Source organism: Acinetobacter sp. GG23 (assembly GCF_057766365.1).
Genome location: NZ_JBYMDJ010000006.1, coordinates 1 through 56,643, shown reverse-complemented (window position 1 = coordinate 56,643; position 56,643 = coordinate 1). Strand labels below are relative to the sequence as shown.

Sequence of the window (56,643 nt, the reverse complement as noted above, 5' to 3'; positions counted from 1 at the left end):
CCAATGGGCTGTACTCTATATTTATTCTTCGTTCAGGTAAATTCCACCGTCAGAATGCACATTGATTGCTACTTTTTCAAGTGATTGTCCCTGGCAAGGTCCAGAAATACACTCACCCGTTTCAACCAGAAACAGTGCTCCATGTGTAGAACATTCAATCAATTCCTGATCGCGGTCTAAGAACTGGTTTTCTAAAAACTCCAGTTCGACCTGTAAGTGCGGGCAGAGATTCTGATAAGCATAAAATGACCCATCACGCTGTGTAATGAAAATGGTATCACCATTTGGCGTTTCATAAGATCTCGCTTCACGTTCAGGAATTTCTTCCGTCATCGCAATTTTAATCATTATGCACATTCCTTTTGGAAGTTGTTTAATAATTCTTTGTAATTTTCTACACTTAGGCGTGGCCCAAATTGTGAAACGACTTCACTTGAAATCAGGATTGCCAATTCAGCAGCAACTTTAAGGCTTAAACCTGCATTTAATGCATAAAGGAAAGCACCTGCAAAGGCATCCCCGGCACCATTGGCATCAACCGCTGTAACCGCACGACCTGGAACTTTAAGAGTTTGCTCTGAATCAGAAATTAAAGCACCTTCTGCAGATAATGTAATGACAGTGTATTTGCTCTTTTGCTGTAGTTTAGCCAATGCAGCTTCAATAGAATCAGTTTCTGTATACATTAAGGCTTCATGATAATTGCAAAGCAATAAATCTACGCCATCATCAATCAATTCATCCAAACCTTGACGTGCATATTGCACCATGGCTGGGTCAGAAAGTGTAAGGGCAATTTTTACACCATGTGCTTTTGCAATTTCACGTGCGTGTTTAACCGCTTGGCGTGCAGTATCACTGGTGGACAAATACCCTTCAATATATAGCCATTTTGCAGTTTTTAAGGGTTCAAAATTGATTTGTTCTGCGCTCAGTTCTGCAGTAATACCTAAAAAAGTGTGCATGGTACGTTCCGAGTCCGGGCTGACAAGAACCATGCAAGTACCTGTTACACCTTCACTCACTGACTTTTCAGTGGTTTGAATACCTGCTTCATTTAAACCTTTTAAGTAAGTTCGACCGAGTTCATCATTGCCGACACGGCATCCATAAAATGCTTTACTTCCTAAAGCACTAAACGCAACGGTGGTATTTGCAGCAGATCCGCCTGATGCTTGCCCTTTATATACTTGCGTTTCTTTTAAATTATTATATAAATTTGCTTGTGTTTCACCATCAGTCAACTGCATAGTGCCTTTTTGCAAATTTTGTTGAATAAGGAAATCGTCAGAGACTTTAAATTCTTGGTCGATTAATGCATTACCAATTGCAAAAAGATCAACAGTTGCCATGTCTTTCATTCACATTTCAAATTAAAGCACTAAGTTTACACCAATGCTCATGATTGCTGTAGATTGATGAATAAAATTCAATATATGGCTGATTTATTCGTACAAAATACACAATAGGCAAGAATTAGGAAGATTAGATGAATATCACGATTGCTAAAGCTGAACAGTTACCTGCACAAATCAAGGAATTAGCCAAGCAAGCTCATAAAGAAGGATTTAAATTGGTTGATCAACTGATTGAAGAATATGAAAGTGGAAAAAACAGGTTTGATCAGCCAGGGGAATTTCTTCTTTTTGTTTATGATGATGAGAAACTGATCGCCTGTGGCGGTTTAAACCAGCAATGGAATGAAAATGAAATTGATGCGCGTATTGGTCGAGTGCGTCGTTTTTATGTGTTACCAAAATATCGTAAACATGGTGTAGGCAAACAGCTTTTACAGCATTTAGAAAAAAATGCCCGTGCAAATTTTTCTGCACTTTGTCTAAGTATAGACACAAAATCTGCAGCAAATTTTTATCAGAAACAAAATTATGTTTTTGTTGAAAATCATCCGAATTATAGCTATTTCAAATATCTGCTCTAGTTTTATCACATGGTTATGATGCTGAGGAGTGTAAGTTTGCTTATCAGCATTATGATTACAATCACTTTTAAATTTCAAGGATGAGTTTTTAATTGCTTCGGTAAATGCTATAAAATAAAAAAACGCTCTATATCTTAATGTTGAATTAAGTACATCGCTTGAAAATATCAGCAAAGACCTTTAATGAGTCAGACTGCTGAATCAACAACAAAATATTAAAGCTTACATTTCTAAATTTTTTCAAATCACGGCACTTTTTGGGATCACTAAAGTTCTTATTATAACTTTTGGTGAAACTAGGGAGATGTACTTTCTGTAGTGCTCCTTTTAGGATGTTTACGTCGGGAGCTTCATTTTTCCATCATCATTTTTAGCAATGCTTTTTTTCAAATCAGGGCTAAATTTTATCGATCGCTTCGGATAGTCGGACTTAATTCGCTTCTGCCATGATATTTACGGCGATTTTATTAAGTATTTATCTGAACAATAAAGTCAATTCAGAACCTGTTTAAAAGGAATAAAAATTTTTTTGGATTTGATTTAGAAAATAGCAATCGGTTGCTATTTTTTGCTTGAAAATAGTGTTGATTCTGCTTAAAAAGGAACAAGGTTGAAACTAGACTGAAATGCTAGGAAATTCGTAACTGTACGAATCCATATAGTTCAAGATTCAGGTATAATCACAATATCTGATAAATATGTATACATTAGGAGATCACATGACTGTAGATGTCACTGAAACCATTACTCAAACTGTTCATCCTGCGTTTCAGTTGATACGTCAACACCATGTTGAGGCCTTAGACGTTTTTGTGTCTGAATATAAACATAAAGTGACCGGTGCAACACATTATCATCTTGCAAGCGAACTTGATGAGAATGTCTTTTTGGTGGCGTTCCGTACTCAACCCATGGATTCAAAGGGTGAGGCGCACATTTTAGAACATACCGCATTATGTGGTTCTGAAAAATTTCCTGTTCGTGACCCATTCTTCCTGATGATTCGTCGTTCACTCAACACCTTTATGAATGCTTTTACCTCAGCAGACTGGACGGCCTATCCATTTGCAACACAAAACAAAAAAGACTTTCAAAACTTGTTGGAAGTCTATTTAGATGCTGCTTTTGCTGCAAACTTAAACGAACTTGATTTTGCACAAGAAGGTATTCGTATTGAACTGGAAAATGGCGAACCTGTCTATAAAGGCGTGGTGTTTAATGAGATGAAAGGGGCGATGAGTTCTCCTTCCGATCAGCTGTATCATCAACTGGCGCATCATTTATTTCCGAAAACCACCTATCATTACAATTCAGGTGGTGATCCTAGAGATATTCCAGATTTAACTTACCCAGAGTTGGTTGATTTCTATAAGTCACATTATCATCCAAGTAATGCGGTGTTTATGACTTTTGGTAATGAATCTGCCTATCATTTACAAGAACAATTCGAAACCTTAGCTTTGTCTAAATTTGAGAAAGGTCAAACGCTGCATTCAACGCCTGAAACACGTTTGACTGCACCGGTTGAAGTGACAGAAACTTATGCACTAGATGCTGAAGACTTAAAAGATAAAACCTATCACATCATTTCATGGCTATTGCCTGAAGCAAGCGATATTAAGTTGCGTTTGGGTATGCGTCTGGTTGAAGGGATTTTGCTGGAAGATTCTGCTTCGCCATTACGTCATTATCTGGAAACCTGTGATTATGCACAATCTACCGGTCCAATTATGGGTGTGGATGATTCTAACTTTGAAATGACCTTCTTCTGTGGTGTACAAGGGTCAAACCCGGAACATGCACAAGAATTTAAAGACGGTGTATTTAAAATTTTGGAAGAAGTTGCCTCTAAACCTGTCGATGCTGAAATGGTCGATGCGATTTTGCATCAGATTGAATTGCATCAGCGTGAGATCAATGGTGACGGTATGCCCTATGGGCTAAGCCTGATTTTAAACGGTTTAGGCAGTGTGATTCATCACAATGACCCGCTTCATGTTTGGGATGTGGATACTGCAATTGAGCAAGTCAAAGAAGAGCTCAAAGATCCAATGTGGTTGTCGAATCTGATTAAAGAGCATTTACTGGATAATACCCATCGTGTGCAAATGACTTTAGTACCGGATGCAACTAAATCTGCGAAAGAAGCAGAAGCAGAGAAAGCACGTTTAGCTGAAATTGGTGCCAAACTGACTGATGAGCAAAAAGCTGAAATCATCAAGCAAACCGAAGCGTTAAAAGTTCGCCAGGATACTCCAGATGATATGAACTTGTTGCCAAAAGTTGGACTGGAAGATGTGCCTGCTGATCTGCATATTGTGCAAGGTCAATTGCGTGAAATTATCAGTAATAATCACGATACACCTTTGAATCTGTACCATGCAGGTACCAATGGTATCTATTATCAACAGGTGCTGGTGAAAATTTCGGATGCGGTGGTGCAGTCACCATATTTCAACTTGCTGGCTGTTTTGTTGGGCGAAGTTGGTGCCGGCGAATACGATTATCTTGAGCTTCAGCAACTACAAACCGCAGTCAGCGGTGGTGTGGGAATGGGTGCATCTTTACGTTCGAAATTCGATGATAAAAATAAAATCAGCGCATGGTTAACACTAACGACTAAGTCGTTGGTGAATAATTTTGAAGCGATTCGTATATTAAAATTGGCATTTGAACAACTGCGTTTTGATGAAAAAGACCGCATTATTGAATTGTTGCAGCAACGTAAAACACGTTGGCAATCACGTGTTTCAGGTTCTGGTCATAGTTATGCCATGCAAATTGCCTCACGTAATTGTAGCGCCTTGGCCCAACGTGACTATCAAAATACCGGTTTGGGTGCGCTAAACTGGTTAACTGAGCTGGTGACTAAAATTGAAAATGACGAAGCTGCTTATGATGCTTTAATTGCTGAATTGAAGGCCATTCATCGTGTACTTTTACAAGCACCGAAACAGTTCTTGCTGGTATGTGAAGAACATCAATCAGATCGTTTGATAGAAGAAATTCAGGACGTTTGGGACAAGTTGGCGGTTGATCCAACGCCGCTAGAATTAACGACAGTTTTCACAGAAAATAGCAATAAAGACGAAGCCTGGTTAATTCAGGCCAATGTTCAATTCTGTGCTTCAGCTTATCCTGCTGTAGAGGTATCTCATCCGGATGCGGCACCTTTAATGGTGTTGGCTGCATATTTGCGTAATGGCTTCTTGCATAGTGCGATCCGTGAAAAAGGTGGCGCTTACGGCGGTGGTGCTAGCTATGATGGTAATGCCTGTTCGTTCCGTTTCTATAGCTATCGTGATCCACGTTTAGCAGAAACGTTTAAAGACTTTGAAGCAAGTATTGACTGGTTGTTGAATACCGGGCATTTACCGCATCAACTTGAAGAAGCAATTTTAGGATTAGTTGCGAGCATGGACAAACCGGGTTCTCCTGCGGGTGAAGCCATTAGTGCTTGTTATGCTTTATTGCATGCACGTACGCCGGCAGTTCGTAAGCAGTTACGTGCACGTTTACTTGCAGTGACTTTGGATGATTTAAAACGCGTTGCAGAACAATATCTGGTTCAGCAAAAACCCGTAAGAGCAGTGGTCGCACCAGTGGCTAAGCGTGACACGTTGCTTGAACTTGGTTTTGAGATCAAACAAGTAAACTAAAAGAATAATCTGAGGTAACACCCTATGGCGTTCAAAAAACTTGAACGCACTACTTTGCAACTGAGCATGCTTATGCTCAGTTCATTGTATGTGACGAATGTAAATGCGGTAAATCCAGGATCTTTAATTACACCGGCCAGTCCTGAAGCCTGTGTAGCTTTGGAATCCAATGCAGATCGGTTGGCTTGTTACGATACCCTGTTTAAGATACCTGAGGCAGAAAAAACCCCACTGCTTTCTGAGCGTCAAGCGGCAATTGAACTGGCACCCAAACCGACTGAACCTGAAACGATTAAAGAAAAAATCAGTCAGGGCGTAAGTAGCGTATTTTCTGTTGAAGGTCCAAAAATTGACCCCAATCGATCTTTACTGGATAAGCGTTGGGAATTATCTCCAGACAGTAAACTTGGAACCTGGAACATTCGTGCGCATCAACCAGTATATCTGATGCCGGGATTTTGGACTTCTGACAAAAATGAACGTCCTTCCAGTCCCAATGAAAATAATACGGTACAGGTAGGTGATGACCAAAATTTAAAATCGATGGAAGCGAAATTCCAGTTGTCGTTAAAAACCAAAGCGGTCGAAAACCTGTTTGGTGATAATGGTGACATCTGGTTTGGTTATACTCAGTCATCTCGTTGGCAAGTCTATAATGCCGATACCTCACGTCCTTTCCGTGAAACCAACTATGAACCTGAAGCCAGTCTGATTTTTCGTACTAATTATGAAATATTGGGTTTAAATGCACGCTTACTCGGTCTGACTTTTAACCATCAATCGAATGGCCGTGCAGATCCTTTATCTCGTAGTTGGAACCGTGTGATGCTGAATCTTGGTTTTGAGCGCGACAACTTTGCACTCATGGTGCGTCCTTGGTATCGCATTGAAGAAAATGCCAATGATGATAACAATCCTGATATTAAAAACTATATGGGTCGTGGTGATTTAACCGCATTCTATCGCTGGAATGATCATGATTTTTCACTGATGCTGCGTCACTCGCTGAAAGGTGGCGATGATGCACATGGAGCGGCGCAGTTTGATTGGGCGTTCCCGATCAGTGGTAAGTTGCGTGGTCATTTCCAGTTGTTTGACGGCTATGGTGAAAGCCTGATTGATTATAACCATCGCGCGACTTATGTCGGTTTAGGTGTGTCTTTAATGAATTGGTATTAAAATTTATCAATGCATCATAAAAAAACCACTCAATTGAGTGGTTTTTTTATCGAAAATTAATAGCAGTTAACCAATTTGAATGTCTGCTGGAGGATGTTTTAAACGACTCTTCTTTGGGGTAGCAATTAGGTAAGCCAACGTCAGTGGTCCCAAACGACCCGCGAACATGAGTAAGATTAAGGCAAACAAGCTTGCCGGTTGCAGTTCACTGGTGATACCGCGCGATAAGCCGACTGTACAGGCAGCTGAAACCGCTTCGAACAGTAAATCCAGAAAATCTTTGGTCGGCTCCAAAATAAGAAGCGTAAATAATCCTAAAAATATCAAAATTGCCGTGATAGACAAGACTGCAAAAGCCTTAAATGAAGTTACTTTTGAAACAGAATGATTAAATACCCTTAATTCTTCCGAACGGCGTAAGAAGGTGATCACACTTAAAACTACAATAATAAAGGTGCCGACTTTAATGCCACCTGCAGTACTTAAAGAACCTCCCCCAATAAACATCAATATGATGGTTACCAGAGTAGAAGCATCGGTCATACTGGACATATCTAGGCTATTAAAACCCGAGGAGCGCGGAACAGTAGCATGGAACCAGGCATTTAAGGCCTGATCGCCGAGGCTCATACTGGACAATGTCAGCGGATTGTTGGCTTCCAATGCCCACAGCACTATAAAGGCAGCCAAGTTTAATCCTGCAATGGTAGAGAGGATTAATTTGCTATTGGTACTTAATTTTTTCCAGCGATGGGCACGTTTAATATCCATGAGTACTACAAAGCCAATTCCACCAATAATATAAAGCATGCTAATGGTAAAGGTAATCAGGTAATGGTCTGCAAAACTCATCAAACTATTCGGAAAAAGCGAAAAACCGCCATTATTAAACGCAGAAACACTATAAAAAGCCGCATAAAAAAAGGCACGTGGAAAATCATATTCCTGCATCCAGGCAATGGTAAGAATAACCGTACCGACGGCTTCAAAAAATAAGGAATATAAAAATACGCCTTTAATCGTGAAGGAGACTTTGGCCAAACTGGTTTGCCCAATCGTTTCCTGTGCCATGACTTGCTGTTTTAACCGGATATTGGAAGACAGGCTGAGTGCGGCAAGGATGGCAAATGTCATAAAGCCCAAGCCGCCAACCTGTAGTAAAAGCATGATCACGATTTGGCCAAAAGTTGTATAGGCCTCTCCGACATTGACTACAGAAAGTCCGGTAATAGTCACGGCAGAGGTGGAAGTAAACAGGGCATTGAGCCAGCTTAATTCCCCATGATGTGAAATGGGAAGTTTAAGTAATAGGGTGCCTGCAAATATAAAACTTAAGAACCCTAAGGCAAGTAAGCTGGGAGGACTCAGATTGACGGTATGATGGTTTATATTTTGCGGCTGATTCATATTTTATTTAAACCGGGCAGACAGTTTTCGTAGAGGTTCAAGTTCACCTTCAACCACTAAGATATCACCTTCTTGCAGAATTAAATCAGGATCAATGCTATATAAAATTTCCTTGCCGCGTTTATGCAGAAGCGTTTTAATCTCTGAGGCATGATCCATAAGATGATGAAAGCGTTCCCCCTTTTGATTTGCCTTAATTTCAATTTTAACAATAAAGTGATTGTCTTCTAAACCCATATAACGACTGACCATCGGATAGCTTAAAGACTGGGCAATACGGGTACCCATATCTTCTTCTGGATGAATGATTTTATTCACGCCCAGATGGGTCAGAATCATGTGGTGGGCTTTGGATTTTGCCTTGGCCCAAATCTTGTTCATGCCCAGGTTTTTCAGATGCAAGACACATAAAATACTGGCCTCAATATCCTCACCAATAGCCACCACAACGGCTTCACAGCTTTGAATATTCAGTTCTCTAAGAACATGTTCATCGGTTGCATCGGCAATAACAGCATGGGTAAGCTGATCAGAAATATTTTCAACATATTTTTTATTGCTGTCGATCCCAATCACATCGTGATTTAAGCTCACCAGTTGGGTTGCAACGGTGGCTCCAAAACTGCCTAAGCCGATGACTGCAAATAGTGCCATGCAGAGTATTCCTTATCCGAATTTATGTGCTTTTGATGGGTAAAATTTATGTAAATGTGACTTCATTTTATAATCTTATGATCTCTTCATCTATCAATCTTACAAAATTATATATAACAAAGGCTTATTTATAAGAGTATTTCATCCTTCGACTAAAACATTGAGATGTAGAATTTTGCAAATCATTGCATTCGCGTTGCTGTTTAAATATTTTTTGAAGTATAGGTGGCGTAAAGGGTGTCACAAAACCTTAAAAAAGCCTGTATATAATTTAGCTGTGTGATTTTCTATTTTTATAGGGAATTAAAAATGAATGATAAAAAGATTTTCAAGCTTTTACAGGAATGGTTTCCGGTGCTGGAACTGAGGGAAATCCCCAAGAAGAAATACAGGCCTATCTTTCAGCAATTTCTGGCGTGGATGTCCGCTGAAAAACTGAGTAAGCATTCTCAAGCTTATTTAATGTCTGTTGATTCTGAAAACCCTCATGAAAATGGGTTAGAACAATGTGCTATTTTGCAGCTCATGAATAGTGATATTCGCTTAGCACAGCAGCAAATTAGTAACAGAACCATACCTTTATGTGAGCATTATGCGAAGCATAAACAGGTTATTGGTAAGTACTACAATGTCAATACACAGGTTTTTGATATTGTTCTTGAAGAGATCTATGAGCTTTTAAAGTCAAAAAAATTAGAATTAATAATCATTTATGCAGAAAAGACTTATTGGATGGCGGTACCGAATGAGGATATAAAAATCGACAAATTCTGTAGGGCATTTTTAAAACAATTCAAAAATGAAGGGATTTGTATAGAACACTATATAAAACTGGATTGTTTAAGATCGACTTAAAAAATCTTGGATTTAAAAAAAAGAGCCCTTGAAGGGCTCTTTTAATCTGTTTTTAAAGGCTTATTTCAGGAAACGTTGATAACCCAGGTTATTGGTAATTTCTGCATATGGATAAGTGATACTTTCCAATGTTTCAATTAAACCGTCCGGATTTTGTTTCGCGTCGCTTGCCTCTAAGCCAACCAGTACTCGACCTTCCGCAGCGCCGTGGTTACGGTAGTGGAACAGGGTAATATTGTGAGTTGGACCCAGGCGTTCCAAGAAAGTCAGTAATGCCCCTGGACGTTCTGGAAACTCGACACGAAATAAGCGTTCATTCTCGATGTCTGCATGCCCACCAACCAGATAACGAATATGCAGTTTTGCCACTTCATCATCAGACAAGTCATCAACATCATATTGTATTGCTAAGATGTCATAAATATCGTGACGTTCCTTTTCACCACCTTTTAAGCTAATGCCGACAAATACTTGAGCAGCGCTAGAAGTACTAGCACGGTAGTTGAATTCTGTGATATTACGGCCTTGAAGGGCGCGGCAGAAATTCAGGAATGAGCCTTTTTCTTCTGGAATGGTGACTGCAAAAATGGCTTCTTTGCGTTCACCCAGTTCAGTACGTTCAGCAATATAACGCAGGCGGTCAAAGTTCATGTTGGCACCACAAACAATTGACACCATATTTTTATTTTCTAAGCCATGTCCAGCCACATATTTCTTGATTCCTGCAAGTGCCATGGCACCAGAAGGTTCAACAATACTACGGCATTCATCATAAGTGTCTTTAATGGCTGCACAGATTTCATCGGTGTTGACCAAAACCACATCACGTTCAACAATTGGACCCGAGTTATCCGATTTTTGCAGGCGAATTACATCAAAGGGTTTTTCACCAATCTGTGCAACCGCAGTACCATCTGCAAATAAACCTACAGATGGCAGAATCACACGCTGGTTGGCTTCAAAGGCTGCTTTTAGGCAAGCAGATTCATCATATTCCACAGGAATGACTTTGACATGTGGCGCAACATCGCCCAGATAAGCAGCAACACCAGCGATTAAACCGCCACCGCCTACAGCAACGAATACATATTCAACATCACGCCATTGACGCAAAATTTCGTTAGCAATGGTGCCTTGACCTGCCATGACCAGTTCATCGTCATAAGGGGGAATAAAAGTCATGCCTTCATCTTGCGCACACTGAATAGCATATTTATTGGCAACATCAAAAGAATCGCCATGTAATACCACTTCACCACCAAGACGTTTTACTGCTTGGACTTTAATGTCGGGCGTGGTTTTTGGCATCACAATAATGGCGCGAATTCCCAGTTTTTTACCAGATAGAGCCACACCTTGTGCATGGTTACCTGCTGAAGCCGTAATAACGCCACGTTCCAACTGAGATTTCGGTAATTGACTAATACGGTTATAGGCACCGCGTAGTTTAAAGGAAAAGACAGGTTGTAAATCTTCGCGTTTAAAGCGAATGTTATTGTTTAGCTTTTCACTAATTCGTGGCGCTGCTTCGAGTGGAGTTTCGATTGCAACGTCATACACCGTTGCTTGTAATATTTGTCGAACCAAACGAGACAGCATGTTAATTTTCCATCTAACAGTTTAAAATAGGCTTTTATTGTAACAAACCCCTGTACATTTGGGCTGTTTAATCAGCAACAAATGTCAAAAAATAGTTGAGCCAAGTTATGAGTCTGTATGCGACCCAAGATGAAAAGAAACAAGCTGCTGCAAAAGCAGCTTTAAAGCACTTGCCAAAAGGCGGGATTTTGGGTGTAGGTACAGGAAGTACTGTGAACTTCCTCATTGAATTATTACCAGAATTGCAACTCGAAGCTGCGGTTGCAAGCTCCGAAGCAACAGCACAGCGCCTTAAAAAATTAGGCATTGAAGTGGTTGATATGAACTCTGTAGGCGGTTTGGATGCCTATGTAGATGGCGCAGATGAAATTGATCGTCATATGCACATGATTAAAGGTGGCGGTGCTGCATTAACACGTGAAAAAATTGTTGCTTCAATTGCAAAAAAATTCGTCTGTATCGTCGATGATTCCAAATGGGTGGAGCAATTGGGTCATGATTTCCCACTGCCTGTAGAAGTGATTCCAATGGCACGTTCAGCGGTAGCACGTAAAATTGTAAGCTTGGGTGGTGATCCGGTTTATCGTGAGGGCGTAGTGACTGATAACGGTAACGTGATTTTAGATGTGCATAACTTCAATATCTTGAATGCACTTGAACTTGAAAAAACCCTCAATAATATTCCGGGTGTAGTGTGTAACGGTATCTTCGCGATTAACAAAGCGGATATTGCGGTTGTTGCAACTGATAATGGTATTGAAGAACGTACTGCAATTTAATTAATCTTTCCTGAGCCTTCTTTATAAAGGAGGGCTGTTCTCCTTGCGCTAAATGTTAAAGCAATACTTTAACATTTGCTCAGGGTTGGGAAGATTTAGACAACTCTAAATAAAAGAAAAATGACGCTAAACGAATTACCAGAAATCAAAATTGTCCGTCATGCACGAGCGAAATGTTTACGCTTACGTGTTGACTCGACTCAAATTCGTTTAACTGCACCGGTACTTTGCAGCAAACGAAAAATTCAAAATTTTATTGATCAAGCCGAAGAATGGTTGCTCAAAACCTGGCAACAACAAACACAGAATATACAGCAAGAGACTTTACCCACAGAATTAAAGCTTTTTAATGTAGATCAGCCTTTACAGATTGTTTATCAAACCCAAAAGCAGTCATTTATTTTTGATGAAGTAAAAAATCAACTTTTAATTAGTGATCGTCAGCCCCAACAATATTTAAAAGCTTTTGTGATCACTTATGCAAAGCAGCATCTTCCTCTTTATTTGGAGGAAGTGAGTCAAGAAAGTAGTTTAAGTTTTGGGAAATGTACGATTCGTCAACCGAAAACGCGTTGGGGCAGTTGCTCGGCGAAACATGACATTATGTTGAATAGTGGTTTGGTATTATTTCCTGAACATGTGACCCGTTACGTTTGCGTACATGAGCTGGCACATACACGGCATTTTGATCATAGCCCGCATTTTTGGGCTGAAGTTCATAAGCATGATGAGAATTTTCAACAGCATCGGAAAATTTTAAAAACTACGCCAATGCCGTATTGGTGGTTGTAATTTTATAATCATTATTTAAGCTGAAAATTCTTATTAAGTTATTCAAAAAATATAGAATAAATTAAATTCTTAATCAAAATAAGCTACGGGAATTGATATGCGAGTATTTATTTTATTGGTAGCATTATTGCTACCAATATTCAGTCAAGCTCAGACATTTTATTACGACAGGCCTGCTGTTTTACATGGAAAATTATTAAAAATAAAAAGCTTACATCCAAATCAAGAAGTGTTTGGTGGGAATCAGATTGCTCTAGCATTAGACCAAATTATTAAAGTCGATGGTAGAGATGGCTTGGTAAAAACAAAGTTGATCCAATTAGTTGATATGAATGCCAGCCGTTATTCCATGTTGGTTAAGAAAGAGGGAACACCCGTGACTATCGCGTGTGAGGAGTTATTTAGGGGGCATACAGCACATCACACTACAAAAGTTTTATGTGTCGTGAAAGCGGTTCAGTTTAAGTAAATATGTATTGGGATAAAGCAGTTGCTGCTTAGGTGCTTTAAGAAGAGTGAATCGTCTTTAATTAGGAGATTTTTATTTTTAGGTTGTGTTATTTATTAGTGCTAAGAGTCAATATGTAGATACTAATAATCTTTCAGACAGTGAATTTAACAAGCAAACTCATTCAAAACAGTTCAGAAAAGCAAAACTTCCTGTCATACTACGCAGTTACGAAATGAACACTTTAAATTTGAGGTAGGGATCGTGATTACTGTTGGTATTGTCGGTGGTACAGGTTATACAGGCGTTGAATTGTTGCGTCTTTTACTACGACACCCAAATGTGCAGGTTAATATACTGACGTCACGTACCGAAAAAGGTCGCCGTGTAGATGATATGTTCCCAAGCTTACGCGGTCATACCGATCTTCAATACTCAGATCTGAACATTGATGAACTCAAAAAATGCGATGTTGTGTTCTTTGCAACCCCTCATGGTGTGGCAATGAAACATGCGGCAGAACTGGTTGCAGCAAATACTAAAGTCATCGATTTAGCGGCAGATTTCCGCTTACAGGACTTGGAACAATTCGAAAAGTGGTATGGTCTTGAACATGCCTGCCCAGATATTTTAAAAGATTCCGTTTACGGTTTATCAGAACTGAATCGTGACAAAATCAAACAGGCCAACGTGATTGGTAACCCAGGTTGCTATCCAACCACGGTACAACTGGGTCTTGCGCCATTATTTAAGCAAGCTGAAACTTTAGTAAAACCTGAAAGCATTATTATTGATGCAAAATCAGGGGTTTCTGGTGCAGGTCGTAAAGCAAGCCTCGGCATGATTTATTCTGAAAATGCTGACAATTTTAAGGCTTATGGCGTAGCAGGTCACCGTCATCATCCTGAAATTGTGGAAGCACTGGAAAATATCTCGGGTCTTAAAGATGTGTTTAATCACATTTTATTTGTACCGCATTTGGTTCCGATGATTCGTGGCATGCTCAGCACCATTTATGTCGATTTAACTGATGCAGGTGATGCAGCAGACCTTCAAAGCTTGTATGAACAATTCTATACCAATGAAGAGTTTGTTGATGTGATGCCAGCAAACAGCTCACCTGAAACACGTTCTGTGCGTGGTGCAAACCAGCTTCGTATTGCATTATACAAGCCACAGCCGAAAAAGCTGGTTGTTTTATCTGTACAAGACAATTTGGTGAAAGGCGCCGCGGGTCAAGCTGTGCAAAATATGAACCTGATGTTTGATTTTGCTGAAAATGCAGGTCTGACAGGTATTGGTCTATTACCATAAAAAACGTTTTTCAGCTTCACACACATTTGGATTTGGATTTAAATGTGTGTTTTGAATGAATCAAAATAAGAGATGACGATGCCGAACACTGAATCAAATACTCTGTCACAACAGACACCACTCAGTAAAAAGCCTTTGGTTAAAGGAAATTTGCCTTTGGCTATTGGCGCTGCAATTCTGATTGCAGGTAGTGGCCTGCTGGGCTATTCAGTGGGGCATCGGCAAGGTCTGACTGCTGTAGGTTTTGAAGCTGATGCTGAACAGCTGGTTGAAGTTGTGCAAAAGCAAAAGAGTAGTCTGGAAACACTAAATAAAAATTTGAATCTGGCTGTGCAAGAGCGTGATGTTGCCGTAAGTAATTCAAATGATTTATTTGCTGCTCTGAATCAAGCTCGTGAAGATAAAGCTCAGGCTGAGGGTTTGAGTTCTATTTACCGTGAAGTGTTGGGGCAACGGGGTGGCCTAAGCTTGATGATTCAGAATATTGGGGTCAAACCTTTACCGGATAATGCTTATGAATATGAGCTGGATTTAGTACAAGTCAGCCCGAATAAACGTAATATTTCTGGAACGGTGGAACTGCGCTTAATTCAGGGCACAGAAGTTCTGGTTATTCCCATGGAAGACAAGAACTTTAATTTTCAAGATTACGAGCGTTTAACAGGCCGCTGGACCATGCCTAAAGGCTTTACGCCGCAATTCATTGAAGTCCGTTTAACAGGTGGTACAAGTACTCCAGTGATTAAACGTTTTAGTTGGGGCCGTGGTAAACCGATTGAGAGTCAATCTGCATTTATTTCTGAAATTCCTCAAGCAGAAGCAAATGCACAATAAATGTGAATTTTAAATCCTATGCGAATCAATAAGCGTCAAAATTGTTTAAATGCCATCAAAAGTTCTTTTCATCAATCAGGATATGTCGATTGGCATATTAGTCCACGCTTAAGCAATGACTCGCAAGACGAATCTGAAGGTGAGATTGCGGTACAGACTGCGCTACCCGAATTAAAACGTCCACCCATGTATGCTGTCGTTTTAATGAATGACGATTACACCCCAATGGACTTTGTAATTGAAATTTTACAACAATACTTTGCTTTGAATCTTGACCAAGCCACTCAAGTAATGCTAACTGTACATTATGAAGGGAAAGGTGTTGCAGGCGTTTATCCACGAGACATTGCGGAAACGAAAGCGAACCAGGTCAATAATTACGCTCGGTCACAAGGTCATCCATTGCTTTGTCAGATTGAGCCAAAAGATTAAGGGGATTACATGCTCAGTCGTCAATTAGAAGTATCTTTACGTTTGGCTGTAAGCATGGCTCGTCAAAAGAGACATGAGTTTCTCACGGTTGAACATTTATTGTTGGCTCTACTGGATAATGACTCTGCTGTAAATGCGCTTAAAGCGTGTGGGGCGGACATTATCGTTCTGCGTAAAGAACTAGAAGAATACGTTGAACAACATACCCCTAAATTAGGCGAACATAGCGATCAGGCGCCACATCCGACTGAAAGTTTTGATCGTATTCTGCAACGGGCGATTTTCCATGTGCAATCCAGCGGTGGTGATCGAACTGTTGAAGGTGCAGATATTCTTGTTGCGATGTACTCCGAACGTGATTCTTTTGCGGTCTACTTGCTTAAACGCCATCAAATTAACCGTTTAACTTTAACTCAGTATTTATCTCACGGTACGCGTAAAGAAGAAGTGCAAGCCGAAGAAGAAGTTGAAGAGTTGGATGGTGAAACCTCGAGTTCTTCAAATGCAGGACCACTCGATTTATATACCACCAATTTAAATACCGAAGCTCAAAAAGGCAAAACAGATCCTTTAATTGGCCGTGAAAAAGAAATTGAACGTGCTGCACAAATTCTTTGCCGCCGTCGTAAAAACAATCCTTTGCTTGTGGGTGACCCGGGTGTAGGTAAAACTTCGATTGCTGAAGGTTTGGCTTGGTTAATTGTGAATGGTAAAGCCCCTAAACCACTTGCTAATGCAGAAGTATATAGCCTGGATATTGGCGCACTGGTAGCAGGAACCAAATACCGAGGTGACTTTGAAAAACGCTTGAAACAATTGTTGAATGCGCTGAAAAAGAAACCAGAAGCCATTCTATTCATTGATGAAATTCACATGATTATTGGTGCAGGTTCCAGTATGGGCAGCACCATGGATGCATCCAACTTAATCAAACCTGCTTTGTCGAATGGTTCATTACGTTGCATCGGTTCAACGACTTTTCAAGAATATCGCCAGGTTTTTGAAAAAGATCATGCTTTATCTCGTCGTTTTCAAAAAATTGATGTTAATGAACCCTCTGTTTCTGAAACAATTGATATTTTACGTGGCTTAAAATCGAAATTTGAAGATTTTCACCATGTTCAATATGACGATAAATCTTTGGTTGCCGCAGTGGAGTTGTCAGCGAAATTCATTAATGACCGCTTCCTGCCGGATAAAGCCATTGATGTGATTGATGAAGCGGGTGCACAGCGCCGTTTGAAAGCAGAACAAGACGATACCTTGATTACGGTTGAAAATATCGAAGATATCATCTCTAAAATTGCACGTATTCCACCGAAAACCGTATCTAAAGATGACAAGACTGTATTAAGTAATCTTGAACGTGATCTTAAACGTGTGGTATTCGGTCAAGATGATGCAATTGAAGCACTTGGTTCTGCAATTAAATTGTCACGTGCAGGGTTGAAATCACCTGATAAACCAGTGGGTAGCTTTGTTTTTGCTGGTCCAACAGGTGTGGGTAAAACTGAAGTCACCAAACAGTTGGCTAAGTTGTTAGGTGTGGAACTGGTTCGTTTCGATATGTCGGAATATATGGAGCGTCATGCGGTTTCACGTTTAATTGGCGCACCTCCAGGCTATGTCGGTTTCGATCAGGGCGGTTTGTTAACTGATGCGATTCATAAAAGTCCACATTGCGTATTGTTGCTGGATGAAATTGAAAAAGCACATCCTGATGTGTTTAATTTGTTATTACAAATTATGGACCATGGCGCATTGACCGACAACAATGGTCGTAAGTCGGACTTCCGTAATGTAATTCTTGTTCTAACCACCAATATTGGTGCAGAAAGTATTTCTCGTACTAGTATCGGGTTTATGGAACAAGATAATAGTAATGACAATAAAGATGCCATGAAAAAAGCATTCTCGCCTGAATTCCGTAACCGTTTGGATGGTGTGATTCAATTCAATGCATTGCCAACTACGGTTATTGAAAACGTGGTAGATAAATTCCTGACTGAACTTCAAGCTCAACTTGATGATAAGAAAGTGGTTCTTGAAGTAGATCAAAGTGCGCGTGAATGGATGGCTGAACATGGCTATGACCGTTTAATGGGTGCGCGTCCAATGCAACGATTAATCCAAGAACATTTGAAGAAACCGCTTGCTGAAATGATTCTGTTTGGTGAGCTTGCTGAACACGGCGGTAATGTCGCTGTTTCTGTGAAGAAAGAAGATGGTAAAGCGGTTGGCTTAAAACTGGAAGTATTTGAAGATCAAACCGCTGAACCTGCATAATTACCTGAATTGTTAGAATAACCCGTGTTCGCACGGGTTATTTTTTTATTGTAACTTTATTTCCGTCTTTATCTAAAACAAAGAAAAGATATCAGGTAAGTTAAAAAATTTATGGATATTCAAATTGCCAAGGTGATGACTACTTTTTGCCTTTTTTTTGTCACCGCAATCGCAGAAATTTTAGGTTGTTATTTTCCATATTTAATTTTAAATCACGGGAAATCACATTGGTTATGGCTTCCAACAGTCTTAAGCTTGGCTGTATTTGTGTGGTTACTGACATTGCATCCGGCAGCTTCGGGTCGAATTTACGCAGCCTATGGCGGAATTTATATTTTTACTGCTTTGTTGTGGCTGCGCTATGTTGATCAGGTGATTTTAACGCGTTGGGATATTTTGGGTGGATTGGCCGTGATATTGGGTGCGATGATTATCATTTTGCAACCGCAAGGTTTTATACGTTAGAGGGCTAACGTATCAATAATTAGACAAATTAAAACTGACACTCGGTGTTTTTAATTTTCATTTTATAATTCTTATCATCTGAACTGAGTTTAATGTCGACATGGTAAGGATTAATGCGTTGAAATTCGTGCTCAAAGAATAAATGACAATTTTGAATTAAATTCTGTTTAATCAGGTGTTTTACTTGTTTATCCCCAATATCTTCAGCAAACTGAGTAAAGTCTGGGGTCGTGATAATACCTTGAATATCAATATGATCTGCATATAAACGTAATTGCTCAATCACCGTATTTTGATCGACTTGATAGGGCATAGTGCGAGAATCTTCGTCACTCATCACATCTAAAATTTCATTCAGTGCTTTAGTGTTTTTAATTTTATAAGTTTGATCGAGAATTTTCTTTTTAAGCAAATACTGGTCAAGTTCTGTCGCTTTGGCTTGTGCCGTATTGATTAAAATTAAACTACTTAGGCATAAAACGATTATTTTTAAAGACATGGTTATAATCACTTATAAAATTTATGGATTTATTATAGTCATTTGAGTATAAAAAAAGCACCCGAAGGTGCTTAGTTTTTTAAGATTTTTCTAATTAATTAGTCTTTCTTTAAATTTTCATTCAATAAAAATTCAACTAAAGCTTTTTGAGCATGTAAACGGTTTTCTGCTTCCTCCCAAACCACTGCATTTTTATGGTCCAGCATATTTTCAGAAATTTCTTCACCACGGTGAGCAGGCAAGCAGTGCATGAACAAGCAATCTGGATGCGCTAAATCCATGAGTTTTTCATTGACCTGAAAATCGGCAAATGCTTTTTCACGAATTTTTTGCTCTTCTTCTTGGCCCATACTGGCCCAAACGTCGGTCACGATCAAGTCGGCATTCACAGCAGCATCTTCAGCTGAATCAACAAGTTCTACACAATGTGCAAATTCAGACAAGAATCTTTCGTGTGGTTCATAGCCTTTAGGTGCGGCAATTTTTAATTTAAAGCCCCACATATGTGCTGCTTCAATATAAGAGTTACACATATTGTTGCCATCACCAATCCATGCAACTGTTTTGCCTTCAATAGAACCACGCTGTTCTAAATAAGTTTGCATGTCGGCAAGTAACTGGCAAGGGTGATGATCGTCAGTCAAGGCATTGATGATAGGGACTTTTGAATAAGAGGCAAAGCGTTCTACGATGTCATGACCAAAAGTACGGATCATAATAATATCAAGCATGCTTGAAATCACACGTGCAGAATCTTCAATCGGCTCGCCACGACCCAGTTGGGTATCGCGAGAAGAGAGGAAAATTGCACTGCCACCGAATTGACTCATACCTGCTTCGAACGAAACACGTGTGCGGGTACTCGATTTTTCAAAAATCATGCCCATAACTTTACCGACGAAAGGTTGGAACACCTCATTGCTATGTTGCTTGCGTTTAAGTTCAATCGCGCGCTGCAAAATTTGGTTAAGTTCTAAAGTCGATAAATCGCGTAAGGTCAGAAAGTGACGTAGAGCCATGGTTACTCCACAATAATTGCTGAATAGAAAACAAAACAACAATTAGTTGTTGGTTGGTTAAGTAAAAAGGGAATCGATTAATATACTATAAGCAGGTAAAATTGCAAAAAAACTAGACTTTTTGATGGCCTTCCAAGAATCGATCAACACAATAATTGATGTATTTGATCGTTTCCTGATCATTTTCCTGAATTGGAATACCCATTAAAATGCGCCATTCTAAATTTCGTAAAATACCAAAATAGAATTGGGCAGAATAAATAGGGTAATCACATTTTAATAGACCATTGTTATGCGCCTTTTCTAAAGCACAAGCAATAGCATTTTGAATATGTTTTGGACCTTGTTCATGAATATATACAGCAAGCTCTGAATTATGTTGGGTGCGTTCTAGGACTAAACGCATAAATGCTGCATTTTCTGGTTGTAATAAATGATTATGAAAATTAAACAGCGTATTAATCAGATAAGATCTTAAATTATCTTTATCTTGTTCAAAGGGTAGACAAATATCTTTAAAAAATTGTTCACGGCGATAATCACAAATAGCCGTAAATAGGCCTTCTTTATTACCAAAAAATTTATAAATGGATGCTTTGGAACCACCCGCATGCTGGACAATATCATCCAGAGACACTGCATCATAGCCATGTTTAAGAAATAGCTCATTTGCGCTGAGTAAAAGCGCCAGACATCGTTCATGACCACGTTTTGTTTGTGGAGTATCACGAGCGAGGGGTTCTAGTTGAGCGAGTTCTTGCATATGGTCTATAACGTCAATAATCAAAGAAATGAAATCATTTGCAATGATAGCAAAAATATGTACACATTTTCTTAAAATAACAGTTTTGTCTTATTTGCTCACAATTATGAAGAATCGAAATAACACTATAGCTTTGGTGAATATTTGACTAAAGTTTTAGAGTATAAGTTCTAAATAGTCATAGATATGAAGGTGTTTATGGCTATACTCGAAATTCAATAAGTAAACTGAAAACTGTGGAAAGGAATATGACACAACAAATATCTGCAGGCTTAAGATTTAGACAAGCACTGGAAGTGGAAAAGCCATTACAAATTATTGGCACAGTCAACGCCTACGCAGCCATGATGGCGAAAGAGGTGGGTTATAAGGCCATTTATGTATCTGGTGCAGGTGTTGCCAATTATTCTTATGGTTTACCTGATTTGGGTATGACCAGTTTAGACAATGTTCTTGAAGATGTGCGTCGTATTACTGAACGGGTAGATACGCCATTGTTAGTGGATATTGATACCGGCTGGGGTGGGGCATTTAATATCGCCCGTACTGTTAAACAAATGATTGCTGCAGGAGCTGCCGCAGTTCATATTGAAGATCAGGTTGCGCAAAAACGTTGTGGTCACCGTCCAAATAAGGAAATCGTGACCCAACAGGAAATGGTCGATCGTATTAAAGCTGCTGTAGATGCAAAAACTGATCCGAACTTTGTGGTGATGGCGCGTACCGATGCCCTGCAGAAAGAAGGTTTGCAGGCGGTCATTGACCGTGCTTGTGCCTGTGTTGAAGCAGGGGCAGATGCTATTTTTGCTGAAGCAATGACTGATATCACCATGTATCGCACTGTGTGTGATGCTGTCGGTGTACCTGTTCTAGCCAACATTACCGAATTTGGTGATACACCTTATTACACCGTAGATGAATTGGGTGAACAAGGGATCAGCATGGTGCTTTATCCACTTTCTGCTACGCGTGCAATGCAAAAAGCAGCCTTGGAAGTGATGCGTTCTATTCGTGAAAATGGTACGCAAGTCAACGTATTAGATAGCATGCAACAACGTAAAGAACTTTACCAATTCCTTGATTATCATACCTTTGAAAACACCTTGGATAAATTGTTTAAATAAATAATTCAAAATGGAGAATTAAAAATGGCTGAAGGAAAAGTACTGACAGGCGCGGGATTGCGCGGACAAGTGGCAGGTAAAACAGCGTTATCTACTGTAGGTAAGAGCGGCGCAGGCTTAACCTATCGTGGTTATGATGTGCAAGACCTGGCCGAAAACTGTCAATTTGAAGAAGTGGCTTATCTGATTTTCTTTGGTGAATTACCAACCGCAGAACAGCTTGCAGCTTATAAGGCCAAATTGAAATCTTTACGTGCACTTCCACCAGCATTGAAAGAAGTATTGGAACGTATCCCTGCGGATTCGCATCCGATGGATGTGATGCGTACCGGTGTTTCTATGCTCGGTAATCTGGAAACAGAAAAATCTTTTGATGAACAGCAAGATGTTGCAGACCGTATTTTAGCGACTTTGCCTGCAATCATTTGCTACTGGTATCGTTTTAGCCACGATGGCGTGCGTATTGAAGAAAATACCGATGATGATTCAATCGGTGCGCAATTCCTGCATTTACTTCGCGGTGAAAAACCAAATGAATTGCATGAGCAAGTGATGAATGTATCACTGATTCTATATGCAGAGCATGAATTTAATGCTTCAACCTTTACTGCACGTGTCTGTGCTTCAACTTTGTCAGATATGCATTCATGTATTACGGGTGCAATTGGTTCATTACGTGGTCCATTGCACGGCGGTGCCAATGAAGCTGCGATGGAAATGATTGAAAACTGGACATCGCCTGATGAAGCAGAACGTGAAATGCTTGGCAAGCTTGAGCGTAAAGAAAAGATCATGGGCTTTGGTCATGCAATCTACAAAGATAATGACCCACGTAATGGTATCATCAAAATCTGGGCTGAGCGTTTAGCGAAAGATGTAGGTGATACAGTACTTTATCCAGTATCAGTACGCTGTGAAGAAGTAATGTGGCGTGAGAAAAAATTATTCTGTAATGCTGACTTCTTCCATGCGTCTGCATATCATTTTATGGATATTGCTACCAAACTGTTTACCCCAATCTTTGTGATGAGCCGGGTTACAGGTTGGGCCGCGCATGTGATGGAACAGCGTGCCGACAACCGTATTATTCGTCCAAGTGCGGATTATACCGGCCCAGAACTGCGTAAAGTGGTGCCTATTTCAGCTCGTACAGCTGCATAAATTTATTAAGTCCTAATAAAGCCTCTTCGGAGGCCTTATTTTTTTGTTCTTTATTTTTTAACTCTGAGTAAAACAGGATCTTCAATGGTATAGCCTGTTTCAAAAGGAATCCCTAAGTATTTAACCGCTACAACCATTGTATTATGTTGCGGAATTTTGAATGATTGAGAGACATTTAAGTTGGGTTTATAAGCTACGGCTTTCTGCTGCAGACTGCTTAATTGTGGAGTGGTGACTTTATAACGATACTGATATTCAGTGATTAAATCATCAAATCCGGAGTTTGCAGATTTTTGTACCCGTGTTTTCTTCACTATTTGAATTTTAGTCAAGGTCTTATTTACAGAAATTAAGGGAGTCAATCTTTTCTTAATTTTTAAAATGTCTTGATCAAACCGGGTACTGTCTTGATCATAATCAATCTTCTTGGTTTTAGGATTGATATAAAGTGAATTCACCTGGATGAGTTTTTCAGGCTGCTTGTTGTTTTTGAATTGATAATAGTAGAGTTGTGGCAAACGACCACGACCATCTTGATAGTGTTTCAGTAGATAGACTTTTTGGTCTTTGGCGTCATAACCCAGAAATTCCACATTGTGAGGTCCTCCCACAGTGGCAAAACTGGTGCAGGGAAGCAGTGTTAAACCGAATATAAAGGTTTTGAATTTTAACATAACTAAACTCCATCAATGAGTTTGATAATTTCAGTTGCAATATGCCGGGTTAAGGCGGAGAGCCTGTGTAAAGGCGTTCCATCAATAAAATAATGAAAGTTGTGTGTTTCATTTAAATATAAAATTGAGGTGAAAAATGTACCTTCAGGTTTTGTTTTTGTTACGCTACCCCCAGGTTTGAGTAGACCGGTACAGGCAACCACAATATCTGCTTGAGTAAATAACTTTTTCCCTTGGATCGCCATGGTCTCTGTGACTTCAGCCGATTCTGCCGTGTACTGTTCAATAAATGCAGTGTTAATCTTGAGAAGATCGACCTTAATAGAAGGATCATAACTGACCAAACCGCCCAGTAAGATCTCTGCACCACTGTTTTTACAAATAGAAAATTGACTGGAAAGGTAGCCAGAGCTGGCACTTTCAATAAAAGCAATCTTTAACTGATGTTGTTCGAGTAGGTCGCAACATTTTTTTAACATTATTGAAAACCCTAAAAGTTATCTTTATTTTGACTTAAACCTTACTCAGTGCTCGGGTGGATGGCAGTGAAGTAGGGAATATTAATTTTTAAATGTGCTAGTTAATTTTTTTATTTTAAAGGATACGGGGATTTTTATTGTTAGCAGAATTAAATTTTTTAGATAAAGTTAAATGGGTACGCTGAGTGATTAAATATAGATCAATTGTTTAATAAAAAACCCAGTGGAATGACTGGGTTTTTGCATTTTAAGCTAAAATTTAACTTAATTTTCGAGCGCAGGTGTTGCAGCAGCAATTGCGGCCGCGACAGCATCATCTTCAGACTGACTAGCTGAATTTGATTTTGATGGTGTTGCTTGAGCCGGTTTTTCTTCCGCTTTAGGCGCTTCAGCCTTTGGTGCCGCAGCTTTAGGCGTTTCTGCCTTTGGTGCTTCGGTAGCAGCCGGTTGAGTTACTTCACGACGAATGACTGTGGTTGTATTCTCAGTTTCTTGACGTTCGATTTCAACCTGTGCAGGAGTTTCAGTTTGTGTGTTTTCAGCTGAATCTAATGGCTGTAACTGAACAGGTTCATTTACTTGCTCAGTTGGTTGAGTGGTCTCAACTTTTTCTTGTTCATCTTCCTTCGGTGCTTCCTTTTTTACACACGCCGTTAATAATAGAGCTGCTGCAATAGCGCCACAAATCAAAAATTTTTTATTCATAATTGCACAAAACAAAGCGTTAATAGGATGTAACCATTATAACAGCAAATACCAAGATGAAAATCCTATAAAGTCCCTCTAATTTTTTATCGGAAATGCTGATAGAATAACCAATTGTTTATTGTTCTTTGAATTGATGCGGAATGACTTTGCTTTATAGGTACAGAGTAAAGTAAAATTGCGCAACATTGCAGGCCGATTTAGGCTCGATTGTACGAGAAACCCAATGACCCATTTTATTTTCGTGACTGGTGGTGTAGTTTCATCACTAGGTAAAGGTATTTCAGCTGCTTCAGTTGCTGCACTTTTAGAAGCCCGTGGTTTAAAAGTAACCATGGTCAAAATGGATCCATATATTAATGTCGATCCGGGGACAATGAGTCCTTTCCAACATGGTGAAGTTTTTGTCACAGAGGACGGTGCTGAAACTGACCTAGATTTGGGTTATTACGAACGTTTCTTGCGTCGTGCGAAAATGACCAAACTGAATAACTTCACTTCAGGACGTGTTTATCAAGACGTACTCAATAAAGAACGTCGTGGTGACTACCTTGGGGGTACTGTCCAGGTTATTCCACATATTACGGATAATATTAAAGAACGTGTTCTTCGCGCAGGTGAAGGCTATGACGTAGCAATCGTTGAAATTGGCGGTACAGTAGGTGACATTGAATCTCTCCCATTCATGGAATCTGTTCGTCAGTTAATGGTTGAGCTTGGTCATAACCGTACTATGCTGATGCATTTGACATTGTTGCCATATATTAAATCTGCTGCTGAACTTAAAACCAAACCAACGCAGCACTCTGTAAAAGAGCTTTTGTCGATTGGTATTCAGCCAGACATTTTGATCTGCCGTACAGAATATGATGTTGATGCAGATACGACACGTAAAATTGCCTTGTTTACTAACGTTCAGGCGCGTGCGGTGGTTGTTTGTAAAGATGCGCGTTCAATTTATCAAATTCCACGTACTTTCTATGAACAAAATGTTGACGATTTAATTTGTGAACGTTTTGGTTATAACGACCTTCCAGAAGCTGATCTTTCAGATTGGGATAATGTCGTTGAAGCATTATTTAATCCTGAATACACAGTTCGTGTAGCGATGGTTGGTAAATACGTTGAACTTCCAGATGCTTATAAATCTGTAAATGAAGCACTTTTACATGCTGGGGTTAAAAACCGCGTTAAAGTTCAAATTGATTATGTCAATGCTGAAGAACTCGAAAGCCAGGACGTGAACGAAGTATTGAAAGATGCTGACGCGATTCTTGTGCCGGGTGGTTTCGGGGAACGCGGTACTGAAGGTAAAATGAAGGCGATTCAATTTGCACGTGAAAACGGTGTTCCATTCTTGGGTATTTGCCTAGGTATGCAACTTGCAGTAATTGAATATGCACGTAATGTTGCCGGTATTAATGATGCAACATCTACTGAGTTTAATCGTTCAACTAAATCTCCATTGATTGGTTTAATTACTGAATGGTTAGATGAGCGTGGTGAAGTTCAACAACGTAGCGTTGAATCTGATCTTGGTGGAACGATGCGTTTGGGTGCCCAAAAATCAGAATTGGTTGAAGGTACTAAAACTCGTGAAGTATATGGTAGCGCGGACATTATTGAACGTCACCGTCACCGTTACGAAATGAACAACCGTTATATTCCTGTGCTTGAAGAAAAGGGCATGAAAATTTCAGGTTATTCACCAGTACAACATTTGGTCGAAACTGTTGAAATTCCTAAACATCCTTGGTTTATTGCTGTACAATTCCATCCGGAATTTACAAGTTCTCCACGTGATGGACATCCATTATTTGCTAGCTTTATTGACGCTGCTAAAAAACAGTATCAAAAAAACAAATAATGTTGCTCTAGGAATACACTAGGAAAGTTTAAATAATGTCGCAATTAAAACCACAAGAAATTGTACGTTTAGGCGATATACAAATGGCAAACCACTTGCCATTTGTATTATTCGGCGGAATGAATGTACTTGAATCTAAAGACTTAGCTTTTGAAATTGCTGAAACTTATGTCGATATCTGTACACGTTTAGATATCCCATATGTATTTAAGGCAAGTTTCGATAAAGCCAATCGCTCTAGCTTGAACTCTTTTCGTGGCCCAGGTCTGGAAAAAGGTCTTGAGTGGTTAGCGGACATTAAAAAACATTTCAATGTACCTATTATTACCGATGTACATGAGCCTTACCAAGCTGCGCCTGTTGCTGAAGTTGCGGATATTATCCAACTTCCAGCTTTCCTGAGCCGTCAGACTGATCTTGTTGAAGCAATGGCAAAAACCGATGCCATCATCAACATCAAAAAAGCACAATTCCTTGCTCCACATGAAATGCGCCATATTTTGCATAAGTGTTTGGAAGCCGGGAACGACAAGCTGATTATTTGTGAACGCGGTTCAGCATTTGGTTACAACAATCTGGTTGTAGATATGCTTGGCTTCGACATCATGAAAGAAATGAATGTTCCTGTGTTTTTTGATGTCACGCATGCGCTTCAAACTCCAGGCGGTCGTGCAGATTCAGCAGGCGGTCGTCGTGCGCAAATCACTACGCTTGCGCGTGCAGGTATGGCAACTGGTTTGGCAGGCTTATTCCTGGAAGCACATCCAGATCCAGAAAATGCAAAATGTGACGGTCCATGCGCACTTCGCATGTCGCAGCTTGAGCCGTTCTTGGCGCAATTAAAAGAATTGGATACCTTGGTTAAAGGTTTCAAAAAGTTAGACACACACTAAGATTATATCCCTTGAGCTGCCTTGAAAAGCAGCTCTTTTAATTAACTGAGGAATTGTTCATGAGCCAAATCGTTGACATTCGTGCACGTGAAATTTTGGACTCTCGTGGTAACCCAACCATCGAAGCAGACGTAATCTTAGCATCTGGCGTAGTTGGCCGTGCATGTGCACCATCTGGTGCTTCAACTGGTTCTCGTGAAGCTTTAGAACTTCGTGACGGTGATAAATCACGTTACTTGGGTAAAGGTGTTCGCACTGCTGTTAATAATGTAAATACATTAATTCGTGATGCTTTAGTTGGTAAATCAGTATTCGAACAAAAAGACATCGACAATACGATGATCGCCTTGGACGGTACTGAAAATAAAGAAAAACTAGGCGCAAACGCAACTTTAGCGGTGTCTTTGGCTGCTGCGCGTGCGGCTGCTGATGAAAAGAAAACTCCTCTTTTTCAATATATCGCAGATTTACGCGGTCAAACGATTTTAACAATGCCTGTACCAATGATGAACATCATCAATGGTGGTTCACATGCAGACAACAACGTTGATATTCAAGAGTTTATGATTGAGCCTGTTGGCTTCACTTCATTTGCTGAAGCGCTTCGTGCGGGTGCTGAAATCTTCCATTCTCTAAAATCAGTGTTAAACAAAAAAGGTTTAAATACTGCTGTTGGTGATGAAGGTGGTTTTGCACCGAACTTACGTTCAAACGAAGAAGCAATCACTGTAATTCTTGAAGCAATTGGTCAAACTGGTTACAAAGCTGGTTCTGACATCATGCTTGCACTTGATTGTGCATCTTCAGAATTCTACAAAGATGGTCAATACATTCTTGCAGGCGAAGGCAACAAAGCGTTCACCAGCAACCAGTTCTCTGACTATTTGGCTGGTCTTGTAAAGCAATACCCAATTATCTCAATTGAAGATGGTTTGGACGAGTCGGATTGGGAAGGTTGGTCTTACCTGACTTCTATTCTTGGTGATAAAATCCAGTTGGTTGGTGATGACCTGTTCGTAACGAATCCTAAGATTTTACAACGTGGTATTAATGAGAAAGTCGGCAACTCGATCCTCATCAAATATAACCAAATCGGTACTTTGACTGAAACTCTAGATGCAATCTACCTTGCGAAAGCAAATGGTTACTCTACTGTGATTTCACACCGTTCAGGCGAAACCGAGGATTCAACCATTGCTGATCTTGCAGTTGGTACAGCAGCGGGTCAGATCAAGACCGGTTCACTTTGCCGTTCTGACCGTGTTGCGAAATATAACCAATTGCTTCGTATTGAAGAATTGACTAATGCTGCATATCGCGGTAAAGCTGAATTCAAAGGTTTGAACTAAGCGACTAATGCAATTTATGTTAAGTATATTTAACTCCACTGCGAGTAAAGTATTATTGGGCCTTGCGATCATTTTGATCGCGGGGTTTCAGTACTTATTCTGGTTTGGCGAAGGCGGTTACCATGACCATCAAAAATTAGCCCAAAAAATTCAACAACAAACAGAAATAAATTCCGAATTAAAAGAACGCAATCGTGTGTTGGCTGCGGAAGTTTATGACTTAAAAAATGGTATTGAAGCCATTGAAGAGCATGCACGTTTAGATCTGGGCTTGATCAAGCCACGTGAAACTTTTGTGCAAATGAGTACGATTGGTACACACTATAAACCTATTTATATTGATCCAAATGCCAAAGTTGATGTAAGAACAAATGAAGACGGTTCAGGAGCTTCAACAGCAAATGCACCATAAAGTTTGGGCGGTTATTCCTGCTGCAGGTTCTGGCAGTCGTTTTTCTAAAACTGAACTTAAACAGTATCAAATGATTCAAGGTCAAACGGTATTACAACATACCGTGAGCCGTTTGAATGATTTGCCGCTGTCGGGATATGTGCTGGCGATCAGTGAAGATGACTCAGTTGCAAGAACATTAAATCTGACTCAGCCAGATAAAGCTCATTTTTGTCTGGGCGGGGCAGAACGGGTTAACTCTGTCCTGAATGCTTTGACTTATTTAAGCCAGATTGCTTCACCTGAAGATTTGGTCTTTGTACATGATGCTGCACGTCCTTGCGTTAGTTCAAATTGTTTGAATCGTTTAGTGAATACTGCCATACAGGAAAACTGTAGCGCAATTCTAGCTATTCCCGTCCGTGATACTTTAAAATTTGTTGAACAAGACTATAATATTGATAAAACCGTGAGCCGTGATTATTTATGGCAAGCCCAGACTCCGCAAATTTCAAGACTCGGCATATTGAAGAGTGCGATTGAACAAGCATTGCAGAATGGGGTAAATATTACGGATGAAGCCAGTGCATTGGAATATGTAGGCGAAACCGTGAAAGTGGTACAGAGTCGATCAGACAATATTAAAATTACCTATGCTGATGATTTAGAATTGGCCAAATTGATTTTATCCTCGCAAAAATAAAATAAAAGATGGCTTCAGATGTATTATCTCTACAGCTTTAAATTTATACTCTGGCATCACATTTAAACACTCAATATTTCAAATGATACCATCATCTCAGTATCGTTTTTTACGTCACTCTTTACGTGATGGTAGAAGCATAAAACATGATTCATCCAGATGGGCTAGATTACATTTAGATCCATGGCTACTTTGTTTTCTTTTATTGAACTCAATTCTGGGATTGATGGTGGTATATAGCGCAACCATGCAAGATAGCAGTATGGTGATCCGCCAAGCCACAAGTTTTGGCGTCGGCTTCATTATTATGTTTCTCTGTGCGCAAGTTCCTCCAAAAGTGTATCAGGCGGCAAGCCCGTATTTCTATATACTTGGCATGGTGCTGTTGGTACTGGTGCTGATCATTGGTGATACACGTTTAGGGGCGAAGCGATGGCTGACCATTCCAGGCATTGGCAGTATGCAGCCCAGTGAAATTATGAAATTTGCCATGCCATTAATGATGGCTTGGTTTTTTTCTCGTCGTGCTTTTCCACCCACCTTCATGCAGATTGTGATTGGACTGATGTTAATGATGTTTCCTTTTGTGTTAGTGGCCTTACAACCCGACCTGAATATTGGACTCATTATTCCTGGTATTTTTGCCTTATTTCTTTGCGGGATGTCATGGCGTCTAATTCTAGGTGCATTGACGGCACTGGCGGTAGCAGCGCCTCTTATCTGGATGTTCCTGCTTCAGACCTATCAGAAAAAACGCGTATTGACTCTTTTTGATCCAGAGTCAGATGCATTGGGAGCAGGTTGGAATATTATCCAGTCGAAAATTGCCATCGGTTCGGGCGGCTTAACCGGGAAAGGATATTTGACCGGAACGCAGTCGCATCTGGGTTACTTACCTGAGCACCATACTGACTTTATTATGTCAGCCTATGCTGAAGAATATGGCTTTATTGGGGTGTTTTTATTATTCAGTCTTTTTGCCGCCATTATTATTCGTTGCTTGATGATTGGCTTAAATAGCTTTCATAATTTTGGTCGTTTATTTGCCGGAACGATTGGATTAACGTTCTTCTTCTTCGTATTTTTAAACTCAGGAATGGCAAGCGGTATTTTACCTGTCACAGGAGATCCATTGCCGCTGATGAGTTATGGTGGTTCGGCGGTTATCTCCTTGTTGGCGAGTATGGGTATTGTAATGTCGATTCATACTCATCGTTGATGATGAAATAAACCGGATTTAATATCCGGTTTTTTAATGGGGGATATCAATGGATTTATCTGAACAATTTTTTTGATGATGGATGAGCTAAATAGAAAATTCTAAATTAATCGACGGGGTTATTCTATTAGATCTGGTTTATCGGTGTTGTTATATTTCGATGGAGCATAGCGTAGCTGTTAAGTCATTTAAAAGGAAAACTTTATACTCCAGCACTGGCATTGTTTCGTATTCAATTTGAATCCGTTGTGCGGGCATACTGGGTATTACTTAGAGCATCTAATGACCAAATTTTAAAAATGCAGACTTTAAGTGTGAGTTAGCTTTTTAAAAATGCTAATGGTTGCTGAAATGATTGAGTAGTTGAAAAATATAGAAGAAATAAAAGCTATAACATTGCAATTTGAAAAGTTTAAATTTTATTCATTAAAGCATCTAAACTCTATAGTTCATACGGGTAAACACTCGATTATAAGAAATTCAGTTGGCTTGACTCAAAAACAATCTTTAGATGTTATAAAACAATCAAATGGATTGGTCTCGAGGGTAGCGCAAATACTCTTATGTCATGCAGGAAAGGAAAAATATATTCATTATATTCATCCCAAGTATCGCGATTGTTTTCAAATGCATGATGACATTACGCTAGAAGAGAAGCAGAGTATTGATGCAAGGTATAAAAGCTAGTATTTAAAAAACCCGCAATTGCGGGTTTTTTATTTCTAGATCATCAGGTCAGAAACCAGGTGTAATAACCCCAGATCATGAGTGGCCATGCAATATATGGGCTAAACAGCCATTTCCACAGCCAGAACTTCGGCAGAAATCCTACTCCGTAAATAAATCCACCTGAAATCCCGATCATGATCATCATCAATGCACTATGGTTGTAGTGACCATTGGCATCTAGCATGAGGGCAGGGTGAATCAATAGCACTGTAGCAAGCGGCAATGCCATCAAAAATGAAATGGCCATTACGAACTTATTTGGCTTGCTTTCTTCTGCTGTCATTGCGATTTCTGTCATGGTTTATTCCTCATCTAAATCTTGATGATGTTCGATATAAAGGGCACTTAATACGCCTGCAAAGCACGCCATTAAAATCCCGAGAATCCAAGCAAAATACCACATATTGAATAACTCCTAGTTTTCTAACACAGCCTTAGTAGAGGCTGTGTGAATTTTCTTGAACGTGTTTGTTGGTAATAACGCCCCACATTTTGTAATAACACCAAGTGGTGTAGCACAAAATAATTGGAACAAAAATGCAGGCCGCAACTGTCATTACAGTTAGTGTATTTTTACTTGATACTGCATCCCACATCGTCAAGCTTGCAACAGGATTGATGCTTGAAGGCATAAGGAATGGAAACAATGCAAAACCGGCAGTTAAAATTGCACCAATCACCATGAACGATGTGCCCAGGAAGCTTAACCCCGCTTTTGCTTTCGCAGCAGATGCAATCACAATCAGGCTACCCAAGATTGCCATTACAGGTGCAATCATGGTGATTGGATAAGTTGAATAGTTATTCATCCAGCCATGGTTGGCATTGGTAATGACTTCTTTGGCAAATGGATTTGCTACACCATTGGTATCAAATGGCTGCGCTAGGCTATAACCTTCAATACTACCGAAGTATAACCACGCACCTGCACCCAAGAAGCAAACCAGGAATATAACACCCATCAATTGAGTTGCTTTCGCAGAACGTGCATGTAAGTCGCCATCTGTACGAAGCATTAACCAAGCCCCGCCATGCGCGCACAGCATAGATAGGCTGACCAGACCGCAAACAATCGCGAACGGATTAAGCAGTGCAAAGAAGCTACCGGTATAAGTTGAACGTACTGTTTCATCTAAGGTGAATGGTACACCTAAGAACATATTACCGAAGGCAACACCGAACACTAATGCAGGAACTGCACCCCCAACAGCTAAACCCCAGTCCCAAGACGTACGCCATTTTTTGTTCTCAAGTTTAGAACGATAGTCAAAGCCTACAGGTCTGAGGAATAAAGCGAAAAGTACAAGCAGGAGCGCCCAGTACATGCCGGAGAATGCTGTGGCATAAACCATAGGCCATGCAGCAAACAGTGCACCACCAGCAGTAATGAACCAGACCTGGTTACCGTCCCAGTGTGGGGCAATGGTATTGATTGCCGCACGACGTTCGTCATCGTTTTTGCCCACGAAGGGCATAATTGCCATGGAACCCATATCGAAGCCATCGGTGAGGGCAAAGCCAATCAGCAGTACACCCACCAGAACCCACCAAATGATTTTGAGTAATTCATATTCGATCATGATTGAGCCTCCGCAGCAGCGTGGTTTTGAGCATCAGCTTTTTCAAAATGGTATTTACCAGTATGTAAAGAACTTGGACCTAAGCGAGCAAATTTGATCATCAAGTACATCTCGATAATCAGAAGTACTGTATAGAACGCTGCAAGCGCTAAGATTGAACCCCAAATATCACCAGTGCTTAAGCTTGAAGCAGAAAGATGTGTAGGTAAAACCTCACCAATGGTCCACGGTTGACGTCCACCTTCAGCCACATACCAGCCAGTCTGTGTAGCGATCCAAGGCAATGGAAGTCCGTAAAGTGCAAATTTAAGCAGCCACGGTTTGTTTTCTGCATTGCGTTTAGCCACTGCATAAGTTGCCAGGATAAACAGAAGCAGCATCAAGAAACCAGAAGCAACCATGGCACGGAACGAGAAGAACAGGGCAGTTACGTTAGGAATAGTATCCTTGGTTGCTGCCTTGATTTGATCTTCAGAGGCATCCACTACATTTGGTGTGTATTTTTTAAGAAGCAAGCCATAACCCAGGTCTTTCTGATTTTCTTGGAAAGACGCCATAAGTGCTGGAGAGCGATCGCCTGCACGAAGTTTTTCAAGTTCGGCATACGCATTCATACCATTGCGGATACGAAGCTCATGTTGAACCATCAAGTCTTTCAAACCAGTCACTTCTTTATCAAGGGAACGCGTCGCAATAATACCCATCACATATGGAATGCGAATAGCGTAGTCAGTGCGTTGTTCTTCCTGATTTGGAATACCAAACAATGTAAATGGAGCGGGAGCTGGGTGAGTTTCCCATTCTGCTTCAATTGCAGCTAATTTGGTTTTTTGTACATCACCCAGTTCATAACCGGATTCATCACCTAGTAAAATAACCGATAATGTAGAGGCTAAACCAAAGATTGCAGCAATCGCGAAAGAACGGCGTGCAAAGGGCAGATCACGTTTTTTGAGCAAGTAATAGCTGGAAATTGCCAGAACGAAAACTGCACCAGTCACATAACCTGAAGATACAGTGTGGACAAATTTAACCTGAGCCACCGGGTTGAAAATCAGCGCGCCGAAATCCACCAACTCCATCCGCATGGTTTCAAAGTTAAACGCTGCACCGACAGGGTTTTGCATCCAGCCATTGGCAACTAAAATCCACAGTGCCGACATGTTGGAACCGAGTGCAACCAGCCAGGTCACGCCTAAATGCTGAGCTTTGGAAAGTCGATCCCAGCCGAAGAAGAAAAGACCAATAAAGGTCGATTCCAAGAAAAATGCCATTAATCCTTCAATAGCCAGTGGCGCACCGAAAATGTCACCGACATAATGCGAATAGTACGCCCAGTTTGTACCAAACTGGAACTCCATGGTTAAGCCTGTAGTTACCCCTAAGGCAAAATTAATACCAAAAAGTTTTCCCCAGAATTTGGTCATGTCTTTATAAATTTCCTTACCGGAAATCACATAAGTGGTTTCCATAATGGCAAGAATAAAAGCCAGCCCAAGAGTAAGAGGTACAAATATAAAGTGATACAACGCGGTCATTGCAAATTGGAACCGCGAAAGATCGACCACGCTTTCAGAAATCATCAACGTGTCTCCTTGATTTGGGAAGGACTGCCGGCAATACGCTCGGCAACTTGAGAGTCAAAATTTTTGGGAATAGTGGGCGCGTCGAACCAGATATTTTTAATCAGCAGCAAAAGAGCAATCTTAATTATTAATATGATTGTAATCTCTCTAACTAATCTTTGATTAAAATCTTTGGGTATTAAGCTCATGCAAATAAGCCTATTTTTAAAATATAATTATATTATTAAACAAAAAGTAACTAAAAATAAATAGAATAAACACTTAAAATAAAAATATATTATTTATATTAATTAAAACAATAAGTTAATAATATGGTTTATTAAAAAATAAACTAATATTTGACTATTTTAAAGTTGACTAAAACACTTAGTATTAATATTTTTAATCCCGACTAAAATACTCATATATTATATTTAAAGTTGACTAAAACAGTTGTATTTTTATATTTTAAAGTTGACTAAAATACTTTGTTTTATCGCGGGATAATATTTATTAAATGAGATTGGGTTGTATTTTAATTAAAATTTGAGTATTTAAAAAAATAGAATAAGGCGGTGTGAAAGTTAAAGAGACTCTTTATAAAAACTGTCCTGAATATTGAGTTCAGATAAAAAAAGACCGCCCTTAGGCAGTCTCATATTAACTGTTGTGAACTTAGAATTTAATTTCCATACCTAAGCCGTAAACATTTTCATCAGCATTTGGAATTGCTGCAGCAGCTCCAACGTTTGTGCGCTTATTGTCCCACTCGCGTTGTACTGCATTCGCAAATAATTTGGTTTGGCTGTTTAGTTTGTAATCTGCACCAATACCCCATTGTTTTGCCGAAGTATCGCCAGTCCCTGTAGCTACAGTCCAGTCAGTGTCAGCTTTTTGATATTGAGCTTTAAAAGACCAAGGGGTATTTGCAAGCTTATACGTTGCCGAAACTAACCAAGCTTTTTCTTCTACATTCTTGTAGGTTTCAGTACCTAAGTAATCAGAGATTTCTGCAGTTTGCCACATTGCACCTAAATATAAACCAGTCGCACCAATTTTACCTAGGTCGAAAGACCCACCAATACGGATTGCATCAGCAGGAGCATTTGAGATGCCGACAGCAGCAAAGTCACCTATGGATTTGAAGTTTCCTGCAATAACACCTTCGAAGCCTAAATCTTTATTGGCATATGAAAGTGAAGTAGAAAGTCCATCACCAACGCTATCACGAGCACCATCTGTATAGTTTGCAGTATCACTGGTGGACTCACCTTGTTGCGCTTGAAGAGCGAAAACTAATCCACCCATCAGTTTTGGATCGGTTTCAATACCAATAACATTTTCTACACGCTCTTCGCCGTACATCATTTCTTTAATGTCAGCGTGTGCATAGTCATTGAATACATCACGATAGCCGCCAGCAGCATCTTTAAATGGGGTATCCATAATACCTGCTTTTAAAGTACCGATATCAGCCCATTTTAAACCGGCGAAAATATTACGTTTTTTAAATACATCATCTCCACCATCGACATCAATTTCCCATTCTGCTTGGTAAACAGCAGCGAGTTTATCAGTCAGTTTCTCTTCACCCTTAACACCAATACGGGAAGCATTTGAGTTGAGTTCTATTTTATCATCTTTTCCATCATCATAACTGTCAACACTAACATTCACTTTACCGTACAAAGTTGGTGCCGCTTGTGCTGCACTCGTCCCCATAGCCGCTACTACAGCAGCGAGAAGCAATTTTTTCATTGAGATTTCTCCAAAACACGGTTCTAAATGGCATTTGCCTTACTTAACACTTCTTTTTAGTTTGCTTGAGTACAAAAAGTTACAGAAGCTCACCAACTTGCTATGCAGTATCTGTAATCTTTGTGACAAAAAAGTGAATGATAAATGACAGTTTGATGACGTATTTAAGTTGATCTTTAAACTAAATATTTGTTTTTTATTCTGTATTTATAAAAAAAATGGAGCCAAGGCTCCATTTTTTTGAATTCATTTTAAATCAAAGCGCAGCTTTAATTCTTTCAGCCAATGCGTGGATTTTTTCTTGATCACCCATATGTAAAGCATGTTTCCCTAATTCATGAACCGAGCTTGGAATAAGGTGGAAATGTACATGTGGAACAGTTTGACCTGCGGAGGCACCTGAAAGTTGCATCAGTACAATACCTTTGACCTCAAGGGCTCTTTCCATCGCTTGTGCAACCTTTTGCACAATTTGAATAGTATAAGCCGCCGCTTCAGGAGGAAGGTCAAGCAATGTGATCGCTGGTGTTTTAGGAATCACCAATGTATGACCTTCAGCTTGTGGCATGATGTCCATAAAAGCGAGGACTTGATCATCTTCATACACTTTAATTGCAGGAATTTCGTTGCGGATAATTCGTGCAAAAATATTTTGATCATCGTAAAGCATGGCTAATCCTTGAAAGTGATTGGGTACTGTAATTATTTACAGTTCAATTCTTTCTGACGATCTTTAATGGCGTCAAGTCGTTGTTGCTCTTTATCCGAAAATTTTGGTTTAGTTGTATAGCAATTATCATTGCCAAACTTCGCCTTGGCGTCAGGGTCTTTGAAGCAAAAACCTTTAGATGCATAAATGACATCGTGGTCATTCTTTAATTTTTGACATTCTTGCTCTGGCGTAGCTGCAAAAGCATTAGCCCCAATAAAAGTTGCAACACTGGCAAAAATTGCAATACTTAACTTAGTCATGAGAGTTTCCTCTGTAAGAACATTGTGTATAACACATAATCACAATATTAGGTTTCGTTATCATTATTCAATGGCGAGTTATTACTCAAGTGTAATTTTACTCCATGATTCATACATTTTTACAGCGCTTGAAAAGTCACTGTCTTTTTCTGCTAAATCACTAGACGCTTGAATTAAGCTTTGAGTAAGCGCAATCACGGGTGCAGAAAGTTTAGCCTCACGAATCAAGTCTAAAGCAATACCGGTATCTTTGGCTAACAATGGTAGGGCAAAGGTTAGAGGGAAACTACGATTTAAAATACGCTGTGGTAAAACAGTTTCGGTTACACCGCTTTTACCACTGGATGCATTAATACAATCCAGTGCTTCATTCAAGTTTACACCATGTGCCTTGAGCGCAGTAAAACCTTCTGCCACTGAACATAGATTTACAGCCAATAACATATTGTTAACGGCTTTAACCGCAAATCCTGCACCCGGGCCACCGACATGTTTGATCAGTTTACCAAAAGCCTGAATTGCAGGCAGGGCTTGTTCGAAAGCACTCGCTTCTCCGCCAATCATTACCGTTAAGGTCGCATTTTCTGCACCAATGGTCTGACCACTGACTGGTGCATCAAGGAAATCTACATTTTGTGTTTTAAGTAGCTTTGCTAGATTTTTTGCAGATTCAGGAACACCACTGGTGCAATCTACCCATACAGCACCGGATTTAATCTGTACCGTTGCAATAAGTTCTTCCACTTCATTGCTGGTCGGTAAGCAGGAAAAAATGATGTCTGCCTGAACTGCCTGTTCAAGTTCAACAGCCTGAGTGCCAAATTCAGTTGCATGCTGGTTGGCTTTTTCGAAATTACGATTCCATACATAGACCGTGTCGAAATGTTGAGGTAAATGTGCTGCCATACGGTAACCCATAGCACCTAAGCCGATAAATGCAACTGACTGAATCATGATATGTCCTTTATATTTTACTTGATCTGTGTTTTAGCCAGTTGGTCATAAATGGCCAGAATTCATTGGCACTAGATTGACTCGACATCAACCCTAAATGACCACCCGGAATAAGAGTAAACGTGACATCCTGGCTATTTGTCAATTCAATTAAAGGCTTAACCGCCTCTACAGATACGATTTGGTCGCTACGACCCGCACCCACCAGTACGGAGCACTCAATATTGTTTAATTCGATATTCTTATCTTGCAATTGTATAACGCCATTTTTTAGCGGATTTTGTAGCCAGACATTAAAAATCATATCCTGATTGATCCCGCCAGGATAATCCATCATACGGTTCAGGAAATGTCCCATAGTGGCATGTTCGTATAAAGCTTGCGGGTTATCAAGGTTCGCTAAAAACTGCTTTTGGCTTTGTACCCATCCTATAGGATCAATAATTTTAAAACCGAAAGCATTCAGGAATCCCGGAGTATGGAGCAGAGATTTGGGTAAAGTTTCAGAATAGATCTTGTTTTGTAGCACTTTGTTTTTAGCAATGAGTTGATTGGTCTTTTGAAATAGTTTACCAATACGGCCGGAAGCATAACTGTCCACCGGACTACCCAGTACAATCAGGTTTTTGACAAAATTTGGTTGTTGTAATGCGGTATACAGCATCACAAATACACCCGCCATACTCCAGCCATGCAGGGAAATTTCATCGCTGCTAGAATGCTGACGAATTTGTGTAATGCAATGGGGAATGGCATCGTCAATAAATGACATAAAATTGAGTGAGCGATCTTTATAGTTATATTGACCCCATTCGATTAAATAGACATCAAAACCACTATGCTGAAAGTGCTTTACCAATGAGCGATAAGGGTATAAGTCATAAATTGCCATGTTAATTGCAAGCGGGGCCACAAAGACTAACGGTTCTTTATATTGTTTATCTGGTGAAGCGTAATAACGTAGGCGAGTGTGTTTATATTCTGCAATGATTTCATAGGGTGTAGTTTGCGATAAAACCAGCGATTTTGAATTGAACAAACTTGTTGACAGATTTTTGAGTTTGCTTTTATGTTTGGCAATTCTATTTTTAACTTGAATCATTGCTGAGGTTACTAACATTAGGTGGATTGATCGAAGTGTAGGCGATATTTATGCATTATACCTTGACCTTAAATGCTATAGGCGCTCAAAATGTTGGCAATTATTAGCAACGGCAGTCCAGGACTAGGTAGAGAAGATGAGCCAACAAGACGACATTGAATACCAATTAGATACTTTAGCCATTCGTACAGGTCATACACGTAGTTTTGAAGGTGAGCACGGCGAGCCAATTTTCCTGACCTCTTCATTTGTATATGAAGATGCAGCAGAAGCAGCCGCTAAATTTTCAGGTCAGGAACCGGGAAATATTTATTCGCGTTTTACCAATCCGACTGTAGCGATGTTCGAAAAACGTTTAGCTGCCTTGGAAGGTGCTGAACGTGCTGTAGCAACCAGTTCGGGTATGGCAGCAATTATGGCTGTTGCAATGTCATATTTGAAAATGGGCGATCATGTGATCTGTTCACGTGCAGTATTTGGTTCGACTGTATCTTTGTTCGAAAAATATGTGGTTAAATTTGGTGTAAGTATTGATTTTGTTGATTTGACAGATTTGCAAGCATGGAAAAGTGCCATCAAACCTGAAACTAAATTATTGTTTGTCGAATCTCCATCCAACCCGCTTGCTGAAGTTGCCGATGTTCAAGCCTTGGCAGATATTGCCCATGCGAATGGTGCATTACTTGCAATTGATAACAGCTTCTGTACGCCAGTATTGCAACAACCGATTAAATTTGGTGCGGACTTGGTGGTTTATTCAGCGACTAAATATCTCGATGGTCAAGGTCGTGCACTTGGCGGTGCTGTGGTGGGCAATCATCAGCTGCTTGAAGAAGTATTTGGTTATGTGCGTACCACCGGTCCATCAATGAGTCCATTTAATGCTTGGGTGTTCTTAAAAGGCTTGGAAACTTTACGTTTACGTATGCGTGAACATTCTGCAAATGCACAAAAACTGGCTGAATTCTTGAATAACCACGAAAAAGTTGAAAAAGTGTATTACGCCGGTTTACCTTCACATGTTGGTCATGATCTTGCAGCCAAACAGCAAACAGGTTTTAGCGGTATTGTTTCGTTTGAAGTAAAAGGTGGTCGTGAAGGGGCTTGGAAAGTTATCGACAACACCCAGTTTATTTCGATTACCGGTAATTTAGGTGATGCGAAATCGACAATTACTCACCCAGCCACCACAACTCACGGTAAACTCTCAGCAGAAGCGAAAGAAGCTGCCGGTATTCGTGAGGGTTTAATTCGCGTATCTGTTGGTTTAGAAGATATTGATGATATTATTCGCGACATTAGTCGTGGTTTAGATTTAATCTAATTTTTTATAGATATTAATTTAGAAATTGATTGTTCGGAGAATTTTATGAACATTAATATGTTGATGCAGCAAGCACAGCGCATGCAGAAAGATGTTGAAAACAATGTGAAAAAGGCTAAAGAAGAGCTTGCTCAAACTGAAGTTCATGCTGAATCAGGCGGCGGTTTGGTGAAAGTCACCATGACTTGCCGTAACGTGGTAAAACGTATCGAAATCAGTCCTGAGCTTTTGCAAGATGATGCAGATATGATTGAAGACCTGATTGCGGCTGCAATGAATGATGCTGCACGTCAGGCTGAAGCGGTTTCTGAAGAACGCATGAAAGCGGCTAACTCGGGTATGGGCTTGCCACCTGGCCTTGCTGGCTTATTCTAAGGAATACATTTAGTGTTTAGTGATCGATTTGATCAGCTGGTACAAGCATTACGCATTTTGCCAAGTGTTGGGCCGAAATCGGCTCAGCGCATGGCATTGCACCTCATCATGAAAAATAGGGAAGGTGCAGTCGGCTTGGCACATGCGTTAAACGAAGCAACCACTTATATTCATGAATGTAGCATTTGTCATTCACTGACTGAAAATGAAGTCTGTGATATTTGCTTGTCCAATGAGCGCGATGATCAGCTGTTATGTGTAGTGGAATCGCCTGCAGATGTCATGGCGATTGAGCAAAGCGGCAGTTTTCGTGGTAAGTACCATGTACTGGGTGGGCATTTGTCGCCGCTGGATGGGATCGGTCCGGAAGAAATTGGAATTCCGTATTTAATTCAGCGCTTGAGCAAAGGCAATGTTTCTGAAGTGATACTGGCAACCAATGCAACCGTGGAAGGTCAGGCGACTGCGCATTATTTGGTAGAAGCCACCAAACATTTGCCTGTACAAATGACCCGGATTGCTCAAGGTGTTCCGCAAGGGGGTGAGCTTGAATATGTAGATAGCCATACCTTAAGTCAGGCGGTCCATAATCGTATGCGGATGAAATAAGTACTTAGGTGCTTATTTTATCATTTAAGGAGTAAACTGAGACTTTAGTCGCGTTTGCTTGATTGAAATTTAAACTTATATAAAAAACATATAAAAAAGGATTGTTATTTAAAAGAAACACCTAAATTAAAGCAATATATTTTGTAAACGCAAATTTTGTTATATCTAAATGTTATATATCGGTTAATATACTTTTTAAAAGAATCTGCTTTTAGACTCGGTAATATGTTTCACTTCATTCAGCAACAAAAAGACTTAGAAAATATTTTACATTTGATGAGTCAGACCTCCATTTATGGATTAGACACAGAATTTATCAAAGTCGATACCCTGTGGCCTAAATTAGGGGTATTTCAAATTAATGTTGCAGGTCAAATCTTTTTGCTCGATGGGACAAGTTTGGATTTGTCTGCATTTTGGGAAAAATTATTTCAAGCACAGCAAAATGTCTTCCATGCCTGTAGTGAAGATATTGATTTAATTTACCACTATGCACAGCAAAAAAGCCTAAGCAATGTTTTTGATACCCAAGTGGGCTTGTCTTTTCTTGGGCATGGACTTCAAGTCAGTTATCAAAATGCGTTGAAACAAATGCTTGATGTCGATATTGACAAAGATCAGACGCGATCTGATTGGCTAGCGCGCCCGCTTAGTCCGGAGCAGTTGACGTATGCCGCCAATGATGTACTTTATTTAATGAATTTATCCAATAAAATTCAGCATAAATTAACTGAGAAAAATTTACTTGAGTTTGCACTCGAAGATTGCCGTCATCTGACCCATGAAATTGGGCAAGAAACCCCATTAGATTTGCTTTACCATGATGTAGGCAATTATCGACACTCACGCCGTCAACTGATGCAGTTACAGCAACTGGCGGTGTGGCGTGAACAGATGGTCAAAGCGTTAAATTATCCGCGTAGCTTTATTTTGAAGAATTCAACCATGATTGATTTGGTGGAAAAGAATCCACGTAATCATTTTCAGTTATCAGGAATTAAAGATATTCGTCAGAATATTGTGCGTGATCACGGCAAGACCATTCTGGATTTATTGAAATTCTTGCCTGAGCAGGCGGAATGGCCACTTCGCATGGCACGTCCAATTCGTCATTCATCCAAAGATATTGGTGAAAAGGTCGATAAAGTCATTGAAACTGTAGTAGAAGAAACCACCGTACCGAAAGAAGTACTGATGCGTAAAAAATGGCTGAATGCACTGTATCAACATGTGGTTTTTCATAATGACGAACAGGATTTGCCTGCCTATCTTTTGGGTTGGCGTTATGATCTGTTAACCAAGCCATTAATTGATGTTCTGCATGCTGACGAGCAATATCTATCTACCCAAATGAAGGTGACAGAATAATTTTCAAACAGATTGATTAAAGAATTATCGTTTATACAAAATCAAGACTGATGCGTTAATAATCACTAATGTATCGGTCTTTTTTTTGCTGTATGCTTAAGCCAAGTTTTATGAGTACTGTTTCAACTATGCATTGTTCAATTTTCAAATCTAGCAAAAAAGATGAAATGTATCTTTACATTGCCCGTCCTGAGCCAACTGAAAACGAAGCTGAAGCAGCAAGTCCGCTTGAGGTATTGCCTGAACCGATGCGTGTTGCATTCGGTCGTGCGACCTTTGTGATGGATTTAGAGCTCTCTGAGAACCGTAAATTGGCACGTGTAAATGTGTTGCATGTGATTGATTCAATTAAAACCAAAGGCTTTTTTATTCAAGTGCCGCCAGAAGGTCTGATCAATCCTAATCAAGCTGCCCCAGAAGGGTTACGTGGTGCCTAAAGTCGATTCAGGAGTTGCACGATGAATAGTTTTCTTTCACTACTAGATTCAATTCCTGAAGACAGCATCGCTGTCACGGTTTATGTATTGGGAAGTATTATTATTCTTTGGGCTTGGTATGCGATTGCAAAACGTTTGCCTCAACCTTTGGGTGGAATCACATGGATCGTTGGATTTGCGATTTTACTTACGCCTACGGTGTCTGAAGGGAATAATGCTTCCATCGCTCCGGCAATTTTTGGGCTGTTATTTGGCGTTTTAACCAAAGAAACTGCTTTGGTCTGGTCAAATGCTTCCCTTATCTTATTTGTTGTGGGACTTGGTCTGGTGGTTGGCTATTTATGGTCAAGATACACCGCCAACAAAGCAAAATTTGTAGTCAACAAAAATAGTTCACCGCTTTAAGTAAAACAATAAGGTTAAATTATGTCTGTGGATACTCAACAATTTTCTGGTACAGCTCAGTACATTGCGACTGATAGTTTAAAACTTGCTGTAAAAGCTGCACGCGCACTGCAAAAACCGCTTTTGGTTAAAGGTGAGCCGGGCACAGGTAAAACTTTACTTGCAGAACAGGTCGCTGAAAGTTTGGGTTTAAAATTGCTTACCTGGCACATTAAGTCCACCACCAAAGCCCAGCAAGGATTATATGAATACGATGCAGTCTCACGCTTGCGTGATAGCCAACTGGGCGATGATCGGGTTTATGATATTAAAAACTATATTAAACCTGGAAAATTGTGGGAAGCATTCACCAGTGAAGAGCGCTGTGTATTGTTAATTGATGAAATTGACAAGGCAGACATCGAGTTTCCAAACGATTTATTGCATGAACTGGATAAAATGTCGTTCTTTGTTTATGAAACAGGGGAAACGATTACCGCGACACAACGTCCAATCGTAATTATTACTTCAAACAATGAGAAGGAGTTGCCGGATGCATTCTTGCGCCGTTGTTTCTTCCATTATATTGAATTTCCTGATGAAGCGACCATGCGTGAAATTATTGATGTGCATTTTCCGCAAGTCTCTACGGCTTTAGTTAATGAAGCATTGCAAGTATTCTTCAAGCTGCGCCAAATTCCGGGATTAAAGAAACCGCCGTCAACGTCTGAACTGATTGACTGGTTAAGCTTGTTGATGGCAGATGACATGCCTGAAGATGTTCTGCGTAATCATGATAAATCGAAAGCGATTCCACCACTTTATGGTGCGCTGATTAAAAACGAGCAAGATGTGCAATTGCTTGAACGTTTAGCCTTTATGTCACGCCGTTAAGGGAGAAACACGCATGTTTGTGCGATTGTTTTATACTTTGCGACGTTACGGCGTACCCGTTTCAACACGTGAACTGATTGATCTGAATGAAGCAGTTGCTTCAGGTCTGGTTTTTGCAGATCAGGACGAATTCTATCAACTGGCAAAAACCATCATGGTCAAAGATGAGCGTTTCTTTGACAAGTTTGACCGTGCCATGAAAGATTACTTTGATGGTATCTCGACGTTTGATCTGGATGATTTGCTCAATCAAGTCCATAAACTGCCGAAAGACTGGTTCGACCTGGAACTGCTGGAAAAACATCTCACCCCAGAACAACGCGAAGAGCTGAAAAAAGCCGGTTCCCTTGAAGAGCTGATGAAAATGCTGGAAGAGCGTCTTCGTGAACAGCACAAGAAGCATCAGGGGGGCAACAAGATGATTGGCACTGGTGGTACATCGCCATTCGGTGCTTATGGCGATCATCCTGAAGGTGTACGTATTGGCGGCCCGGGACGTAAACGCTCTGCTGTTAAAGTCTGGGAACAGCGTAAATACCAAAATCTCGATGACGAACAGATTTTAGGCACACGCCAAATGCAAATGGCACTCCGTCGTTTACGTAAATTTGCCCGTCAGGGTGCTGCTGAAGAACTAGATATTAATAGCACCATTCGTGAAACGGCAAAGCAGGGTATTTTAGACGTACAACTGGTTCCAGAACGACGTAACCGTATTAAAGTTCTGATGTTGTTCGATGTTGGCGGATCAATGGATTCACACATTGCGCAATGTGAAAAACTGTTCAGCGCAGCCAAAACCGAATTTAAGACTTTAGAGTATTTTTATTTCCATAATTGTCTGTACGATTATGTGTGGAAGGACAATATCCGCCGAACTAACACACGTATGAACACCTGGGATTTATTTAATACCTATGGCCGGGACTATCGGGTCATTGTGGTGGGCGATGCCAGTATGGCACCTTATGAGCTAAGCTCGGTCGGTGGTTCGGTTGAATATATGAACGATGAAGCGGGCAATGTCTGGTTGCAGCGCTTACGTCAACATTTTGAAAAGACCGCATGGCTCAATCCTGAAGAAGACCGTTATTGGCATTACACCCATACCATTGGTCAAGTTAAGCAGATTTTTGAGAACCATATGTATCCAATGACCTTGAAAGGCGTGGAAGATATGACAAAATATTTAGCTCGTTAAGCATAATAAAACTCAATGAGCCGGCAGGGCATGGTCTGGACACTTCTATGCATTCAGCCACTTTAACTTTGGGCAAACCGAGTCAATTCATGGTATGGCCTGTTATTTCCTTGAAGATGAACAAGGTGAGCTATTGCCGGTCCATTCAATTGCTTCTGGTCTGGATTAGCCGGGTGTAGGTCCACAGCACAGTGTCTTGAAAGACTTGGGGCGCGTGGAATACTCAACTACAACAGATCAAGAATGTCTGGATGCCTTTATGATATTGTCATGTATAGAAGGCATTGTTTCTGCACTAGAAAGTTCACACGCGGTGGCATGGGCGATACGTGAAGCAGCAAAAATAACCAAAGATGTGAAAATTGTCGTGAACTTATCCGGTTGTGGGGATAAAGATTCAGATTATGTTGCAGAAAAATTGGGTTTAAACTAGTTGATATTTTCTTCTCCCTTTGAGACAGAATTTAATCTGTATATTGAGTTATAAAAAAACCTCTCGTAATGAGAGGTTTTTTTATGGGCATTCATTAGTTTTAAAAGATTAACTGGCAATATATTGTTGAAGCTGGTCAATCAATTTACGCTGGTCATCCATGACGGCTTTGACCAAGTCTCCAATAGAAATCAAGCCAACAAGTTTGTCATTTTCAACCACAGGAAGATGACGTAAATGGCGATCTGTCATGAGGCCTAAGCAATCTTCAACACTGGTTGATTTGGTAACTGTTAATACTTTTGCAGTCATAATTTCACTGACTGAAGTTTCTTTAGAGGTTCGTTCCATCAACATAACCTTACGTGTGTAATCACGCTCGGAAAGAATGCCGACTACTTTATCTTGGTCAGTGACCACAACTGCACCAATGCCTTTATCTGCCATAAGTGAAATTGCTTCAAGTACAGTTGCTTCCGGACTGATCGTAAAAATGGTTTGTTCAATTTTGTCCTGAATAACTTGTGCTACATTGGTCATTTACTGTCATCCTTTATTGTTTGTTATTTGACATTAAACTTAGCGCGAAATGAGAAAAATGCAAACACTTTTCAAGTCAGAAACTTAATTTTATATTTTTCTCTATTTCGCTCTAACAGTTTGCACGACTGCCTAAGCAGGTTGCAAAGATTCAGAGAAAAAGAAATGACGCATTTGTTGAGTTGTCAATTTCGCTCTAACAGTTTGCACGACTGCCTAAGCAGGTTGCAAAGATTCAGAGAAAAAGAAATGACGCATTTGTTGAGTTGTCAATTTAAATTTTCGACTTGAAGAATTACATAATGCAGGAGTGACTTTTAAACGCGTTAATGTCGGCAGCAATGATTCTTGAAAATCATGAGAGGTGATTTTACGCGGCGTATAGTCTGGCCAATGTAATTCAGCATACTTATGTGCTTGAACACTGTTCAGCCAAAATGGAAAAATATAGTCTTCATGGTCAGACATCATTGCCCAACCTTGTTGGTGATATAAACCCCAGAGTACACCACAGTACATCATTGACTTTAAAATTGTGATTTTAAAAAACAAGTCTTTAGGAACAGGGTGTAAAGATTTAATTCGATTCATACCAAAAGCATCTAGTGACTTCAGGAGCTATTGTAGGAAATTTAGATTAAAGTTCAGTGTAAGCTTTGAGAAACTATGTAAGGAAATATATATTTAAAAACAATAGGTATTAAAAAACGCCACCTTGGTGACGTTTTATTAAGCTTGCATAGTGGCTAAATTCTGCCAATATTGGGCTTTTAGCGAGTCTCGTTCTACACGGAAACCTTGATAATAAAGTTCTGCTAGAAACAATGCTGCTTTACCATGCCCAGCACGAGCGACATCTTCCAATTTTTTAACCGCATCTGCAAAATTCATTTGTGATTGAATAGTATTTACTGCATCTGCATATGCATGTTCTAAGTCTTGGTGAGAGAGTTGTTGAATCATATTAAATTCCTTATTGTAATTATGATTGCTAAAGCTAAGACTTTTAAGTTCGTCTTGATACTAATTTAACTAGCTATTGTTAAAGTAATATTACAATCCATCTTAATTGTCAAACAATATATGTGGGTTATTCCTGTTTATTCAAGTTTACATGATTAAACAATGTACAAAATGATTTTTTATTAATATGGATATACGGAAAATCGTAACTATAAGGAGAATAACATGACAAAAACATTAGATGGTTTGAATTTTGATTTGCCTCCAACAGCTACTCAAATTGTTGAACTCGCTCATCAACATCGCAAAAATTTAGATGAGGCAGTTTTTCACCAGGAGATTCATTTAGGCGATTTTTGTTTAGCTCAGCGTAAAAGAGTTTACGACTTTACTCGTCAGCTAAGTCCTCAGCAACGTGAAGAATTTTATGATGTTTACAATGGCGAGTTAAAGCGTGTCGCGGATGACGATGAACTGCATCCAGTTGATTCGGAAAGAGGGGTCGGAGTTTTTGCCATTGCGCTTGTGTTAGGGATTATTGCGTTAGTACTTTACTTTGCCGTGATCAGAAACGTAATAGGATAAGTAATTGACGATTGCTCAATTTCTGCTACAAGTGCTTTGAAATTGAGCAAATCTGCTTGTACTTATTTTTAGCGCATCCTACACTACCTTGAGTTCGAGGTAGGTTATGCATATTGCTATACAAAAAATTGTTCAATTAAAATCTGAAATAAAGCTGGAAAATGTTTATAACGTACTCATTGTTACCATTATTGCCATTATTTTAACGCTGGCTTTAGTTGCCCTGCACCGACCAATTTCAGTTTCAAAATTTGAAAATATTGTGGAACTTTCATCTCAAGCCAATTATCCTGATACCCAAGAAATGGCTTTGTACCTGATGCAGCAGCCTCAGGTTCCTTATGCTCAATACTTTAAATTGATGCAGGCGTATCAGTTGGAAATGAAACGGGCGCATCAATTACCTCCTTTGCAGGCGGAGCAATAATTGTTTTAGGAATCTGTTCGATTGAAGGCGCTGAAAGCTTAGGTACATCTGGAAGCAGATTTTGATTAAGGGCTACTTCCAGAGCTGCTTTATCGAGTTTTTCATTGACTACAATGATGGTCAAGCGTTCGGGGTGCAGATGCTTACGGATTGCATCTTGGATATCTTGAGCGGTAATTTTCTCTAATAATTTTGGATAATCATTTAGATAACCAGCTGCCTGATTATAAAAACCTATTGAGCCTAACTGAGCATTAATATTGGCATTACTACTATAATTATTTGGAAAAGCTCGTAACATACCTGCTTTGGTTTCTTCCAGCTGTTTTTGATCAATCGGTTGCTTTACAAAATTGACCAAAGCTTGATGAGTAACTTGTATGCTGTCGAGCAGTTGGTCTTGTCGTGTTGAGTAACTCAAACTAAAAGTACCCGGAACTTGGCTAAATGAAAATGAGCTATAAGCTCCATAAGTGTATCCACGTTTAACCCGCAGCTCTTTCATCAGTACGGAATTAAATCCGCTCCCACCCAGCATTTGATTGGCAACTTCTAAAGCTAAACGATCTGGATCAAATCGTGTGGTGCCCAAATGCCCCATAATCACATGCGCTTGACTAGAATTAAAAGTAAGGTGGCGAATATCAAAATTTGATTTGTCGAGTGGTTGAGCCAGCGGCTTGGCTTTTTGCCCCTGTTTTAGGTTTCCTGCAATGCGTTCAGAAAGTTGTAAGGCTTCTTTGGCGCTGAGCTGACCGGTAATGGCGATATTCAGATTTTGTGCCACCAGAAATTGATCACTAAATTGTTTCAGTTGCACTGGAGTGATTTTACTGATGCTGCGTTGTGTGCCGGTAATCGGTTCTGCGTAGGGATGTTTCCCATACAAAGCACGATAAAACTGAACATTCATCATCCGGCTCGGACTTTCCTGAATCTGCTTTTGACCTACTTGAGTATTGCTTAACACCAAATTAATACTCGATTTTTTAAAAGTGGAATGATTTAAAATTTCCATCATCATGCCTAATGCCGGCTCAAGTTTTTTCGGATCTGAGAGCACCCTTAGTTTTATAACTAACATATCCCGATAAGCTTGGGCACTAAATTGTGCACCGACTTGTTCAAAAGCACTGGCAATTTCGTTAGCAGTATATTTTTCTGTGCCTTCATCAATCAGCTTTGCTGCCATATTGGCAACCCCATACAAACCTGGAGCGATCTCTTCATCTCGTGCAGCACCCGCATTAAAGGTCAATTGGATATCGACCATAGGGAGATCCTGTGATTCTACAAACAGGCTACGAACTTTATAGCGATTTTTCAGTTCATGAACGTAAGGCGCATTAAATTGAAGTTGTTTATTGTTAATTTTTAAGCTTTGTAATAGGGGGATTGAGGTTAAATAAGTCGGATTATCATCGTTCATATTATTTAAATTGACCTCGGCAATTGTTGATTGGGCACAGATAATTGAGCCGAGTAAAACGATAGGGCGTAGCTTTAACATGTAAAATTCCGTTATTGTGCATTATTTTCGGGAGAAAGATATAAAGTGCTGAGATTGTCGCGGGTAAAATAAATATTCGCCACGCGTTGAATATCTTGAGGGCTTACGGTTTCAAAATGCTTTGGAAGCTCATCCATTAAGCGAAAACTTAAACCATTGATTTCTAAGTTGCCAATCATTTTGGTTTGTCCGGCAATATCGTCTTGGCTGTAGATTAGATTAGCCACGAATCTAGCCGTCACCCGTTCAACTTCTTCGGGTTTGATGAGTTCAGTCTTTAATAAATCAATTTCACTTTGAATGGCTTTTTCAGCCTCTTGCAAAGTTACACCCTCCACAGGCAATGCGGAAATACTGAGTAAGTTGTCTCCGCGACTATAAGGATCGTAAGAAACGCTGATTGCGGTCAAAATTTTCTTGTCGCGGACCAATCGGTCTTGCAGTCGAGAGGAAATACCACTATCTAACAGGTTTTTAATAATCGTCAGCGCATAAGCATCTTGCGGATTTTTGGCGGTTACCAGTGAACGGACATTCCATGCCATATATAAATTCGGTACTTGTACTGGTAGGTTGAGTTCCATATGACGATAACCCACTCGGTCAAATTCCAATACGTCATTTCTTGACGGTGTTTTTCTGCCCGGGATGTCGCCAAAATACTTTTGTACTTGTAATAAAGTGCTTTCAGAATCCACATCACCGACAATAATCAATATCGCATTATTTGGGGTATACCAGTCGCGATACCATTTTTTCACATCCTCAAGCTGAATATTTTGAAGATTCTTCATGTAGCCAATGACAGGTTGTCGGTAATGACTGGTTGGATAAGCAATCCATTTGAAGCGTTCGAAAGCGAGAGATCTGGGATTGTCATCGGTACGTAAGCGCCGTTCTTCCATGACTACTTTAATTTCCGGATCATAGTCTTGCTGCCGTAACAGCAGGTTGCTCATACGATCCGCTTCCAGCTCTAAAGCCATCGGTAAATAGGTTTTTGGATAAAGCTGATAATAGTTGGTGTAATTGGTAAAGGTTGAGGCATTTACGCTTCCACCATAAATGCGACTTAAACGGGTAAACTCGTCATTCGGAACTTTATTGGTTCCTTTAAACATCATGTGTTCTAGAACATGGGAAATTCCCAATAAATTCCCTGATTCATCGCTGCTTCCCACGCCGTACCAAATTTGCGTCATCACCATGGGGGAGCGATGATCTTCACGAATAATCACTTTTAAGCCATTTTTAAGCGTGGTTTCAAAGGTGGTACGCGCTAATTCACTGCGGGTCTCGGCATGAAGCCATCCACTTTGTAGTGAAAGCAGAACCAAGCTTAGGGATAAAATATGTTTTTTTAGAAAAGACCGCTTTGGGAAAATTGAGTAATAACTTTTCAGCACAAGATTTACCAAAGTGATTAATTGTATTTATGATTATTTTTAAGAAATTATGCTTTGAAAGCAAGGTTAAGTTGTTCGTTTTTGGTGTGTTGTACGTCTACTGGGGATTGCAAAGGAAATCTATGCTAGAATCCTTGTTTTTCAACGCAATGCTTTTCAAGGATTCGGCATGCAACAGCAATCTAATGGGCAAAATAAATTTTTGATTGATGCTGATATCGGGGATGACGATGTCACTTTACCGAATTTACCTGCGGTAAATGTACCTATTGTTGAAACTCCAAAACAAGAACAAGCAACTGTTTCTGCGCCTGTAGCCACAGAAACTGAGCAAGATGATGCATCTAAGAGTGGCTTTTTTAGCCGCATGAAAGTCGGATTAACCAAAACTCGTAAAAACCTTGCCGATGGCATGGTGAATATTCTGATCGGTGGTAAAGAAATCGATGATGAATTATTAGAGGAAGTGGAAGAGCAACTACTGGTTGCAGATATCGGTGTTGACGCGACTAAAACTATTATTGCGAATTTAACCGAGCGTACTACGCGTGGTGATTTGATCTATTCACATTCATTGTATAAAGCTTTGCAAGAAGAACTAGTGGCGATTCTGGCTCCACGTGTCAAGCCTTTACACATTGATCCAAATAAAGCGCCGTTCGTTATTTTAGTGGTGGGTGTCAATGGTGTCGGCAAAACCACGACCATTGGTAAACTGGCAAAACGATTACAAGGTGAAGGCAAGAAAGTCATGTTGGCAGCGGGTGATACTTTCCGTGCTGCAGCGACAGAACAGCTTCAAATTTGGGGTGAGCGTAATAATATTGCAGTGGTATCGCAAGGTCATGGTGCAGATAGTGCTTCGGTCATTTTTGATGCCTTTGAAAGTGCACGTGCTAAAGGTATCGATGTACTTATTGCTGATACTGCAGGGCGTCTACATAATAAAAGCCACTTGATGCAAGAACTCACCAAAGTTAAACGCGTAATGCAAAAAATTGATGCAACTGCACCGCATGAAATCATGTTGGTGGTTGATGCCGGCACAGGTCAAAATGCGATTAATCAAGTCGAAATGTTTGATGAGGCTGTTGGCCTAACCGGACTTACCATTACTAAACTTGATGGTACGGCTAAGGGTGGTGTGCTGTTTAATATTGCCAGTCGTACCCATGTGCCGATTCGTTTTATTGGTGTAGGTGAAAAAATCGACGATTTACGTCCATTCTCGGCAAAATCGTTTGTTGCAGCATTATTTGAAACAGAAAAGTAAAATGCTTGATGTTTCACATAAACTCCGCCAAGTGCGGAGTTTGTTGTTTTTAAGCTAATTGTTTGATTTAAAAAACAACATCTAAAAATAAATTATTCAAAGAAGTCTTCTGGAAACGATTAGCATCAACAGATATTAAAAACTTGGACATTCGTATTATTGGGGAGTACTGCTGTGGCATTGTTAGAAAAAATTGGGCATGTCCTGAAGTCAGATATCACCAAAGATTTTAAGCTTAAAAAAAGAGCTGCTGAAGAAATAGAGCAATTAACTTTTGTTGACCATTTGAAAAAACGTCGCAGCATCTATGTGCTTGGGAAGAAGGTTCATTATAGTCAAGCCTATTTGGCAGAACTGATTCAGGAAGCGGTACGCAGTTGTCCATCGGCCTTAAATTCTCAAAGTTCACGAATTATGGTGCTATTTGGTGAGTCTCATGAAAAATTTTGGGACATTGTTAAAGAAGTGCAACGCAAATTGGTTGCAGTGCATGTTTTTGCCGGTACAGAAGTGAAGATAGAGCAGTGTGCCGCAGGTTTTGGTACGGTACTTTTTTATGAAGATCAGCAAACCATTCAGCGACTACAAAAGAAAATCCCGTTCAATGCGGGTGATTTTCCAGTTTGGTCAGAACAGACTTCAGGTATGGCGCAATATGCAGTATGGACGGCCTTGGCTGATTCGGGGATTGGAGCTTGCCTGCAGCACTATAATACGAGTATAGATTCAGCAGTTGCAGACTATTTTAATATAGACGCATCGTGGTTGCTTCGAGCACAACTGGTTTTTGGTTCAATTGAACAGGAAGCTGACTTTAAACATGATCCACAAGATGGCGAACGATTTAGAATACTGGTCTAATCGATACTATAAGCAAATAAAGCACCTACTATCGGTGCTTTTATATTTTTTACATCAGCATAAAATTCAGAAATATTTCATAAAATTGTTCTATAAATAAAACACAATGTCACTTTTTTAGTCATGTACTCATTATGGAATTAACATAAGATAAACTCATCCTAATAATGTTTAACAAAAATCAGAGGGAATTAAATCATGTCATTTCTAGATCAAATGAAACAACGCCGCAGCATTTACTCAATCGGTAAAAATATTCCATTGGCACAAGATAAAATCGAAGAAATTATTAAAGATGCGGTACGCAATAGTCCATCTGCTTTTAATTCGCAAACCTCACGTATTGTTACCCTTTATGGAGAATCACATACCAAGTTTTGGAATATCGTGCGTGACACACTCCGTAAAATGGTGCCAGAAGACGCCTTTGAGAAAACTGATACAAAAATTAATAGTTTTGCAGCAGGTTATGGCACCGTTTTATTTTATGAAGATCAAGAGGTTGTCAAGTCGTTGCAAGAACAGTTTGCTCTATATGCAGATCATTTTCCAGTATGGTCAGAACATTCCACTGGTATTGCACAGTTTGCCGTATGGACAGCATTGGCAGAACATCATATAGGGGCTTCATTACAGCACTATCATCCTGTAATTGATGATGAAGTTGAAAAGACTTTCGAGATTCCTAAAAGCTGGAAATTACGTGCTCAGCTGGTGTTTGGTTCAATTGAGGCACCTGCCGGAGAGAAAACCTTTATGGATGATAAGCTACGCTTTAAAACATTTGGCTAAGTTTTTCTTTACTCAAAGCAAAGAGAGCGTTATTGAACGCTCTTTTTTATACCTCAAAAAATCTTAAAATTTTATATCTACGAAGTTGAAAAGCTTATCTCAACAAATTCTTGAAGATACGGGATATTGAAAATAGTTTTGTCATAAAATCGTCATTTATACATTGCATAGTGCAACTGAATTTTAACAATCAAAGAAGAGAAAGCAGAATGGCTTTTAGATTAACTTTTGCTGCGGCTGTATTGATGATCAGTGGTACTGCATTTTCAGCAGTCACGATTACAGCACCTGAAGAAATTAAAATTCTTGCGGTAAATGATCAGGAAGTTAATACTGGATTATTCCGTTCGGACAATAATCAATATAAAATCGATGCTGGCGAGACTAGTATTAGTGTGCGTTATACTCAATATTTTGAACATTTAAACGGTGAGCACGATATTGTTAAGTCCGGTGTGGTGACCTTAAAAACGCCATTTTTAAAAGATGGTGAAAATTACCGATTAGACGTAGTGAATGCACCAGCAAGTTTTGAAGCTGCAAAAAAATATGCTGAACAGCCTGTAGTGGCTTTATTCAATAAAAATAAACAAATGCTGGTTCAACAAAGGGGTGCAAATACAGAACAAAAACCTTGGTTAGGAAAGGGTATCTTTGCAAAAGCCGCAGATTTAACTCAAAAGAAATCAACACCAGTCAATCAGCCAGCTCCAGTTTATACACAGGCAGCAGTTGTTTCAGGTGCTGCTTCACCAGCTAGTTCAAATTCTAGTAATGGAGCAGATCAACAACTGATTCAGCTTTGGAAAAATGCAAATAAAGCCGAACGTCACAGATTTATGAGTTGGTTGGCTGAACAAGCGAACTAATGCATACGTTCATTCATTTAAAAGAAAAGCTAGCTTAATGCTAGTTTTTCTTTTTAGAGCTACAGTTGTGAGCTAGAAATTGCTCTTTTCTAGATGAGAAGGGGTAGAAAAAGATTTAAAAAGTGAGAAAAACAGCATTTTGGTTTAAAAAATAAACAGTCGGTTCTATTTTTAAGTTATTTTGATAAATAGGGGTTGCGCCCCTCGAGAAACTGTATAGAATACGCAGCATCCCGACGCGATA

At 39.8% G+C, this 56,643-nt stretch carries 62 protein-coding genes and 1 pseudogene; 37 read left to right on the top strand and 26 right to left on the bottom strand.

The annotated features are described in order from the left end of the window. Positions 1-21: 21 nt before the first annotated feature. Positions 22-333, bottom strand: a complete 312-nt coding sequence (locus AC3CAU_RS10915) for a Rieske (2Fe-2S) protein (protein ID WP_171255367.1) — start codon at positions 331-333, stop codon at positions 22-24. A 14-nt stretch (positions 334-347) separates the two neighbouring features. After that, a complete protein-coding gene (locus tag AC3CAU_RS10910; RefSeq protein WP_447054308.1) occupies positions 348-1,352 on the bottom strand; it encodes an adenosine kinase in 1,005 nt (334 codons plus the stop codon). Between the two features lie 137 nt (positions 1,353-1,489). Between AC3CAU_RS10910 and AC3CAU_RS10905 the strand changes: the two genes are divergently transcribed. The 3 genes from AC3CAU_RS10905 to AC3CAU_RS10895 all read left to right on the top strand — a co-directional run bounded on the left by AC3CAU_RS10905 (position 1,490) and on the right by AC3CAU_RS10895 (position 6,777). After that, the gene (locus AC3CAU_RS10905) at positions 1,490-1,939 is read left to right on the top strand and encodes a GNAT family N-acetyltransferase (protein WP_447052928.1); all 450 of its coding nucleotides are present in this window, start codon (positions 1,490-1,492) and stop codon (positions 1,937-1,939) included. A gap of 719 nt (positions 1,940-2,658) precedes the next feature. Continuing rightward, positions 2,659-5,598: an insulinase family protein gene (locus AC3CAU_RS10900; RefSeq protein ID WP_447052929.1), complete on the top strand. Its 2,940-nt coding sequence runs from the start codon at positions 2,659-2,661 to the stop codon at positions 5,596-5,598. Between the two features lie 24 nt (positions 5,599-5,622). Then, the gene (locus tag AC3CAU_RS10895; RefSeq protein ID WP_131214384.1) at positions 5,623-6,777 is read left to right on the top strand and encodes a phospholipase A; all 1,155 of its coding nucleotides are present in this window, start codon (positions 5,623-5,625) and stop codon (positions 6,775-6,777) included. 66 nt (positions 6,778-6,843) lie between these two features. Here the strand turns inward: AC3CAU_RS10895 and AC3CAU_RS10890 are convergent, their stop codons facing one another. Both AC3CAU_RS10890 and AC3CAU_RS10885 read right to left on the bottom strand, forming a co-directional pair. Further along, on the bottom strand, positions 6,844-8,184 hold the full coding sequence (locus tag AC3CAU_RS10890) for a TrkH family potassium uptake protein (RefSeq protein WP_131214383.1): 1,341 nt from the start codon (positions 8,182-8,184) through the stop codon (positions 6,844-6,846). A 3-nt stretch (positions 8,185-8,187) separates the two neighbouring features. Further along, positions 8,188-8,838: a potassium channel family protein gene (locus AC3CAU_RS10885; protein WP_131214382.1), complete on the bottom strand. Its 651-nt coding sequence runs from the start codon at positions 8,836-8,838 to the stop codon at positions 8,188-8,190. Between the two features lie 309 nt (positions 8,839-9,147). Between AC3CAU_RS10885 and AC3CAU_RS10880 the strand changes: the two genes are divergently transcribed. Beyond that, positions 9,148-9,693, top strand: coding sequence for a hypothetical protein (locus tag AC3CAU_RS10880; RefSeq protein ID WP_447052930.1), 546 nt, complete (start codon positions 9,148-9,150; stop codon positions 9,691-9,693). Between the two features lie 60 nt (positions 9,694-9,753). Here the strand turns inward: AC3CAU_RS10880 and ilvA are convergent, their stop codons facing one another. Next, entirely contained in the window at positions 9,754-11,292 is a 1,539-nt protein-coding gene (gene ilvA, locus AC3CAU_RS10875; RefSeq protein ID WP_447052931.1) for a threonine ammonia-lyase, biosynthetic, read from the bottom strand. Between the two features lie 107 nt (positions 11,293-11,399). Here ilvA and rpiA point away from each other — a divergent pair, with 107 nt between their 5' ends. From rpiA to AC3CAU_RS10835, 8 genes are all read left to right on the top strand, one after another. Beyond that, a complete protein-coding gene (gene rpiA / locus AC3CAU_RS10870) occupies positions 11,400-12,071 on the top strand; it encodes a ribose-5-phosphate isomerase RpiA (RefSeq protein ID WP_171539367.1) in 672 nt (223 codons plus the stop codon). Positions 12,072-12,191: 120 nt separating this feature from the next. Further along, positions 12,192-12,863, top strand: coding sequence for a M48 family metallopeptidase (locus AC3CAU_RS10865; protein ID WP_131214378.1), 672 nt, complete (start codon positions 12,192-12,194; stop codon positions 12,861-12,863). Positions 12,864-12,960: 97 nt separating this feature from the next. Next, positions 12,961-13,332: a DUF4431 domain-containing protein gene (locus AC3CAU_RS10860; RefSeq protein ID WP_131214377.1), complete on the top strand. Its 372-nt coding sequence runs from the start codon at positions 12,961-12,963 to the stop codon at positions 13,330-13,332. A 243-nt stretch (positions 13,333-13,575) separates the two neighbouring features. Then, positions 13,576-14,625, top strand: a complete 1,050-nt coding sequence (gene argC / locus AC3CAU_RS10855) for an N-acetyl-gamma-glutamyl-phosphate reductase (RefSeq protein WP_131214376.1) — start codon at positions 13,576-13,578, stop codon at positions 14,623-14,625. Between the two features lie 78 nt (positions 14,626-14,703). After that, positions 14,704-15,459: a DUF6776 family protein gene (locus tag AC3CAU_RS10850; protein WP_131214375.1), complete on the top strand. Its 756-nt coding sequence runs from the start codon at positions 14,704-14,706 to the stop codon at positions 15,457-15,459. Positions 15,460-15,477: 18 nt separating this feature from the next. Beyond that, positions 15,478-15,891: an ATP-dependent Clp protease adapter ClpS gene (gene clpS, locus AC3CAU_RS10845; RefSeq protein WP_131214374.1), complete on the top strand. Its 414-nt coding sequence runs from the start codon at positions 15,478-15,480 to the stop codon at positions 15,889-15,891. A 9-nt stretch (positions 15,892-15,900) separates the two neighbouring features. Further along, a complete protein-coding gene (clpA, locus tag AC3CAU_RS10840) occupies positions 15,901-18,177 on the top strand; it encodes an ATP-dependent Clp protease ATP-binding subunit ClpA (protein ID WP_131214373.1) in 2,277 nt (758 codons plus the stop codon). Between the two features lie 111 nt (positions 18,178-18,288). Then, the gene (locus AC3CAU_RS10835) at positions 18,289-18,642 is read left to right on the top strand and encodes a YnfA family protein (RefSeq protein WP_447052932.1); all 354 of its coding nucleotides are present in this window, start codon (positions 18,289-18,291) and stop codon (positions 18,640-18,642) included. Positions 18,643-18,670: 28 nt separating this feature from the next. Here the strand turns inward: AC3CAU_RS10835 and AC3CAU_RS10830 are convergent, their stop codons facing one another. From AC3CAU_RS10830 to AC3CAU_RS10820, 3 genes are all read right to left on the bottom strand, one after another. After that, positions 18,671-19,141 carry a hypothetical protein gene (locus AC3CAU_RS10830; RefSeq protein WP_447052933.1) on the bottom strand — a complete coding sequence of 157 codons (471 nt, stop codon included), beginning with the start codon at positions 19,139-19,141 and terminating at the stop codon, positions 18,671-18,673. Between the two features lie 98 nt (positions 19,142-19,239). Further along, positions 19,240-20,160, bottom strand: a complete 921-nt coding sequence (argF, locus tag AC3CAU_RS10825) for an ornithine carbamoyltransferase (protein WP_447052934.1) — start codon at positions 20,158-20,160, stop codon at positions 19,240-19,242. A gap of 112 nt (positions 20,161-20,272) precedes the next feature. Continuing rightward, positions 20,273-20,923 (bottom strand): TetR/AcrR family transcriptional regulator, encoded by a 651-nt coding sequence (locus AC3CAU_RS10820; protein WP_447054309.1) that lies wholly within the window; start codon positions 20,921-20,923, stop codon positions 20,273-20,275. Positions 20,924-21,171: 248 nt separating this feature from the next. Here AC3CAU_RS10820 and prpB point away from each other — a divergent pair, with 248 nt between their 5' ends. Together prpB and prpC are read left to right on the top strand one after the other, a co-directional pair. Continuing rightward, entirely contained in the window at positions 21,172-22,047 is an 876-nt protein-coding gene (gene prpB / locus AC3CAU_RS10815; RefSeq protein WP_131214369.1) for a methylisocitrate lyase, read from the top strand. A gap of 24 nt (positions 22,048-22,071) precedes the next feature. Then, positions 22,072-23,208: a bifunctional 2-methylcitrate synthase/citrate synthase gene (gene prpC / locus AC3CAU_RS10810; protein WP_447052935.1), complete on the top strand. Its 1,137-nt coding sequence runs from the start codon at positions 22,072-22,074 to the stop codon at positions 23,206-23,208. Positions 23,209-23,258: 50 nt separating this feature from the next. Here prpC and AC3CAU_RS10805 read toward each other — a convergent pair whose 3' ends face one another. From AC3CAU_RS10805 to AC3CAU_RS10795, 3 genes are all read right to left on the bottom strand, one after another. After that, positions 23,259-23,882, bottom strand: a complete 624-nt coding sequence (locus tag AC3CAU_RS10805) for an aminotransferase (protein ID WP_447052936.1) — start codon at positions 23,880-23,882, stop codon at positions 23,259-23,261. 2 nt (positions 23,883-23,884) lie between these two features. Further along, positions 23,885-24,361, bottom strand: coding sequence for a CinA family protein (locus tag AC3CAU_RS10800; protein ID WP_447052938.1), 477 nt, complete (start codon positions 24,359-24,361; stop codon positions 23,885-23,887). 264 nt (positions 24,362-24,625) lie between these two features. Further along, complete coding sequence (locus AC3CAU_RS10795; protein WP_131214366.1) at positions 24,626-25,066, bottom strand: internalin; 441 nt, start codon at positions 25,064-25,066, stop codon at positions 24,626-24,628. Between the two features lie 226 nt (positions 25,067-25,292). Here AC3CAU_RS10795 and pyrG point away from each other — a divergent pair, with 226 nt between their 5' ends. From pyrG to AC3CAU_RS10755, 8 genes are all read left to right on the top strand, one after another. Further along, the gene (gene pyrG, locus AC3CAU_RS10790; RefSeq protein ID WP_447052939.1) at positions 25,293-26,933 is read left to right on the top strand and encodes a CTP synthase; all 1,641 of its coding nucleotides are present in this window, start codon (positions 25,293-25,295) and stop codon (positions 26,931-26,933) included. 35 nt (positions 26,934-26,968) lie between these two features. After that, positions 26,969-27,826 carry a 3-deoxy-8-phosphooctulonate synthase gene (gene kdsA, locus AC3CAU_RS10785; protein ID WP_131214364.1) on the top strand — a complete coding sequence of 286 codons (858 nt, stop codon included), beginning with the start codon at positions 26,969-26,971 and terminating at the stop codon, positions 27,824-27,826. Between the two features lie 59 nt (positions 27,827-27,885). Further along, entirely contained in the window at positions 27,886-29,175 is a 1,290-nt protein-coding gene (gene eno / locus AC3CAU_RS10780; protein WP_447052940.1) for a phosphopyruvate hydratase, read from the top strand. 16 nt (positions 29,176-29,191) lie between these two features. Continuing rightward, entirely contained in the window at positions 29,192-29,587 is a 396-nt protein-coding gene (locus AC3CAU_RS10775; RefSeq protein ID WP_447054310.1) for a septum formation initiator family protein, read from the top strand. Continuing rightward, positions 29,547-30,269: a 2-C-methyl-D-erythritol 4-phosphate cytidylyltransferase gene (ispD, locus tag AC3CAU_RS10770; protein ID WP_447052942.1), complete on the top strand. Its 723-nt coding sequence runs from the start codon at positions 29,547-29,549 to the stop codon at positions 30,267-30,269. Before AC3CAU_RS10775 ends, ispD begins: the two co-directional genes overlap by 41 nt. Before the next feature lie 82 nt (positions 30,270-30,351). Then, a complete protein-coding gene (gene rodA, locus AC3CAU_RS10765; RefSeq protein WP_447052943.1) occupies positions 30,352-31,488 on the top strand; it encodes a rod shape-determining protein RodA in 1,137 nt (378 codons plus the stop codon). A gap of 221 nt (positions 31,489-31,709) precedes the next feature. Further along, positions 31,710-31,811: a DUF6988 family protein gene (locus AC3CAU_RS10760; protein WP_447052944.1), complete on the top strand. Its 102-nt coding sequence runs from the start codon at positions 31,710-31,712 to the stop codon at positions 31,809-31,811. 40 nt (positions 31,812-31,851) lie between these two features. Beyond that, the gene (locus tag AC3CAU_RS10755) at positions 31,852-32,175 is read left to right on the top strand and encodes a DUF6988 family protein (RefSeq protein ID WP_447052945.1); all 324 of its coding nucleotides are present in this window, start codon (positions 31,852-31,854) and stop codon (positions 32,173-32,175) included. A 43-nt stretch (positions 32,176-32,218) separates the two neighbouring features. Here AC3CAU_RS10755 and AC3CAU_RS10750 read toward each other — a convergent pair whose 3' ends face one another. The 10 genes from AC3CAU_RS10750 to AC3CAU_RS10705 all read right to left on the bottom strand — a co-directional run bounded on the left by AC3CAU_RS10750 (position 32,219) and on the right by AC3CAU_RS10705 (position 40,148). Continuing rightward, complete coding sequence (locus tag AC3CAU_RS10750; protein WP_131214359.1) at positions 32,219-32,515, bottom strand: cyd operon YbgE family protein; 297 nt, start codon at positions 32,513-32,515, stop codon at positions 32,219-32,221. 3 nt (positions 32,516-32,518) lie between these two features. Beyond that, positions 32,519-32,620, bottom strand: coding sequence for a cytochrome bd-I oxidase subunit CydX (gene cydX / locus AC3CAU_RS10745; protein ID WP_002120988.1), 102 nt, complete (start codon positions 32,618-32,620; stop codon positions 32,519-32,521). A gap of 31 nt (positions 32,621-32,651) precedes the next feature. Then, positions 32,652-33,797 (bottom strand): cytochrome d ubiquinol oxidase subunit II, encoded by a 1,146-nt coding sequence (cydB, locus tag AC3CAU_RS10740; RefSeq protein WP_131214358.1) that lies wholly within the window; start codon positions 33,795-33,797, stop codon positions 32,652-32,654. Further along, the gene (locus AC3CAU_RS10735) at positions 33,794-35,380 is read right to left on the bottom strand and encodes a cytochrome ubiquinol oxidase subunit I (protein ID WP_447052947.1); all 1,587 of its coding nucleotides are present in this window, start codon (positions 35,378-35,380) and stop codon (positions 33,794-33,796) included. The genes cydB and AC3CAU_RS10735 overlap by 4 nt, the downstream gene beginning before the upstream one ends. Then, positions 35,380-35,571 carry a cytochrome oxidase putative small subunit CydP gene (cydP, locus tag AC3CAU_RS10730; RefSeq protein WP_131214356.1) on the bottom strand — a complete coding sequence of 64 codons (192 nt, stop codon included), beginning with the start codon at positions 35,569-35,571 and terminating at the stop codon, positions 35,380-35,382. The genes AC3CAU_RS10735 and cydP overlap by 1 nt, the downstream gene beginning before the upstream one ends. Positions 35,572-36,037: 466 nt before the next feature. Continuing rightward, positions 36,038-37,120: a porin gene (locus AC3CAU_RS10725; protein WP_447052948.1), complete on the bottom strand. Its 1,083-nt coding sequence runs from the start codon at positions 37,118-37,120 to the stop codon at positions 36,038-36,040. Between the two features lie 256 nt (positions 37,121-37,376). Then, on the bottom strand, positions 37,377-37,790 hold the full coding sequence (locus tag AC3CAU_RS10720; RefSeq protein ID WP_131214354.1) for an HIT family protein: 414 nt from the start codon (positions 37,788-37,790) through the stop codon (positions 37,377-37,379). 32 nt (positions 37,791-37,822) lie between these two features. Then, positions 37,823-38,092: a YARHG domain-containing protein gene (locus AC3CAU_RS10715; protein ID WP_131214353.1), complete on the bottom strand. Its 270-nt coding sequence runs from the start codon at positions 38,090-38,092 to the stop codon at positions 37,823-37,825. An 81-nt stretch (positions 38,093-38,173) separates the two neighbouring features. After that, complete coding sequence (locus AC3CAU_RS10710; protein WP_424619835.1) at positions 38,174-39,046, bottom strand: NAD(P)-dependent oxidoreductase; 873 nt, start codon at positions 39,044-39,046, stop codon at positions 38,174-38,176. 10 nt (positions 39,047-39,056) lie between these two features. After that, the gene (locus tag AC3CAU_RS10705; RefSeq protein ID WP_131214660.1) at positions 39,057-40,148 is read right to left on the bottom strand and encodes an alpha/beta fold hydrolase; all 1,092 of its coding nucleotides are present in this window, start codon (positions 40,146-40,148) and stop codon (positions 39,057-39,059) included. Between the two features lie 136 nt (positions 40,149-40,284). Here AC3CAU_RS10705 and AC3CAU_RS10700 point away from each other — a divergent pair, with 136 nt between their 5' ends. The 9 genes and pseudogenes from AC3CAU_RS10700 to AC3CAU_RS10660 form a co-directional block, all read left to right on the top strand. Next, a complete protein-coding gene (locus tag AC3CAU_RS10700) occupies positions 40,285-41,472 on the top strand; it encodes an O-succinylhomoserine sulfhydrylase (protein ID WP_447052949.1) in 1,188 nt (395 codons plus the stop codon). Positions 41,473-41,517: 45 nt separating this feature from the next. Then, positions 41,518-41,847 carry a YbaB/EbfC family nucleoid-associated protein gene (locus AC3CAU_RS10695; RefSeq protein WP_131214350.1) on the top strand — a complete coding sequence of 110 codons (330 nt, stop codon included), beginning with the start codon at positions 41,518-41,520 and terminating at the stop codon, positions 41,845-41,847. A 12-nt stretch (positions 41,848-41,859) separates the two neighbouring features. Further along, on the top strand, positions 41,860-42,456 hold the full coding sequence (recR, locus tag AC3CAU_RS10690; RefSeq protein WP_131214349.1) for a recombination mediator RecR: 597 nt from the start codon (positions 41,860-41,862) through the stop codon (positions 42,454-42,456). 225 nt (positions 42,457-42,681) lie between these two features. After that, a complete protein-coding gene (locus tag AC3CAU_RS10685; RefSeq protein ID WP_131214348.1) occupies positions 42,682-43,824 on the top strand; it encodes a ribonuclease D in 1,143 nt (380 codons plus the stop codon). 128 nt (positions 43,825-43,952) lie between these two features. Continuing rightward, on the top strand, positions 43,953-44,261 hold the full coding sequence (locus AC3CAU_RS10680) for a YcgL domain-containing protein (RefSeq protein WP_131214658.1): 309 nt from the start codon (positions 43,953-43,955) through the stop codon (positions 44,259-44,261). 21 nt (positions 44,262-44,282) lie between these two features. Then, complete coding sequence (locus tag AC3CAU_RS10675) at positions 44,283-44,666, top strand: hypothetical protein (RefSeq protein ID WP_131214347.1); 384 nt, start codon at positions 44,283-44,285, stop codon at positions 44,664-44,666. A gap of 21 nt (positions 44,667-44,687) precedes the next feature. After that, complete coding sequence (locus AC3CAU_RS10670; protein WP_131214346.1) at positions 44,688-45,539, top strand: AAA family ATPase; 852 nt, start codon at positions 44,688-44,690, stop codon at positions 45,537-45,539. Between the two features lie 13 nt (positions 45,540-45,552). Further along, complete coding sequence (locus tag AC3CAU_RS10665; protein ID WP_447052950.1) at positions 45,553-46,740, top strand: vWA domain-containing protein; 1,188 nt, start codon at positions 45,553-45,555, stop codon at positions 46,738-46,740. A gap of 17 nt (positions 46,741-46,757) precedes the next feature. Continuing rightward, positions 46,758-47,173 (top strand): annotated as a pseudogene (locus AC3CAU_RS10660) (tryptophan synthase subunit beta); the annotation flags it as partial. Positions 47,174-47,281: 108 nt separating this feature from the next. On the opposite strand, the gene AC3CAU_RS10655 reads toward AC3CAU_RS10660, so the two are convergent. The 3 genes from AC3CAU_RS10655 to AC3CAU_RS10645 all read right to left on the bottom strand — a co-directional run bounded on the left by AC3CAU_RS10655 (position 47,282) and on the right by AC3CAU_RS10645 (position 48,676). Then, positions 47,282-47,713, bottom strand: coding sequence for a CBS domain-containing protein (locus AC3CAU_RS10655; RefSeq protein WP_131214344.1), 432 nt, complete (start codon positions 47,711-47,713; stop codon positions 47,282-47,284). 216 nt (positions 47,714-47,929) lie between these two features. Continuing rightward, the gene (locus tag AC3CAU_RS10650) at positions 47,930-48,304 is read right to left on the bottom strand and encodes a DUF2750 domain-containing protein (RefSeq protein ID WP_131214343.1); all 375 of its coding nucleotides are present in this window, start codon (positions 48,302-48,304) and stop codon (positions 47,930-47,932) included. Between the two features lie 138 nt (positions 48,305-48,442). Then, positions 48,443-48,676 (bottom strand): SEL1-like repeat protein, encoded by a 234-nt coding sequence (locus tag AC3CAU_RS10645; RefSeq protein WP_131214342.1) that lies wholly within the window; start codon positions 48,674-48,676, stop codon positions 48,443-48,445. 225 nt (positions 48,677-48,901) lie between these two features. Here AC3CAU_RS10645 and AC3CAU_RS10640 point away from each other — a divergent pair, with 225 nt between their 5' ends. After that, a complete protein-coding gene (locus tag AC3CAU_RS10640) occupies positions 48,902-49,261 on the top strand; it encodes a hypothetical protein (RefSeq protein ID WP_131214341.1) in 360 nt (119 codons plus the stop codon). A gap of 106 nt (positions 49,262-49,367) precedes the next feature. After that, entirely contained in the window at positions 49,368-49,688 is a 321-nt protein-coding gene (locus tag AC3CAU_RS10635) for a hypothetical protein (RefSeq protein WP_447052951.1), read from the top strand. Here the strand turns inward: AC3CAU_RS10635 and AC3CAU_RS10630 are convergent. Together AC3CAU_RS10630 and AC3CAU_RS10625 are read right to left on the bottom strand one after the other, a co-directional pair. Further along, positions 49,615-51,198 carry an insulinase family protein gene (locus AC3CAU_RS10630; protein ID WP_447052952.1) on the bottom strand — a complete coding sequence of 528 codons (1,584 nt, stop codon included), beginning with the start codon at positions 51,196-51,198 and terminating at the stop codon, positions 49,615-49,617. The two genes, AC3CAU_RS10635 and AC3CAU_RS10630, sit on opposite strands and share 74 nt — an antisense overlap. Positions 51,199-51,209: 11 nt before the next feature. Next, complete coding sequence (locus AC3CAU_RS10625; RefSeq protein ID WP_447054311.1) at positions 51,210-52,550, bottom strand: M16 family metallopeptidase; 1,341 nt, start codon at positions 52,548-52,550, stop codon at positions 51,210-51,212. A gap of 223 nt (positions 52,551-52,773) precedes the next feature. Here AC3CAU_RS10625 and ftsY point away from each other — a divergent pair, with 223 nt between their 5' ends. The 4 genes from ftsY (at position 52,774) to AC3CAU_RS10605 (ending at position 56,399) form a co-directional block, all read left to right on the top strand. Continuing rightward, the gene (gene ftsY / locus AC3CAU_RS10620) at positions 52,774-53,877 is read left to right on the top strand and encodes a signal recognition particle-docking protein FtsY (RefSeq protein WP_447052953.1); all 1,104 of its coding nucleotides are present in this window, start codon (positions 52,774-52,776) and stop codon (positions 53,875-53,877) included. A 174-nt stretch (positions 53,878-54,051) separates the two neighbouring features. Continuing rightward, positions 54,052-54,738 carry a nitroreductase family protein gene (locus tag AC3CAU_RS10615; protein ID WP_447052954.1) on the top strand — a complete coding sequence of 229 codons (687 nt, stop codon included), beginning with the start codon at positions 54,052-54,054 and terminating at the stop codon, positions 54,736-54,738. A 198-nt stretch (positions 54,739-54,936) separates the two neighbouring features. Beyond that, positions 54,937-55,530: a nitroreductase family protein gene (locus AC3CAU_RS10610; protein ID WP_447052955.1), complete on the top strand. Its 594-nt coding sequence runs from the start codon at positions 54,937-54,939 to the stop codon at positions 55,528-55,530. A gap of 209 nt (positions 55,531-55,739) precedes the next feature. Beyond that, positions 55,740-56,399, top strand: a complete 660-nt coding sequence (locus AC3CAU_RS10605) for a DUF2057 family protein (protein WP_447052956.1) — start codon at positions 55,740-55,742, stop codon at positions 56,397-56,399. Positions 56,400-56,643 lie beyond the last annotated feature (244 nt).

Excerpts from the sequence above, each read along its gene's own strand:
- AC3CAU_RS10685 (WP_131214348.1), top strand. The coding sequence starts at position 42,682 with ATGTTTCACTTCATTCAGCAACAAAAAGACTTAGAAAATATTTTACAT.
- AC3CAU_RS10650 (WP_131214343.1), bottom strand. The coding sequence starts at position 48,304 with ATGAATCGAATTAAATCTTTACACCCTGTTCCTAAAGACTTGTTTTTT.
- cydB (WP_131214358.1), bottom strand. The coding sequence starts at position 33,797 with ATGATCGAATATGAATTACTCAAAATCATTTGGTGGGTTCTGGTGGGT.
- clpA (WP_131214373.1), top strand. The coding sequence starts at position 15,901 with ATGCTCAGTCGTCAATTAGAAGTATCTTTACGTTTGGCTGTAAGCATG.
- AC3CAU_RS10645 (WP_131214342.1), bottom strand. The coding sequence starts at position 48,676 with ATGATTCAACAACTCTCTCACCAAGACTTAGAACATGCATATGCAGAT.
- prpB (WP_131214369.1), top strand. The coding sequence starts at position 21,172 with ATGACACAACAAATATCTGCAGGCTTAAGATTTAGACAAGCACTGGAA.
- AC3CAU_RS10710 (WP_424619835.1), bottom strand. The coding sequence starts at position 39,046 with ATGATTCAGTCAGTTGCATTTATCGGCTTAGGTGCTATGGGTTACCGT.
- AC3CAU_RS10725 (WP_447052948.1), bottom strand. The coding sequence starts at position 37,120 with ATGAAAAAATTGCTTCTCGCTGCTGTAGTAGCGGCTATGGGGACGAGT.
- AC3CAU_RS10850 (WP_131214375.1), top strand. The coding sequence starts at position 14,704 with ATGCCGAACACTGAATCAAATACTCTGTCACAACAGACACCACTCAGT.
- AC3CAU_RS10860 (WP_131214377.1), top strand. The coding sequence starts at position 12,961 with ATGCGAGTATTTATTTTATTGGTAGCATTATTGCTACCAATATTCAGT.
- kdsA (WP_131214364.1), top strand. The coding sequence starts at position 26,969 with ATGTCGCAATTAAAACCACAAGAAATTGTACGTTTAGGCGATATACAA.
- ilvA (WP_447052931.1), bottom strand. The coding sequence starts at position 11,292 with ATGCTGTCTCGTTTGGTTCGACAAATATTACAAGCAACGGTGTATGAC.
- AC3CAU_RS10835 (WP_447052932.1), top strand. The coding sequence starts at position 18,289 with ATGGATATTCAAATTGCCAAGGTGATGACTACTTTTTGCCTTTTTTTT.
- AC3CAU_RS10890 (WP_131214383.1), bottom strand. The coding sequence starts at position 8,184 with ATGAATCAGCCGCAAAATATAAACCATCATACCGTCAATCTGAGTCCT.
- AC3CAU_RS10675 (WP_131214347.1), top strand. The coding sequence starts at position 44,283 with ATGAATAGTTTTCTTTCACTACTAGATTCAATTCCTGAAGACAGCATC.
- AC3CAU_RS10720 (WP_131214354.1), bottom strand. The coding sequence starts at position 37,790 with ATGCTTTACGATGATCAAAATATTTTTGCACGAATTATCCGCAACGAA.
- AC3CAU_RS10915 (WP_171255367.1), bottom strand. The coding sequence starts at position 333 with ATGACGGAAGAAATTCCTGAACGTGAAGCGAGATCTTATGAAACGCCA.
- rodA (WP_447052943.1), top strand. The coding sequence starts at position 30,352 with ATGATACCATCATCTCAGTATCGTTTTTTACGTCACTCTTTACGTGAT.
- AC3CAU_RS10900 (WP_447052929.1), top strand. The coding sequence starts at position 2,659 with ATGACTGTAGATGTCACTGAAACCATTACTCAAACTGTTCATCCTGCG.
- AC3CAU_RS10695 (WP_131214350.1), top strand. The coding sequence starts at position 41,518 with ATGAACATTAATATGTTGATGCAGCAAGCACAGCGCATGCAGAAAGAT.
- eno (WP_447052940.1), top strand. The coding sequence starts at position 27,886 with ATGAGCCAAATCGTTGACATTCGTGCACGTGAAATTTTGGACTCTCGT.
- AC3CAU_RS10605 (WP_447052956.1), top strand. The coding sequence starts at position 55,740 with ATGGCTTTTAGATTAACTTTTGCTGCGGCTGTATTGATGATCAGTGGT.
- AC3CAU_RS10680 (WP_131214658.1), top strand. The coding sequence starts at position 43,953 with ATGCATTGTTCAATTTTCAAATCTAGCAAAAAAGATGAAATGTATCTT.
- argF (WP_447052934.1), bottom strand. The coding sequence starts at position 20,160 with ATGGCTCTACGTCACTTTCTGACCTTACGCGATTTATCGACTTTAGAA.
- AC3CAU_RS10905 (WP_447052928.1), top strand. The coding sequence starts at position 1,490 with ATGAATATCACGATTGCTAAAGCTGAACAGTTACCTGCACAAATCAAG.
- AC3CAU_RS10880 (WP_447052930.1), top strand. The coding sequence starts at position 9,148 with ATGAATGATAAAAAGATTTTCAAGCTTTTACAGGAATGGTTTCCGGTG.
- AC3CAU_RS10750 (WP_131214359.1), bottom strand. The coding sequence starts at position 32,515 with ATGACAGAAATCGCAATGACAGCAGAAGAAAGCAAGCCAAATAAGTTC.
- AC3CAU_RS10805 (WP_447052936.1), bottom strand. The coding sequence starts at position 23,882 with ATGTTAAAATTCAAAACCTTTATATTCGGTTTAACACTGCTTCCCTGC.
- AC3CAU_RS10700 (WP_447052949.1), top strand. The coding sequence starts at position 40,285 with ATGAGCCAACAAGACGACATTGAATACCAATTAGATACTTTAGCCATT.
- pyrG (WP_447052939.1), top strand. The coding sequence starts at position 25,293 with ATGACCCATTTTATTTTCGTGACTGGTGGTGTAGTTTCATCACTAGGT.
- clpS (WP_131214374.1), top strand. The coding sequence starts at position 15,478 with ATGCGAATCAATAAGCGTCAAAATTGTTTAAATGCCATCAAAAGTTCT.
- AC3CAU_RS10630 (WP_447052952.1), bottom strand. The coding sequence starts at position 51,198 with ATGTTAAAGCTACGCCCTATCGTTTTACTCGGCTCAATTATCTGTGCC.
- AC3CAU_RS10715 (WP_131214353.1), bottom strand. The coding sequence starts at position 38,092 with ATGACTAAGTTAAGTATTGCAATTTTTGCCAGTGTTGCAACTTTTATT.
- cydP (WP_131214356.1), bottom strand. The coding sequence starts at position 35,571 with ATGAGCTTAATACCCAAAGATTTTAATCAAAGATTAGTTAGAGAGATT.
- AC3CAU_RS10635 (WP_447052951.1), top strand. The coding sequence starts at position 49,368 with ATGCATATTGCTATACAAAAAATTGTTCAATTAAAATCTGAAATAAAG.
- rpiA (WP_171539367.1), top strand. The coding sequence starts at position 11,400 with ATGAGTCTGTATGCGACCCAAGATGAAAAGAAACAAGCTGCTGCAAAA.
- ispD (WP_447052942.1), top strand. The coding sequence starts at position 29,547 with ATGAAGACGGTTCAGGAGCTTCAACAGCAAATGCACCATAAAGTTTGG.
- AC3CAU_RS10795 (WP_131214366.1), bottom strand. The coding sequence starts at position 25,066 with ATGAATAAAAAATTTTTGATTTGTGGCGCTATTGCAGCAGCTCTATTA.
- AC3CAU_RS10820 (WP_447054309.1), bottom strand. The coding sequence starts at position 20,923 with ATGCAAGAACTCGCTCAACTAGAACCCCTCGCTCGTGATACTCCACAA.
- AC3CAU_RS10865 (WP_131214378.1), top strand. The coding sequence starts at position 12,192 with ATGACGCTAAACGAATTACCAGAAATCAAAATTGTCCGTCATGCACGA.
- AC3CAU_RS10775 (WP_447054310.1), top strand. The coding sequence starts at position 29,192 with ATGTTAAGTATATTTAACTCCACTGCGAGTAAAGTATTATTGGGCCTT.
- AC3CAU_RS10705 (WP_131214660.1), bottom strand. The coding sequence starts at position 40,148 with ATGATTCAAGTTAAAAATAGAATTGCCAAACATAAAAGCAAACTCAAA.
- AC3CAU_RS10800 (WP_447052938.1), bottom strand. The coding sequence starts at position 24,361 with ATGTTAAAAAAATGTTGCGACCTACTCGAACAACATCAGTTAAAGATT.
- ftsY (WP_447052953.1), top strand. The coding sequence starts at position 52,774 with ATGCAACAGCAATCTAATGGGCAAAATAAATTTTTGATTGATGCTGAT.
- AC3CAU_RS10610 (WP_447052955.1), top strand. The coding sequence starts at position 54,937 with ATGTCATTTCTAGATCAAATGAAACAACGCCGCAGCATTTACTCAATC.
- AC3CAU_RS10735 (WP_447052947.1), bottom strand. The coding sequence starts at position 35,380 with ATGATTTCTGAAAGCGTGGTCGATCTTTCGCGGTTCCAATTTGCAATG.
- AC3CAU_RS10885 (WP_131214382.1), bottom strand. The coding sequence starts at position 8,838 with ATGGCACTATTTGCAGTCATCGGCTTAGGCAGTTTTGGAGCCACCGTT.
- AC3CAU_RS10910 (WP_447054308.1), bottom strand. The coding sequence starts at position 1,352 with ATGGCAACTGTTGATCTTTTTGCAATTGGTAATGCATTAATCGACCAA.
- prpC (WP_447052935.1), top strand. The coding sequence starts at position 22,072 with ATGGCTGAAGGAAAAGTACTGACAGGCGCGGGATTGCGCGGACAAGTG.
- AC3CAU_RS10665 (WP_447052950.1), top strand. The coding sequence starts at position 45,553 with ATGTTTGTGCGATTGTTTTATACTTTGCGACGTTACGGCGTACCCGTT.
- AC3CAU_RS10830 (WP_447052933.1), bottom strand. The coding sequence starts at position 19,141 with ATGTCTTTAAAAATAATCGTTTTATGCCTAAGTAGTTTAATTTTAATC.
- AC3CAU_RS10640 (WP_131214341.1), top strand. The coding sequence starts at position 48,902 with ATGACAAAAACATTAGATGGTTTGAATTTTGATTTGCCTCCAACAGCT.
- cydX (WP_002120988.1), bottom strand. The coding sequence starts at position 32,620 with ATGTGGTATTTTGCTTGGATTCTCGGGATTTTAATGGCGTGCTTTGCA.
- AC3CAU_RS10655 (WP_131214344.1), bottom strand. The coding sequence starts at position 47,713 with ATGACCAATGTAGCACAAGTTATTCAGGACAAAATTGAACAAACCATT.
- AC3CAU_RS10895 (WP_131214384.1), top strand. The coding sequence starts at position 5,623 with ATGGCGTTCAAAAAACTTGAACGCACTACTTTGCAACTGAGCATGCTT.
- AC3CAU_RS10670 (WP_131214346.1), top strand. The coding sequence starts at position 44,688 with ATGTCTGTGGATACTCAACAATTTTCTGGTACAGCTCAGTACATTGCG.